At 66.0% G+C, this 50,113-nt stretch carries 48 protein-coding genes and 1 tRNA gene (1 of these 49 running past the window's edge); 23 read left to right on the forward strand and 26 right to left on the reverse strand.

Translation table 11 applies throughout. From position 1 onward, the window contains the following. The 3 genes in view from EWE75_RS11375 to EWE75_RS11385 are tightly spaced (at most 56 nt apart) and all read right to left on the reverse strand, a layout consistent with a single transcriptional unit that may run on beyond the window. Window positions 1-239: the 5' end (the start) of a ribonucleotide-diphosphate reductase subunit beta gene (locus tag EWE75_RS11375; protein WP_130157490.1), read on the reverse strand. It extends 820 nt beyond the left edge of the window; the window shows 239 of its 1,059 coding nt (coding positions 1-239); it begins with the start codon at window positions 237-239; its stop codon lies off the left edge, out of view. Window positions 240-295: 56 nt separating this feature from the next. Next, window positions 296-490 carry a hypothetical protein gene (locus EWE75_RS11380; protein ID WP_130157492.1) on the reverse strand — a complete coding sequence of 65 codons (195 nt, stop codon included), beginning with the start codon at window positions 488-490 and terminating at the stop codon, window positions 296-298. Beyond that, window positions 487-786, reverse strand: coding sequence for a hypothetical protein (locus EWE75_RS11385; protein ID WP_130157494.1), 300 nt, complete (start codon window positions 784-786; stop codon window positions 487-489). Before EWE75_RS11385 ends, EWE75_RS11380 begins: the two co-directional genes overlap by 4 nt. 74 nt (window positions 787-860) lie before the next feature. Here EWE75_RS11385 and EWE75_RS11390 point away from each other — a divergent pair, with 74 nt between their 5' ends. After that, the gene (locus EWE75_RS11390; RefSeq protein WP_130157496.1) at window positions 861-1,103 is read left to right on the forward strand and encodes a DUF2171 domain-containing protein; all 243 of its coding nucleotides are present in this window, start codon (window positions 861-863) and stop codon (window positions 1,101-1,103) included. A gap of 79 nt (window positions 1,104-1,182) precedes the next feature. Here EWE75_RS11390 and EWE75_RS11395 read toward each other — a convergent pair whose 3' ends face one another. Beyond that, on the reverse strand, window positions 1,183-1,590 hold the full coding sequence (locus EWE75_RS11395) for an endonuclease domain-containing protein (protein ID WP_231708317.1): 408 nt from the start codon (window positions 1,588-1,590) through the stop codon (window positions 1,183-1,185). Between the two features lie 97 nt (window positions 1,591-1,687). Beyond that, on the reverse strand, window positions 1,688-3,610 hold the full coding sequence (locus tag EWE75_RS11400) for a ribonucleoside-diphosphate reductase subunit alpha (RefSeq protein ID WP_130157500.1): 1,923 nt from the start codon (window positions 3,608-3,610) through the stop codon (window positions 1,688-1,690). A gap of 417 nt (window positions 3,611-4,027) precedes the next feature. On the opposite strand from EWE75_RS11400, the gene EWE75_RS11405 reads away from it, so the two are divergent. Then, the gene (locus EWE75_RS11405; RefSeq protein WP_427915782.1) at window positions 4,028-4,711 is read left to right on the forward strand and encodes a glutathione S-transferase family protein; all 684 of its coding nucleotides are present in this window, start codon (window positions 4,028-4,030) and stop codon (window positions 4,709-4,711) included. Between the two features lie 16 nt (window positions 4,712-4,727). Here the strand turns inward: EWE75_RS11405 and EWE75_RS11410 are convergent, their stop codons facing one another. Then, window positions 4,728-6,905, reverse strand: a complete 2,178-nt coding sequence (locus tag EWE75_RS11410; RefSeq protein ID WP_130157502.1) for a putative bifunctional diguanylate cyclase/phosphodiesterase — start codon at window positions 6,903-6,905, stop codon at window positions 4,728-4,730. A 176-nt stretch (window positions 6,906-7,081) separates the two neighbouring features. On the opposite strand from EWE75_RS11410, the gene EWE75_RS11415 reads away from it, so the two are divergent. The 4 genes from EWE75_RS11415 to EWE75_RS11430 all read left to right on the forward strand — a co-directional run bounded on the left by EWE75_RS11415 (window position 7,082) and on the right by EWE75_RS11430 (window position 11,265). Continuing rightward, window positions 7,082-8,599: a fumarate hydratase gene (locus EWE75_RS11415; RefSeq protein WP_130157504.1), complete on the forward strand. Its 1,518-nt coding sequence runs from the start codon at window positions 7,082-7,084 to the stop codon at window positions 8,597-8,599. 124 nt (window positions 8,600-8,723) lie between these two features. Then, on the forward strand, window positions 8,724-9,008 hold the full coding sequence (locus EWE75_RS11420; protein ID WP_130157506.1) for a GIY-YIG nuclease family protein: 285 nt from the start codon (window positions 8,724-8,726) through the stop codon (window positions 9,006-9,008). 96 nt (window positions 9,009-9,104) lie between these two features. Continuing rightward, window positions 9,105-10,025 (forward strand): DMT family transporter, encoded by a 921-nt coding sequence (locus tag EWE75_RS11425; RefSeq protein WP_130157508.1) that lies wholly within the window; start codon window positions 9,105-9,107, stop codon window positions 10,023-10,025. A 58-nt stretch (window positions 10,026-10,083) separates the two neighbouring features. Then, window positions 10,084-11,265: an MBL fold metallo-hydrolase gene (locus EWE75_RS11430; RefSeq protein ID WP_130157590.1), complete on the forward strand. Its 1,182-nt coding sequence runs from the start codon at window positions 10,084-10,086 to the stop codon at window positions 11,263-11,265. A gap of 273 nt (window positions 11,266-11,538) precedes the next feature. On the opposite strand, the gene EWE75_RS11435 is transcribed toward EWE75_RS11430, so the two are convergent. Then, entirely contained in the window at window positions 11,539-11,811 is a 273-nt protein-coding gene (locus tag EWE75_RS11435) for a GCG_CRPN prefix-to-repeats domain-containing protein (protein ID WP_130157510.1), read from the reverse strand. 101 nt (window positions 11,812-11,912) lie between these two features. Continuing rightward, on the reverse strand, window positions 11,913-12,503 hold the full coding sequence (locus EWE75_RS11440; protein ID WP_130157512.1) for a DUF3617 domain-containing protein: 591 nt from the start codon (window positions 12,501-12,503) through the stop codon (window positions 11,913-11,915). Between the two features lie 86 nt (window positions 12,504-12,589). On the opposite strand from EWE75_RS11440, the gene uvrB reads away from it, so the two are divergent. From uvrB to EWE75_RS11455, 3 genes are all read left to right on the forward strand, one after another. Then, window positions 12,590-14,803, forward strand: coding sequence for an excinuclease ABC subunit UvrB (gene uvrB / locus EWE75_RS11445; protein WP_130157514.1), 2,214 nt, complete (start codon window positions 12,590-12,592; stop codon window positions 14,801-14,803). A 219-nt stretch (window positions 14,804-15,022) separates the two neighbouring features. Continuing rightward, complete coding sequence (locus EWE75_RS11450) at window positions 15,023-15,310, forward strand: type II toxin-antitoxin system RelE/ParE family toxin (protein ID WP_130157516.1); 288 nt, start codon at window positions 15,023-15,025, stop codon at window positions 15,308-15,310. Beyond that, window positions 15,276-15,599, forward strand: a complete 324-nt coding sequence (locus EWE75_RS11455) for a HigA family addiction module antitoxin (protein ID WP_231708318.1) — start codon at window positions 15,276-15,278, stop codon at window positions 15,597-15,599. The genes EWE75_RS11450 and EWE75_RS11455 overlap by 35 nt, the downstream gene beginning before the upstream one ends. 92 nt (window positions 15,600-15,691) lie before the next feature. Here the strand turns inward: EWE75_RS11455 and EWE75_RS11460 are convergent, their stop codons facing one another. Continuing rightward, window positions 15,692-16,294, reverse strand: a complete 603-nt coding sequence (locus tag EWE75_RS11460) for a DedA family protein (RefSeq protein ID WP_130157518.1) — start codon at window positions 16,292-16,294, stop codon at window positions 15,692-15,694. Window positions 16,295-16,390: 96 nt separating this feature from the next. Here EWE75_RS11460 and ileS point away from each other — a divergent pair, with 96 nt between their 5' ends. From ileS to EWE75_RS11475, 3 genes are read left to right on the forward strand one after another with little or no spacing between them, the layout of a single operon-like run. Beyond that, window positions 16,391-19,405 (forward strand): isoleucine--tRNA ligase, encoded by a 3,015-nt coding sequence (ileS, locus tag EWE75_RS11465; protein WP_130157520.1) that lies wholly within the window; start codon window positions 16,391-16,393, stop codon window positions 19,403-19,405. Continuing rightward, entirely contained in the window at window positions 19,402-19,923 is a 522-nt protein-coding gene (lspA, locus tag EWE75_RS11470; protein ID WP_130157522.1) for a signal peptidase II, read from the forward strand. Before ileS ends, lspA begins: the two co-directional genes overlap by 4 nt. Beyond that, window positions 19,916-20,332, forward strand: a complete 417-nt coding sequence (locus EWE75_RS11475) for a DUF3035 domain-containing protein (protein WP_130157524.1) — start codon at window positions 19,916-19,918, stop codon at window positions 20,330-20,332. Before lspA ends, EWE75_RS11475 begins: the two co-directional genes overlap by 8 nt. An 84-nt stretch (window positions 20,333-20,416) precedes the next feature. Here EWE75_RS11475 and EWE75_RS11480 read toward each other — a convergent pair whose 3' ends face one another. From EWE75_RS11480 to EWE75_RS11490, 3 genes are all read right to left on the reverse strand, one after another. Beyond that, window positions 20,417-21,178 carry a TorF family putative porin gene (locus EWE75_RS11480; RefSeq protein ID WP_130157527.1) on the reverse strand — a complete coding sequence of 254 codons (762 nt, stop codon included), beginning with the start codon at window positions 21,176-21,178 and terminating at the stop codon, window positions 20,417-20,419. Window positions 21,179-21,365: 187 nt separating this feature from the next. Next, complete coding sequence (metC, locus tag EWE75_RS11485; RefSeq protein ID WP_130157529.1) at window positions 21,366-22,556, reverse strand: cystathionine beta-lyase; 1,191 nt, start codon at window positions 22,554-22,556, stop codon at window positions 21,366-21,368. Then, a complete protein-coding gene (locus EWE75_RS11490) occupies window positions 22,553-23,392 on the reverse strand; it encodes a sulfurtransferase (RefSeq protein ID WP_130157531.1) in 840 nt (279 codons plus the stop codon). Before EWE75_RS11490 ends, metC begins: the two co-directional genes overlap by 4 nt. Before the next feature lie 115 nt (window positions 23,393-23,507). Between EWE75_RS11490 and queF the strand changes: the two genes are divergently transcribed. The 3 genes from queF to EWE75_RS11505 all read left to right on the forward strand — a co-directional run bounded on the left by queF (window position 23,508) and on the right by EWE75_RS11505 (window position 27,691). After that, on the forward strand, window positions 23,508-23,954 hold the full coding sequence (gene queF, locus EWE75_RS11495; RefSeq protein ID WP_130157532.1) for a preQ(1) synthase: 447 nt from the start codon (window positions 23,508-23,510) through the stop codon (window positions 23,952-23,954). Window positions 23,955-24,088: 134 nt separating this feature from the next. After that, window positions 24,089-26,362, forward strand: coding sequence for a glycosyltransferase family 4 protein (locus EWE75_RS11500; protein WP_130157534.1), 2,274 nt, complete (start codon window positions 24,089-24,091; stop codon window positions 26,360-26,362). 45 nt (window positions 26,363-26,407) lie between these two features. Continuing rightward, the gene (locus tag EWE75_RS11505; protein WP_130157536.1) at window positions 26,408-27,691 is read left to right on the forward strand and encodes a glycoside hydrolase family 130 protein; all 1,284 of its coding nucleotides are present in this window, start codon (window positions 26,408-26,410) and stop codon (window positions 27,689-27,691) included. 13 nt (window positions 27,692-27,704) lie between these two features. Here the strand turns inward: EWE75_RS11505 and EWE75_RS11510 are convergent, their stop codons facing one another. The 3 genes from EWE75_RS11510 to EWE75_RS11520 form a co-directional block, all read right to left on the reverse strand. Next, complete coding sequence (locus EWE75_RS11510; RefSeq protein WP_165388354.1) at window positions 27,705-28,808, reverse strand: glycosyltransferase family 4 protein; 1,104 nt, start codon at window positions 28,806-28,808, stop codon at window positions 27,705-27,707. Beyond that, window positions 28,805-30,301 (reverse strand): oligosaccharide flippase family protein, encoded by a 1,497-nt coding sequence (locus EWE75_RS11515; RefSeq protein ID WP_130157540.1) that lies wholly within the window; start codon window positions 30,299-30,301, stop codon window positions 28,805-28,807. The genes EWE75_RS11510 and EWE75_RS11515 overlap by 4 nt, the downstream gene beginning before the upstream one ends. 115 nt (window positions 30,302-30,416) lie before the next feature. After that, window positions 30,417-32,363 (reverse strand): OPT family oligopeptide transporter, encoded by a 1,947-nt coding sequence (locus EWE75_RS11520; protein WP_130157542.1) that lies wholly within the window; start codon window positions 32,361-32,363, stop codon window positions 30,417-30,419. 109 nt (window positions 32,364-32,472) lie between these two features. Here EWE75_RS11520 and EWE75_RS11525 point away from each other — a divergent pair, with 109 nt between their 5' ends. Next, window positions 32,473-33,303 carry a diacylglycerol/lipid kinase family protein gene (locus EWE75_RS11525; protein WP_130157544.1) on the forward strand — a complete coding sequence of 277 codons (831 nt, stop codon included), beginning with the start codon at window positions 32,473-32,475 and terminating at the stop codon, window positions 33,301-33,303. 13 nt (window positions 33,304-33,316) lie between these two features. Next, complete coding sequence (locus EWE75_RS11530) at window positions 33,317-34,084, forward strand: metallophosphoesterase family protein (protein ID WP_130157546.1); 768 nt, start codon at window positions 33,317-33,319, stop codon at window positions 34,082-34,084. A 108-nt stretch (window positions 34,085-34,192) separates the two neighbouring features. On the opposite strand, the gene mtnA is transcribed toward EWE75_RS11530, so the two are convergent. The 5 genes from mtnA to EWE75_RS11555 form a co-directional block, all read right to left on the reverse strand. Then, window positions 34,193-35,224 carry an S-methyl-5-thioribose-1-phosphate isomerase gene (gene mtnA / locus EWE75_RS11535; RefSeq protein ID WP_130157548.1) on the reverse strand — a complete coding sequence of 344 codons (1,032 nt, stop codon included), beginning with the start codon at window positions 35,222-35,224 and terminating at the stop codon, window positions 34,193-34,195. A 112-nt stretch (window positions 35,225-35,336) separates the two neighbouring features. After that, window positions 35,337-35,969 carry an acireductone synthase gene (gene mtnC / locus EWE75_RS11540; protein WP_130157550.1) on the reverse strand — a complete coding sequence of 211 codons (633 nt, stop codon included), beginning with the start codon at window positions 35,967-35,969 and terminating at the stop codon, window positions 35,337-35,339. Continuing rightward, a complete protein-coding gene (locus EWE75_RS11545; RefSeq protein WP_130157552.1) occupies window positions 35,966-36,505 on the reverse strand; it encodes a 1,2-dihydroxy-3-keto-5-methylthiopentene dioxygenase in 540 nt (179 codons plus the stop codon). The genes mtnC and EWE75_RS11545 overlap by 4 nt, the downstream gene beginning before the upstream one ends. Beyond that, the gene (locus EWE75_RS11550; RefSeq protein WP_130157555.1) at window positions 36,502-37,119 is read right to left on the reverse strand and encodes a methylthioribulose 1-phosphate dehydratase; all 618 of its coding nucleotides are present in this window, start codon (window positions 37,117-37,119) and stop codon (window positions 36,502-36,504) included. The genes EWE75_RS11545 and EWE75_RS11550 overlap by 4 nt, the downstream gene beginning before the upstream one ends. 23 nt (window positions 37,120-37,142) lie before the next feature. Next, a tRNA-Gly gene (locus EWE75_RS11555) sits at window positions 37,143-37,216 on the reverse strand. Window positions 37,217-37,311: 95 nt separating this feature from the next. Here EWE75_RS11555 and EWE75_RS11560 point away from each other — a divergent pair. After that, window positions 37,312-38,613: a methyltransferase family protein gene (locus EWE75_RS11560; RefSeq protein ID WP_165388355.1), complete on the forward strand. Its 1,302-nt coding sequence runs from the start codon at window positions 37,312-37,314 to the stop codon at window positions 38,611-38,613. On the opposite strand, the gene EWE75_RS11565 is transcribed toward EWE75_RS11560, so the two are convergent. From EWE75_RS11565 to msrA (EWE75_RS11585), 5 genes are all read right to left on the reverse strand, one after another. Next, window positions 38,610-39,983 (reverse strand): glutamate--cysteine ligase, encoded by a 1,374-nt coding sequence (locus tag EWE75_RS11565; RefSeq protein ID WP_130157557.1) that lies wholly within the window; start codon window positions 39,981-39,983, stop codon window positions 38,610-38,612. The two genes, EWE75_RS11560 and EWE75_RS11565, sit on opposite strands and share 4 nt — an antisense overlap. Window positions 39,984-40,203: 220 nt before the next feature. Beyond that, the gene (locus tag EWE75_RS11570) at window positions 40,204-40,944 is read right to left on the reverse strand and encodes a 16S rRNA (uracil(1498)-N(3))-methyltransferase (protein WP_130157559.1); all 741 of its coding nucleotides are present in this window, start codon (window positions 40,942-40,944) and stop codon (window positions 40,204-40,206) included. After that, on the reverse strand, window positions 40,944-43,253 hold the full coding sequence (locus EWE75_RS11575; RefSeq protein WP_130157561.1) for a ribonuclease R family protein: 2,310 nt from the start codon (window positions 43,251-43,253) through the stop codon (window positions 40,944-40,946). The genes EWE75_RS11570 and EWE75_RS11575 overlap by 1 nt, the downstream gene beginning before the upstream one ends. 18 nt (window positions 43,254-43,271) lie before the next feature. Beyond that, the gene (locus EWE75_RS11580; protein ID WP_130157563.1) at window positions 43,272-44,006 is read right to left on the reverse strand and encodes a potassium channel family protein; all 735 of its coding nucleotides are present in this window, start codon (window positions 44,004-44,006) and stop codon (window positions 43,272-43,274) included. A 151-nt stretch (window positions 44,007-44,157) separates the two neighbouring features. Next, window positions 44,158-44,706 (reverse strand): peptide-methionine (S)-S-oxide reductase MsrA, encoded by a 549-nt coding sequence (msrA, locus tag EWE75_RS11585; protein WP_130157565.1) that lies wholly within the window; start codon window positions 44,704-44,706, stop codon window positions 44,158-44,160. 104 nt (window positions 44,707-44,810) lie between these two features. Between msrA (EWE75_RS11585) and galE the strand changes: the two genes are divergently transcribed. The 3 genes from galE to msrA (EWE75_RS11600) all read left to right on the forward strand — a co-directional run bounded on the left by galE (window position 44,811) and on the right by msrA (EWE75_RS11600) (window position 48,198). After that, window positions 44,811-45,809: a UDP-glucose 4-epimerase GalE gene (gene galE, locus EWE75_RS11590; RefSeq protein ID WP_130157567.1), complete on the forward strand. Its 999-nt coding sequence runs from the start codon at window positions 44,811-44,813 to the stop codon at window positions 45,807-45,809. Between the two features lie 246 nt (window positions 45,810-46,055). Then, window positions 46,056-47,453 (forward strand): M20/M25/M40 family metallo-hydrolase, encoded by a 1,398-nt coding sequence (locus EWE75_RS11595; protein ID WP_130157569.1) that lies wholly within the window; start codon window positions 46,056-46,058, stop codon window positions 47,451-47,453. 79 nt (window positions 47,454-47,532) lie between these two features. Next, on the forward strand, window positions 47,533-48,198 hold the full coding sequence (gene msrA, locus EWE75_RS11600; RefSeq protein ID WP_130157571.1) for a peptide-methionine (S)-S-oxide reductase MsrA: 666 nt from the start codon (window positions 47,533-47,535) through the stop codon (window positions 48,196-48,198). A 35-nt stretch (window positions 48,199-48,233) separates the two neighbouring features. Here the strand turns inward: msrA (EWE75_RS11600) and EWE75_RS11605 are convergent, their stop codons facing one another. Continuing rightward, on the reverse strand, window positions 48,234-48,713 hold the full coding sequence (locus EWE75_RS11605) for a hypothetical protein (RefSeq protein WP_130157573.1): 480 nt from the start codon (window positions 48,711-48,713) through the stop codon (window positions 48,234-48,236). Between the two features lie 183 nt (window positions 48,714-48,896). Between EWE75_RS11605 and EWE75_RS11610 the strand changes: the two genes are divergently transcribed. After that, window positions 48,897-49,169, forward strand: coding sequence for a hypothetical protein (locus EWE75_RS11610; protein WP_130157575.1), 273 nt, complete (start codon window positions 48,897-48,899; stop codon window positions 49,167-49,169). 48 nt (window positions 49,170-49,217) lie between these two features. Next, on the forward strand, window positions 49,218-49,919 hold the full coding sequence (ung, locus tag EWE75_RS11615) for a uracil-DNA glycosylase (RefSeq protein WP_130157577.1): 702 nt from the start codon (window positions 49,218-49,220) through the stop codon (window positions 49,917-49,919). Window positions 49,920-50,113 lie beyond the last annotated feature (194 nt).

Raw genomic sequence — 50,113 nt, forward strand, 5'->3', positions numbered from 1 at the left:
CGGCCGTATTTCTCGTGGTAGCAATCCTGCACCTCGACATCGGCCTGCGTGAAGAAACGGAAGATCTGCGTGAGCAAATTGCGCTCGTGATCGCTGAGCTTCTGCGCCCAGTCCCGGCAATCCTCGCCGAGCGGCACTTCCTCCGGCATCCAGTGGATCTGCTGCTGACGCTTCCAGAAATCGAACGCCCACGGGTATTCGAACGGTTTGTACTGCTTGCGGGCTTCGAGGAGGGACATGGGGTACGCCTTTCGAGTCTTAAATCAGAAATTGGAAGAAACTGTCGCGGGGTTGCTCACGCCGTCACCCACGCCATCGTCGCGAAGCCGGCGAGGAACAGCGCCGCCGCCGCCAGCATCGCACCGCCGATGCGCTGGCGGTAGGTCGCCGCCGCGTCCGCCGCCCGGCCCGAGCGCGAGACCAGCGCCACGCCGCACACGAACGCACCGCCCGCGCACGCGTCGATCGCGATCAGCGCGCGTGGGATCACCGCCGCACCGTCCGCGTGACATAGACGGTGCGCGTGCGGTGCGAGCCGACGCCGAGGAACACGATGCCGATGAAATAGCCGAAATCATACCAGCCGCCCTGGTTCGGCACGGCATAGACCGCCACCTCCTGCACGAACAGCGACAGCACCCACGCCACCGGGAAGATGAAGCCATGCCACACCCCGAGCAGGAAGCCCGGCGTATCGGCGCCATGTTGCACCGAACTCGCGACGCGGTGCGCGCAGGCGGCGAGCGCGAGCGTCAGCGCCAGCAGTGGAATCAGGCGGTGTTTCATCTTGCTCCCTCGCTTGCATCGTTTCGGGCGCATATGCGTTCAGTCCCGGCAACCACAACGCAGGAGCATTCCACATGGCCGACACCAGCGCGATCAAAGAGCATATGGAAGTCATCGGCGCCGACGGCGTCCATGTCGGCACCGTCGACCATCTCGATGGCGACCGTATCAAGCTGACCAAGAAGGACAGCGGGCAAGGCAGCCATGAAGGGCACCACCATTACATCTCGCTCGGCCTCGTCGCCGACGTCGAAGGCGACAAGGTCCGCCTGAGCGCCAACGCCGACGTCGCTGTGACGTTCGAAGAGGAAGCCTAAGCCTTCTTTCTTCCCTCTCCCCTTGTGGGAGAGGGAGGGAGCCGCAAAGCGGCGGAAGGGTGAGGGGGCCGAGGCGAAGTTACGCTGCATCATTCCCCCTCATCCGGCCCTTCGGGCCACCTTCTCCCACAAGGGGAGAAGGAAGGTTGTCAGCGATCACCGCTATGACGCCTTCGATATTCGTCAGCACATCATTGTTCCAGAAGCGGATCACGCGATAGCCTTCACCTTCGATGAAGCGCGTGCGTTTCTCGTCCTTCGCGGCATCGTCGGCATGCTGGCCGCCATCGATCTCGATGACCAGCCGCGCCTGATGCGAGCAGAAGTCTGCGTGATAAACGCCAAGTGACACCTGAAACCGGAATTTCGCCTCGGGAAAGGCGTCCCGTAAGGCGCGGCGGACATGCTTCTCGGCTTCGGTCGCATCACGGCGCAATTGGCGCGATCGATTCGTGGTCGAAGCGGGCAGCAGTTGGCGCTTGGTCAAGCCGTCCGCATTGCCCCTCACTCTCCCGCGCTTGGTGCGAGCCGCTCCCTCTCCCACAAGTGGAGAGGGGTTTGAAAGGCGACCTACCTCAGCCACCTCACTGGCACGCCAGGCATTCGTCGTAATCCGTGCTCTCGCCCAGCTCGAACTTCGGCGCGTCGATCGTGTTGTCGGCTTCCACGCCGCCCGCGAAGCCGGCGCGCTGCACCGATTTCGAGCGCAGGTAATACAGCGACTTGATGCCCAACTCCCATGCGCGGAAGTGCAGCATCAGCAGATCCCATTTCTCGACATCGGCGGGAATGAACAGGTTGAGCGAGGTCGACTGGTCGATATACGGCGTGCGATCGGCCTGAAGTTCGATCAGCCAGCGCTGGTCGATCTCGAAGCTGGTCTTGTAGCAATCCTTTTCCTCGGTGGAGAGGAAGTCGAGATGCTGCACCGATCCGCCGCGCTCGAGGATCGAGTTCCACACCGCTTCGGCATTCTTCGATTTGTCGATCAGCAATTTCTCCAGATACGGATTGCGGATCGAGAAGCTGCCCGACAGCGTCTTGTGCGTATAGACGTTGGCCGGGATCGGCTCGATGCACGCGCTGGTGCCGCCGCAGATGATCGAGATCGACGCGGTCGGCGCGATCGCCATCTTGCACGAGAAGCGCTCCATCACGCCGCGATCGGCGGCGTCGGGGCAGGGGCCACGCTCAACCGCCAAGTGCATCGAGGCTTCGTCGACCTGCGCCTTGATGTGCTTGAACATGCGCAGGTTCCACGACTTCGCCATCGCGCCCTCGAAGGCGAGCCCGCGCGCCTGCAGGAACGAATGGAACCCCATCACGCCGAGGCCGACCGACCGCTCGCGCATCGCCGAGTATGCGGCGTGCTCCATGCCCGGCTCGGCACGGTCGATGAAATCCTGCAGCACATTGTCGAGGAAGCGCATCACGTCCTCGATGAAGCCCTTGGCGTCCTTCCACTGGTCCCACGTCTCGAAATTGAGCGAGGACAGGCAGCATACCGCCGTGCGATCGTTGCCGAGATGGTCCTTGCCGGTCGGCAGCGTGATCTCGCTGCACAGGTTCGAAGTCGAGACCTTGAGGCCGAGCTCGCGGTGATGCTTCGGCATGTTCTTGTTCACATGGTCGGCGAAGACGATGTACGGTTCGCCGGTGGCGAGCCGCGTCTCGACGAGCTTCTGGAACAGCGCGCGCGCGTTGACCGTGCTGCGCACCGATCCGTCCTTGGGGCTGACCAGATCCCAGTCGGCGCCGTCGCGCACCGCCTCCATGAAGGCGTCGGGAATCAGCACGCCGTGGTGCAGGTTGAGCGCCTTGCGGTTGAAATCGCCCGAGGGTTTGCGGATTTCGAGGAACTCCTCAATCTCGGGATGCGAGACGTCGAGATAGCAGGCCGCCGAGCCGCGCCGCAGCGACCCTTGCGAAATCGCCAGCGTCAGCGAATCCATCACGCGCACGAACGGGATGATCCCGCTGGTCTTGCCGTTGAGGCCGACCGGCTCGCCGATGCCGCGCACATTGCCCCAATAGGTGCCGATGCCGCCGCCGCGCGAGGCGAGCCAGACGTTCTCGTTCCACGTATCGACGATGCCGTTGAGGCTGTCGGGCACCGAATTGAGGAAGCACGAGATCGGCAGGCCGCGCCCGGTGCCGCCGTTCGACAGCACCGGCGTCGCCGGCATGAACCACAATTGCGAGATGTAGTCGTACAGCCGCTGCGCGTGGCCGGCATCGTCGGCATAGGCCGAGGCGACGCGCACGAACAGATCCTGGAAGCGCTCGCCCGGCAGCAGATAGCGGTCGGTCAGCGTCTCCTTGCCGAAATCGGTGAGCAGGGCGTCACGGGAATGATCGACCTCGACCGGATAGAGCTGTGCGCGCACCGCCTTCGAATCGCCGCGTTCAGCCAGCTTGCGGTCGGCGCCGCTGCTATCGACTTTCGTCGCTTCGATCGTGTCGGTCGCCATCTCTACGCTCACTTCCTGGGTGTCCCTGAAATCCATCGGTATCGCCCTGTTCAAACCATTTCTAAGGCGGACCGCGTTCCCGGTCCGTTCGAATCGGGGGCATGCCCCGATGCTATCATTGCGGGCGCTCGCCCGTGAGAACAAAATGAGGCCGCCCACGCGCAAAATGCCCGTGGCGACGGCTCTGTAATATGGGGTGCAAAGCCCGGCTCTACCAGTTCTTGGGTTCGCCCCCGAACCTTACCCCTACAGATTGTGCCGGATCGCGCCCGACCGCAAGACGGTAAATGACAGAACGGGGACTCGGTTCGTCGCTATTTTGATTCGGTTCATGGCGCGGCGGGCGGTGCGGGAAGGCGCGACGCGTGGACTTCCGCCGCGTCCGCGAAACGCAAGGGAACAGACCCGGAATTCCACAGATATTTCTTCGTCCGGCGGGATGTCATACATCCTGTGGCAAGCGGCAGCGCCTGCGGCTATTGTGCCGCGATGCTCGCACTGTTCGCCCATCCGCTGTCATCCTATTGCCAGAAAGTGCAGATCGCGCTGTACGAGCGGGGTTTGCCCTTCGAACACCGGCTGCTCGCGCCTGGCGAAGCGGAGAACGGCGCGACCTTCGCGGCGGCCTGGCCGATGGCGAAGATGCCGCTGTTGCTCGATGACGAGCGCGCGGTCGCCGAATCCTCGATCATCATCGAATATTGCGATCGGCTACCCTCCGGCGCGCCGCCGATGATCCCGAACGATCCCGCGACGGCGCTCGAAACACGCTTCATGGATCGCTGTTTCGACTGTTACGTGATGACGCCGATGCAGACGATCGTGTCCGAACGCATCCGCCCCAGCGGCCATCCTGACGCCTATGGCGTGGATCAGGCGCGTGCGGCGCTGGAGCGCGCCTATCACTGGCTCGACGTGACGCTGGCCGGGCGGGGTTGGGCGGCTGGTGACACGTTCGGCCTCGCCGACTGTGCGGCCGCGCCAGCGCTTTGGTATGCGCGCCATATCGTGCCGTTCGACAATCACGCGACGCTCGCCGCCTACCACGCCCGGCTCGAAGCGCGCCCCTCGGTCGCCCGCACCCGCGTCGAGGCGGCGCCGTATTGGACCATGTTCCCGTTTGCGGGCGGCGGGTAAGCCGCGAAAGCCAAAGCTACCCGGTTTTGCGCGCCGGTTGTGCGGCCTGTCCCAGCCGCTCCATGTTGAAGGCGCTGTCGAACTCCACGCCAGCGCGGCCGTCGGTTGCCCAGCGCAGCTTGGCGGGGAACATCTCGTCCTCGATCAACTCGATCATCACGTCCATGCCCACCGCGTCGCCATCGATGTCGATTCCGTCGATCATCGCGCCGCTCGGCGACATGTTGCGGATGCGAATCTCGCCGGTCGCCGCGCCGGCGCGGATGCGCGCGGTGCGAATCATCGCGTGGCGCACCGGGCGGCTCTTGCGGTGGCCCGAGGCGAGCGCCTGGCCACCCTGCGCGGCGAGGTGCGTGCGGACCTCGGCCGCGCGCACCGCCTTGCCGTACACCCAGCCCTGGATGTGGCTGCAGCCAAGCTCGCGGATCAGCGCGATCTCGTCGTGCGTCTCGACGCCCTCGGCGGTCGTCTCCATGTCGAGCGCCTCGGCGAGCGTGACGATCGCGCGGATGATCGCGGCGTTACGGTTGCCGGCGATAGCCGCGCCGCGCACGAAGCCCTGGTCGATCTTGATCTTGTCGAACGGCGCCTTCCTCAAATAGCCGAGCGACGAATAGCCGGTGCCGAAATCGTCGAGCGCGAGCCGCACGCCGATCGCCTTGAGCGTCTTGAACATCTGCTCGGACGCGGTGGTCTCGTCGAGGAACACGCCCTCGGTGATCTCCAGTTCGAGCCGCCCGGCCGCGATCCCCGCGCGCGCCAGTGCCGAGGTGACGATCGTCGGCAGCGCCGGATTGGCGAACTGGATCGGCGAGACGTTGACCGCGACGCGCACGTCGCCCGGCCATGTCGCCGCCTCGATACAGGCGGTGCGCAACACCCATTCGCCGATCGCCTCGATCAGCCCGCAATCCTCCGCGACCGGCACGAATTCCGCGGGCGAGATCGCCCCGCGCGTCGGATGCTCCCAGCGCACCAGCGCCTCATACCCGACGATCCGCTCGCTCGCGGTACTCACCACCGGCTGATACGCGACATGGAACTGGTTGGAGGTGAGCGCCTGGCGCAGATCGTCCTCGATCTGCTTGCGGCTGCGCGCGCCGTCGAGCATCGCCGGCTTGAAGAAGCGGTGGATACCGCGTCCGTCACCTTTGGCGCCGTACAGTGCGAGGTCGGCGTTGCGCACCATCGTCTCCGCATCGGCGCCATCCTCGGGGGCGATCGCGATGCCGATCGAGCAGCCGATCGTGATCGCGGAGCCGTCGATCGAATACGGCTGCGACAGCGATTCGATAACGGTGCGCGCGATTCCGCTGAGCGCATCGCGGTCGGTGATTCCCGGCAGCACGACCTCGAACTCGTCCCCGCCGAGCCGCCCGACCAGCCCGCTGTCGCCGATCGCGCGCACCAGCCGCTGCGCGACCTGCTTGAGCAAAGCGTCGCCGGTCTGGTGGCCGAGCGTATCGTTGACCGCCTTGAACCGGTCGAGATCGAGCAGGAACAGCGCCGTGCCGCGCCCGCCGAGCGCCTGCGACAGCGTCTGGTCGAGCCACTGCCGCATGCGCTGGCGATTGGCGAGGCCGGTGAGGCTGTCGAACGACGCCAGCCGCGCGATCTCGGCCTCGGCGCGGCGGCGTTCGGTCAGGTCGCTGCCGTTGCCGATGAAGCCCTGGAACGTGCCGTCGGCATCGCTGACCGGCCGCCCCGACATCGACCACCAGCGCTCCAGCTTGCCCGCCACCGCCGGCCGCACCGAATAGTTGGAGAAAGCGGTGCGCGAGGCGAGGTGGAAGGCGATCGTCCGCTCGGTCTCGGTCGCGTTGGTATCGACCCGGAACAGCGAGCGGATCGGCGCGCCGATCGCGGGCGTGTCGGCGGTATCGAGTTCGGCGGCGACCTTGGCGGAGAGATAGGTGACGTGGCCCTCGCTGTCGGTCTGCCAGAACCAGCCGGTGCCCTGTTCCTCGAACTCCCGCACCAGCCGCGCCGCGACCCGGTCGGCCGAGGCGGTCGCGGGCACCGCCGGTCGCTGCCGAGGTCGCGCGGTGAGAAACAGCAGCACCGCGACCCCGCCCACCAGCATCAGCGCAACGGGTGCGGCGCGCCAGTCGCGACTCGCCACCGCGACCGCCGTCGCGACCGCGACGCACAGACACAGGGCGGCCGTACGGATTGGGCTGAGCGATGGCATCATGCGGCGGACCCTAGCCGCCGATCCTTGCCAATTGCTTGCCGGAACACGCCGTAAACGATTGCTCCGACAATTATCTCACTTGGCGCGGCGTTCACGCGGCTTCGGGCGCGGGACTTCCCCTTTCCGCGCGATGTGGTCTAGGTGCGGCCACCATTATATTCTTCGAGCGAGCAGCCATGACCACCATCATCCGCGAAGCCGACCTGATCGAGAGCGTCGCCGACGCGCTTCAGTTCATCTCTTACTATCACCCGATGGACTATATCCGCGCGCTGGGTGACGCCTATGAGGCCGAGCAGGGGCCGGCGGCGAAGGATGCGATCGCGCAGATCCTCACCAATTCGCGGATGTGCGCGGAGGGGCATCGGCCGATCTGTCAGGATACCGGCATCGTCAACGTGTTCGTGAAATGGGGCATGGACTGCCGCTTCGACGACACCAGCCGCTCGCTCCAGGAGATCGTCGACGAGGGCGTCCGCCTCGCCTATCTCAACCCCGAGAACAAATTGCGCGCCTCGGTGCTCGCCGATCCCGCCTTCACCCGCCGCAACACCAAGGACAACACGCCTTGCGTGCTCCATGTCGAGATGGTGCCGGGCGCCAAAGTGTCGGTCGATGTCGCGGCCAAGGGCGGCGGCAGCGAGAACAAATCGAAGTTCAAGATGATGAACCCGAGCGATTCGATCGTCGACTGGGTGGTCGAGATGCTGCCGCAGATGGGCGCGGGCTGGTGCCCGCCCGGTATGCTCGGCATCGGCATCGGCGGCACCGCCGAACATTGCGTGCTGCTCGCCAAGCAGGCGCTGATGGAGCCGATCGACATGGGGCCGCTGAAGGCTCGCGGGGCCAAGACGGATATCGAGCGGCTGCGCATCGAGATTTTCGACAAGGTCAACGCGCTCGGCATCGGCGCGCAGGGGCTGGGCGGCCTCTCGACCATCCTCGACGTCAAGATCAAGGATGCACCGTGCCACGCCGCCGGCAAGCCGGTCGCGATGATCCCCAACTGCGCCGCCACCCGCCACGCGCACTTCACGCTCGACGGCTCCGGCCCGGCCTTCCTCGAAGCACCCAAGCTCGACGAATGGCCCAAGGTCGACTGGAAGCCCGATTCCGCCGCGATCCGCGTCAACCTCGACACGCTGACGCCCGAGGATGTGAAGGGCTGGAAGCAGGGCGACCGGCTGCTGCTCAACGGCAAGATGCTCACCGGTCGCGACGCCGCGCACAAGCGGATCAAGGACATGCTCGACGCCGGCGAACCGCTGCCGGTCGAGTTCAAGGGCCGCGTGATCTATTATGTCGGCCCGGTCGATCCGGTCGGCGAGGAAGTCGTTGGCCCCGCTGGCCCGACCACCGCGACGCGGATGGACTCGTTCATGCGGATGATGCTCGATCAGGGTCTGCTCGCCTGTGTCGGCAAGGCCGAGCGCGGCGCCGATGCGACCAAGGCGATCGCCGAGAAGGAAAGCGCCTATCTGATGGCGGTCGGCGGCGCGGCTTATCTGGTCGCGCGCGCGATCAAGGGTTCGAAGGTGGTGGGCTTCGCCGATCTCGGCATGGAAGCGATCTACGAATTCGAGGTGCAGGATTTCCCGGTGACGGTCGCGGTCGATTCGACCGGCGCGAACGTGCATCAACTCGCGCCGCTGGTGTGGAAAGAGAAGATCGCGCGGGAGAAGCTGCTGGCGTGAGGTAGCCAAACACCGTCGCCCCGGCGAAGGCCGGGGCCGCCGCGTAATTTTGCGAACCGCGTGGCTAAAACGCAGCGGCCCCGGCCTTCGCCGGGGCGACGATATTTGCGACGGGGAGGGCGCGATGGGCGGCTTCACGTACATCATGACCAACAAGCCGTTCGGCATCCTCTACATCGGCGTCACCTCGGACATCGCCCGCATTCAGGCGCACCGCGAAAAGCGCGGCTCCGCCTTCGCGGCGAAATGGGATTGCACCCGGCTCGTGCTGATCGAACACCACGACCGCATCGAGGACGCGATCCTGCGCGAGAAGCGCCTGAAAGACTGGAATCGACTATGGAAATGCCGCCTGATCGCCGAAGCGAACCCCAATTGGGATGACCTCTGGGAAACGATCAACGCATAACCGTCGCCCCGGCGCAGGCCGGGGCCGCTGGGTAATTTGGCGATCCGGGTGGATAAAAACCCACGGCCCCGGGCAGCGCCGGGGCGACGCACTGGTATGATCACCTCCCCCATCTGGCTCCCCGTCACCCTCGTCGCCGGCGCGATGCAGGCGTGGCGGACGGCGGTGCAGCGGCGGGTCGGCAAGTCGCTGTCGGTCAATGGCGCTGGCCTTGTGCGCTATCTGTACGGCCTGCCGTTCGCGCTCGTCATGCTCGCCGCCTATCACGCGCTCGCGGCACCCGGCGCGTGGCCGGCGCTCGGCGCGTATTTCTGGCCGTTCTGCCTCGCCGGCGCGGTCGGGCAGATCGTCGCGACCAATCTGCTGCTGATGGCATTCGACGAGGGCAATTTCGTCGTCGGCACCGCCTATTCGAAGACCGAGGCGGTGCAGGCGGCGCTGTTCTCGGCGGTGCTGCTCCACGATCATTTGAGCATCCTGAGCTGGGCCGGCATCGCGCTCGGCGTGGTCGGGGTGATGGTGCTGGCGAGCGGGGGGCGGGCGATGGCGCCGGCTGCGTTCGTGCGCGCGCTCGGCGAGCGCGCCGCGCTCTATGGCATCGCCTCGGGCACGGTGTTCGCGCTGGCGGTGATCGCGATCCGCCGCACCACCTTCGAGGTCGGCACGCCCGATCACATCCTCGCCGCGCTGGTGACATTGCTCGCGACCGTCACCCTCCAGACTATCCTGCAAGGCGGCTATGTGCTGCTGCGCGAACGCGGCCAGATGACGCGCGTGCTGGCGAGCTGGCGCGTGTCGGGGCAGGTCGGGCTGCTCTCGTCGGTCGGCTCGGCGTGCTGGTTCACCGGCTTCGCCACCGCGCCGGTCGCGCTGGTGCGGATCGTCGGCCAGGTCGAGGTCGCCTTCACGATGGCGTTCGCGCATTTCTACCTTGGCGAGCGCATGGCGCGCAGCGAAGTGGCCGGGCTGCTGATCGTCGCGGTCGGCGTGGTGCTCGCGTTGTGGGGCGCACGCTGAGGCGACATTGCGGTTTCCCGGGCTTGCGTGACGTCGCGTGATCGCCCAACTGCACGACATGCGGCTTCTTCGTTTTCTCGCGGCGGCGGTCCTGTGGATCGTCGTGATAGTGTGCCTCGCGATCACGATCGTGCCGCGCTTCCTCGATGCGCTTTATTATCGCGGCGCCCCGAGCGCACATTTCGACGGCAAGCGCTTCGCCAATCCCGACGGCGACGACACGTTCGCGCCAGCCACCAAGCCCGGCGGCAAGCCCGGCCCGGCGCCGGGTGTCGGCATGATGGTCCGCTTCCTCACCGGCAGCGATGGCCGCCCCGCATGGCCCGATCACGTCGCCGTCCACCGTATCGCGCCGCCGCCGCGCGTCGCCGGCGATGCGATGCTCGCGACGTGGGTCGGCCATGCGACAATGCTGGTGCAGACGCAGGGCCTCAACATCCTCACAGATCCGGTCTGGTCGGATCGCGCCGGTCCGCTCGGCTTCGGCCCGAAGCGTGTCGCCGAACCCGGCATCGCGTTCGGGAACCTGCCGAAGATCGACGTGGTGCTCATCAGCCACGATCATTACGACCACATGGATCTCGCCACACTGAAACGGCTGTGGGATCGCGATCACCCGCGCGTCATCACCAGCCTCGGCAACGACAGCGTGATCGGGCAGGCCGGCGTGCCGGCCATCGCGCGCGACTGGGGCGGGCGGGTGCCGGTCAAGCCCGGCGTCGAGGTCATCGTCACGCGCAACCACCATTGGGGTAGCCGCTGGATCGCGGATCGCAACCGCGCCTTGTGGTCGAGCTTCGTGGTGCGGCTACCCGGCGGCAATCTGTTCTTCGCGGGCGACACCGGCGCGGGCGATCTGCGCTGGGCGGACGAGGCGGCGGCTTATGGTCCGGTGCGGCTGGCGCTGATCCCGATCGGCGCGTTCCGCTTCGTCGCCGGGCAGATGGCGTCCGGGAGCCACATTGGCCCGATCGACGCGGTCGAGGCGTATCGCCGGCTCGGCGCATCGACCGGCATCGGCGTGCATTGGGGCACCTTCCGCCTGTCCTACGAAGCCTATGACACGCCGCCGCGTCTGCTGGCGGCGGTGGAGGCATGTCGCGGCCTGAGCGGCTTCGGCACCGTAGCGCTCGGCCAGCCGGTACGCATCGCGCCTTACACGCCGCCGGTGGTGAAGCCGGTCACGCCGGCAGCGCAGGCGGCGTGCCTAGCCGCGCCAGCGGTGCGGGATTTGCCGTAGCGCTGGGCTCCGTCCGCCCTCGGCGTGACATCGAAACGTAGCGGCCTACTCGCCTCAGCCGTGCCATAAAGGTCCCGTTCTCCCGCGAAAGCGTGAGCCCAGAGCCAAGCAAAACACCGATTGAAGCTCTTGGCGCTCTGGACTCCCGCTTTCGCGGGAGAACAACAACGGGCTTTCGCACAGGCCTCGCGTCTGGGGTTGGCTGCACTGGCTCAATAGACCTCGGCCCGGCAGAAAAAAGCGCCGCCACCCCAAGGCGACGGCGCCAAAGCCTTACCGGTAGCGCCAGCCGCCGTGCCAGCGGTGACGGTGCTGCCAATAACGCCGCCCGTCCCAATAGCCCCGGCCCGCATAATAGCGGTGGACCACCAGCGGCCCGCGCTCGACCACGACCGGACCCCGATCGACGAAGACCGGACCATTGGGGCGGCAATGGCCCCAGCGGTTGCGATGGCCACCGGGGCCGCAACCATCGCGCGCCTCGGCGCTCGATACGGACAGCATCGCGACTCCGATCGCAAATGCGGCGGCAAGACGTTTACGCATACACACCTCCTCATTCGGAGGCAGTGGAACGCGCGTCCGTTGCCCGAGTTCCGCCGGCTAACCCGATACGGACGCGCCCGATCGGACGCGGGCGGGGCGCCTCAGGGCTTGGTTTTCACCGTCGTCCCGTTCTCGTCGCCGCGGCATTCGCCGGTGCGCTTGGCGTCGATCGTGATCGTCATCTTCTGCGCACCCGGGCCTTGCGCCGCGCCGGCGCCGGGCGCCTCGGTGGTCGACTGCATGTCGAAATGATAGCTGTCAGGCGTGTAGCTGCCTGCCATCGTCGCCTTCATCGTGCCGACCGTTTCCTTGCAGACCATCGCCGCGTCGATCTTGCCGCCAGCCATCGTGAAATGGTCGTACGTGCAGTGATTGTCCTTCGCGCCGGTGAAGAAGCCGCGCTTGGCCTTGACGTCCTCGGGCGTGACGCAACTGGTGAAGGGGTGCGGCTCGCTCATCCGTGCGGTCATCTGCTGCTGCACTTCGGGCGGCAGGCCGCTCATCTGCATGTCGTGCATTGTCATCTTGCCTTCCCAGCGGCCCGGACTGACGAGATTGGTGTCGCCGGTCGCGGCGGCCACCTTGGCCTGCACCTCGGTCGGGGTGGCGTTGGTCGCCTTGACGGTCGGGGTGTTGGTGGGGCCGCAGGCGGCGAGCGGCATACCCAGAACGGCAGCAAACACCAAACGCATGAACTCATCCCTTTGATACGGTTTGTTTTGTGCGACCCGTTCCCGCTTTGTTGCGGCTGGGCTCGGTACAGCCCATATTGGCAAACATGGCAATCCAGATTCGCACGACCTTGGACGAGCCCGAAACCGGGCAAACCTTCGTTCCGCACCGTCCGTCCCGCCCGCCCAAAGCGGAGGGGGGCAGGCCGTTCAAACTCGTCTCGGACTATAGCGCCGCCGGCGACCAACCCGCCGCGATCGCCGAGCTGGTCGCGCAGACTGAAAGTGGCGAACGCGATCAGGTGCTGCTCGGCGTGACCGGATCGGGCAAGACCTTCACGATGGCCAAGGTGATCGAGGCGGTGCAGCGCCCCGCGCTGATCCTCGCGCCCAACAAGATCCTCGCGGCGCAGCTTTACGGCGAGTTCAAGTCGTTCTTCCCGGACAATGCGGTCGAATATTTCGTCAGCTATTACGATTATTACCAGCCCGAGGCGTATGTCGCGCGCTCGGACACGTACATCGAGAAGGAAAGCTCGACCAACGAGGCGATCGACCGTATGCGCCACTCGGCGACGCGGTCCTTGCTGGAGCGCGACGACGTCATCATCGTCGCCTCGGTCTCGTGCCTGTACGGCATCGGCTCGGTCGAAACCTATTCGGCGATGATCTTCGATCTGAAAAAGGGCCAGAGCGTCGACCAGCGCGAGATCGTCCGCAAGCTTGTCGCGCTCCAGTACAAGCGCAACGACGCCGCCTTCTCGCGCGGCAATTTCCGCGTAAAGGGCGATAATCTCGAGATTTTTCCCTCGCACTACGAGGACACCGCCTGGCGCATCTCCTTCTTCGGCAACGACATCGAGGAGATCACCGAGTTCGACCCGCTCACCGGCAAGAAGGTGGCTAACCTTGACTATGTTCGCATCTACGCGAACTCGCATTACGTAACGCCCGGCCCGACGCTCAAACAGGCGATGGAAGCGATCAAGCACGAACTCGCCGAGCGGCTCAAGGAACTGATCCCCGAAGGCAAATTGCTCGAAGCGCAGCGCCTCGAACAGCGTACCAACTTCGATCTGGAAATGATCGCCGCGACCGGCAGTTGCGCCGGCATCGAGAATTACTCGCGCTTCCTCACCGGCCGCATGCCCGGCGAGCCGCCGCCCACGCTGTTCGAATATCTCCCCGACAATGCGCTGTTGTTCGTCGATGAGAGCCACCAGACGATCGGCCAGATCAACGGCATGTCGCGCGGCGATCACCGCCGCAAACTGACGCTCGCCGAATACGGTTTCCGCCTGCCGAGCGCGATCGACAACCGGCCCTTACGCTTCAACGAATGGGAGGCGATGCGCCCGCAGACCACCTATGTCTCGGCAACGCCGGGCACATGGGAGATGGAGCAGACCGGCGGCGTGTTCGTCGAACAGGTGATCCGTCCGACCGGGCTGATCGATCCGCCGGTCGAGATCAAGCCCGTCGAGGAGCAGGTGCAGGACTGCATCGTCGAGTGCCGCAAGACCGCCGAAGCCGGCTATCGCACGCTCGTCACCACGCTGACCAAGCGCATGGCCGAAGACTTGACCGAGTTCATGCACGAGGCGGGATTGAAAGTCCGCTACATGCACTCGGACGTCGAGACGCTGGAGCGTATCGAGCTGATCCGCGACCTGCGGCTCGGCGTGTACGACGTGCTGGTCGGCATCAACCTGCTGCGCGAGGGGCTCGACATTCCCGAATGCGGGCTGGTGTGCATTCTCGATGCCGACAAGGAGGGCTTCCTGCGCTCCGAAACGTCGCTGATCCAGACGATCGGCCGCGCCGCCCGCAACGTCGATGGCCGCGTTATCCTCTATGCCGATCGCATGACCGGCAGCATGGAACGCGCGCTCAACGAGACCGACCGGCGTCGTGAAAAGCAGCGCGCGTACAATCTGGAACACGGCATCACGCCGCTGACGATCAAGCGCAACATCGGCGACATCATCCAGGACGTGTCGAACCACGATCAGGTCACGGTCGAGATCGATGAGGACCGCCCGCACATGGTTGGCCACAATCTGCGCGCGTACATCGAGGAACTGGAGAAGAAGATGCGTACGGCGGCGGCGGACCTGGAGTTCGAGGAAGCCGGCCGCCTGCGCGACGAAATCCGCGCGCTGGAGGCGGAGGAACTCGGGCTGCCGGGCGCGGGCGACCGTGCGGTGGCGCCGGTGATGGGGCGGTCGAACGAGGGCAAACCGGGCACGCGCAAGACGCGGTATGGGAAGAGCCAGAAGATGCGGGGCGGGCTGCCGGGGGCGAGTAGGCGGGGACGGTGAGCAAAAAATTTGGGACAAGAACGTGCAATGTCCGCGCGCTAAATGTCTGTAATTACTGGTTCGTCGCAAAACCGGAAGTTAGACGACTAAGCAAATAAAGTTTGATTTTTAATATCTTAAATGAGGTATTTTTGTCGGATGGTGCGACAAAACTACTTGTTGGCTTGTCTGTTTTAAGTGTTAATAGCTTGCTTGCCTTTGAGTTGTTGAGGACGAGCAATGATCCGCACCTTCGCCGATGCTGAGACCGCGCGCATCTGGCGTGGTGAGCGCAGTCGAAAGCTGCCTTCTGACATTCAGGAGACAGCACGTCGCAAGCTGCGCTACCTCAACCGGGCCAAGGCTCTGCACGATTTGCGCGAGCCGTCGGGCAACCGGCTCGAGCAGTTGAAACGCTTTACACCCTTACGATATAGCATCAGGATCAACGACCAATGGCGGATCACCTTCCACTGGTCGGACGGAGGCGCGGATGATGTCCGAATCGAGGATTACCATCGCGGATGAAGATCGGCTGGGCAACGTCCATCCCGGCGACATTCTGCGTGAGGATTTTCTGATCGGTAGCGAAATTCCGGTCGCGGAAGTCGCGCACGGCGCCGGCATCGATGAGGCGCGGCTCGCTGCGCTGGTCGCGTCGAAGCTGGATGTGGATGCGGCGACCGACCTGCGCCTGACGCGATATTTTGGTGTTTCCGAAGGGATTTTCCTCGCCCTTCAGAACGATTTCGACCTTGAGGAAGCCAAGCGCGCGTTGAACGACGAACTCGACCGCATCATTCCCCGCGCCGCCTGATCGTCGCCCCCGGCGCAGGCCGGGGCCGTTGCGTAATTTGGCGAGCTAACCGCCCCCAAACCCAGAGGCCCCGGCCTGCGCCGGGGCGACGATCACTTCCCCCGCGGTTTCCACGTCACCACGCGCCACGCATACACCACCGCCACCGCGACCATGATCGCCACGCTGGCCGGGCCGAACCATGCCTCCAGCATGCGGAACCGTGCGCCGAGATACCAGCCGGACCACGCCAGCAAAGTATTCCAGATCGCCGCGCCCGCCGTCGTCCACAGGCAGAATTTCCAGTGTTTCATGCGCGCCATGCCGGCGGGTAGTGAGACGATCGTGCGGAAGGCGGGCATGAAGCGGAATACGAACACCACCCATTCGCCGTGGCGCTGGAAGAAGGCGTGGAGCCGCTCGACATCGTGCCATTCGATCGTCAGCCAGCGGCCCCAGCGCGCTACCACGGGCTTGAGCGGCGCCACCCCGAAGCGGCGGCCGAGCGCGTACCAGGCGTAATTGCCGGCAGTCGTCCCCAACGTGCCCGCGACGATCAGCGGCACCATCGCCATCTTGCCGTGTGCGACGGCGATGCCGCCCAGCCCCATGATGACCTCCGACGGGATCGGCGGAAAGATGTTCTCGAGCGCCATCAGCAGGAAGATGCCGAGATAGCCGCTGCGGGCGATGAGCTGAACGATGAGGTCGGTCATGATGGTTGAACGCCGTCCCTAGCCGCACGGGTGCGAAAGGGAACCGCCTTGAACAATTTGTATCGCGCGCGCCCCTCGTATACTGCGCCTCCACCCATGACCGATACGATCCTCTCTGATACGCCGCGCGACTGGCGCGAGACCGTCTTCCTGCCGAAGACCGACTTCCCGATGAAGGCTGGCCTTGCCGCCAAGGAACCCGCGATTCTGGCGCGGTGGGAGGAGCTCGGCCTGTACGATCGCCTGCGCGAACAGCGCGCCGGGCGCGAACGCTTCATCCTCCACGACGGCCCGCCCTATGCGAATGGCGATATTCACATGGGCCATGCGATGAACAAGGTGCTCAAGGACATCATCGTCCGCAGCCAGTCGCTGATGGGCAAGGACGCTCCCTATGTGCCGGGTTGGGATTGCCACGGCCTGCCGATCGAATGGAAGGTCGAGGAGGCGTATCGCGCCAAGAAGCTCGACAAGGATCAGGTGCCGGTCGCGCAGTTCCGCGCCGAATGCCGTGCCTATGCCGAGAAGTGGGTCGCGGTGCAGCGCGCGCAGTTCGAGCGGCTCGGCGTGATGGGCGATTGGACCGATCCGTATCTGACCATGAAGTATGAGGCCGAGGCGGCGATCGTCGGCGAACTGCTCAAGTTCGCTGAGTCGGGGCAGCTCTATCGCGGTGCAAAGCCGGTGATGTGGTCCCCGGTCGAGAAGACCGCTCTGGCCGAGGCCGAGGTCGAGTACGAAGACGTGGTCTCGACGCAGATCGACGTCGCATTCGAGATCACAGAAGCGCCGAACGCGCCCGAACTGGTCGGCGCGCATGCGGTGATCTGGACGACGACGCCGTGGACGATCCCGGTGAATCAGGCTTTGGCGTATGGGCCGGAGATCATTTACCGATTGATACAGTATGGCCCGAAGAAAGTTCTCATAGCTGACGAGCTTTGGGATACATTTCTTCAACGTGTTGGCGATCTTCCGTCCTTGCAAGAAGAATACGAAGAGCAGGAGCAAGCTGACTGGGAGCGGCGTCAAGGTATAACGAGGCAGCCGCCGGCGCCCAGCGCTGAATTCTTGTCGCTTCTTGAAATGGATATGTCGAGCGTCGAAACGCCGCCTACCTTTACTGGTGTACAACTCGCCGGAGCCATCGCGCGCCACCCGATGCATCATCTCGGCGGGTTCTTCGCCAAGCCTCGCCCGTTCCTCGCGGGGGATTTCGTCACGACCGATGCCGGCACCGGCCTCGTCCATATGGCGCCGGATCACGGCGAGGACGATTTCCTGCTGTGCAAGGCCAACGGCATCGATCCGGTGTTCGCGGTCGATGGCGCGGGCATGTACCGCGCCGACTGGCTGTGGCTGGGCGGGCAGGGCAGCGTCATCAACAAGAAGTTCGTCAGCGCCGACGGGCCGATCTGCACCGATCTGCGCTCGGCCGGCGCGCTGCTCGCGGCGAGCGACGATTTCGCGCATTCCTATCCGCATAGCTGGCGCTCGAAGGCGAAGGTGATCTTCCGCGCTACGCCGCAGTGGTTCATTCCGATGGACCGGAGCGAAACCGAGTCCCCCTCCCGCGTGCGGGAGGGGCTAGGGGAGGGCGTGTCCGCAAACGCGGTGTCCAGCGGCGACAGGCCCTCTCCCGACCTCGCTGCGCTCGGCCACCCTCTCCCGCAAGCGGGAGAGGGCAACATGGCCACGCTCCGCGAGATCGCGCTCGATGCGATCGAACATACCCGCTGGGTGCCCGAGCGCGCCAAGAACCGCATCAACGCGATGGTCTCGCAGCGGCCCGATTGGGTGATCTCGCGTCAGCGCGCGTGGGGCGTGCCAATCGCGCTCTACGTTAACCGTGCGACCGGCGACTATCTCCGCGACCCGGCGGTCAACGCGCGCATTCGCGACGCGTTCACGGCGGGCGGCGCCGACGCGTGGTTCTCGGCCGATCATCAGGCGTTGCTCGGCGCCGAGTATAACGCCGCCGACTATGAGGTCGTCACCGACATCCTCGACGTGTGGTTCGATTCGGGTTCGACGCACGCCTTCGTGATCGAGGCGCGCTACGGCGAAGGCACGCGCGCCAACCTGTACCTCGAAGGCTCGGACCAGCATCGCGGCTGGTTCCAGTCTTCGCTGCTCGAAAGCTGCGGCACGCGCGGGCGTGCGCCCTATGACGCGGTGCTGACGCATGGCTTCGCGCTCGACGGCAATGGGCGCAAGATGTCGAAGAGCCTCGGCAATGTCGTCGATCCGTTGAAGGTGATCGGCGAAAGCGGCGCTGACATCCTGCGCATGTGGGTCGCTTCGGTCGATTATTTCGAGGACGTCCGCATCGGCAAGGAGGTGCTCAACACCACCTCCGACGCCTATCGCAAGCTGCGCAACACCTTCCGCTACCTGCTCGGCGCGCTCGACGGGTTCGACGATGCCGAGAAGCTCTCCCCCGCCGAGATGCCCGAACTGGAGCGCTACGTGCTCCACCTGCTCGGCACGCTCGACGTCGAGCTGAAGGCGGCGGCGGAAGCCTATGAGTTCAACCGCTACCTGCGGTTGCTCACCGATTTCGCGCAGGAAGATCTGTCGGCCTTCTATTTCGATATCCGCAAGGATTCGCTGTATTGCGATGCGCCGTCGGACCTCAAGCGTCGCGCCGCGCGCACCGTGTTCGACATCCTGTTCCATGCGTTGGTGCGCTACGCCGCGCCGATCCTGTGCTTCACCGCCGAGGAAGTGTGGCAGGCGCGCTACCCGAGTGAGGATGGCTCGGTGCATTTCCTCGAATGGCCTGAGTTGCCGGCAGTGCCGGGCGACGACGGCGTGTCGACTTTGTGGGCCGAGGTGCGGGCCTTGCGCGCACAAGTCACCGAGGCGATCGAGCCGCTGCGGCGCGAGAAGGTCGTGCGCTCCAGTCTTGAGGCCGAGGTGACGGTGCCGTCGCTGCCGGTCGATGCGGCGGAACTGGCCGAGGCGTTCATCGTCGCGAAAGTGTCGAAGGGCGAGGGGGTGTCGGTGACCCGCACCGATTACCACAAATGCGGCCGCTGCTGGCGGTTGTTGCCCGAAGTGACCCAAGACCTCGCGCTGTGCGACCGCTGCGAAAGCGTCGTGGCATGAGCCGCTTGCCTGTCGCCGGCTTCGCCGCCGCCGCGTTGCTGTTCGTCGCAGATCAGGCCGCGAAATACGGGGTCACGCATGTGCTCGGTCTCGATGAGTTGACCAACGCGCGTGAGATCACGCCGTTCTTCAACCTGCAATTCGTCGCCAATCGCGGCGTCTCGCTCGGGCTGCTGCATGCGAGCAACGACACGTCGCGCTGGTTGCTGGTGGCGATGACCGGGCTGATCGCGCTCGGCGTGCTGGTGTGGATGCTGCGCGAGCCGAAGCGGATCGAGCAGATCGCGCTCGGCTGCGTGTTCGGCGGTGCGCTCGGCAACATCCTCGATCGGGTTCGGCTCGGTTATGTCGTCGATTTCGCCGATTTTCATATCGGCGCATGGCAACCGTTTTTGGTCTTCAATGTCGCTGATGCCGCGATTACGGTAGGGGTGCTCGTCTTGTTCGTCCGCGCGCTTCTGGTACGCGACAAGCCCCGGGCGGAACGAGCTTCTGTGGAGAATTCTGGCAATGCGTAAACTGGTTTGTGTGGCGAGCGTATCGAGCGTCGCGCTGTTGCTCGGCGGCTGTGGCCATTCGCGGCTCGGTCGCCCCGGCGGGCCGGACGAATTCGCCGTCGCGCGTCAGGCGCCGCTGGTGATCCCGCCCGATTTCTCGCTGGCGCCACCGCAGCCGGGTGCTGCGCGTGCCAACGATATCAGTCCCAATGCGCAGGCGCTCGATGCTCTGTTCGGCGGTCCTGCAGCGCGTGGCGCGGGCGAGAGCGCGACGATCGCCGCGGCGGGGGTCGATTCGGACGATCCCGGCATTCGCTCGTCGGTCGACGATCCGCAGACCAACGTGGTCGACAAGGGCGCCTCGACTCGCGACGTGGTCGCAGCACCGGAAGGCGATGGCCAGAGCGCGCGCGCGTCCGCGCCGAGGTGATATCGCCGGCCTTCGGGCCGGTCGCATCGAGACACAAAAAAGGGAGCGGCGCACCGCTCCCTTTTTCTTTGCGCGCGCGGAGGTTTAGAAGGCCGCGCCCAGCGACACCACCACGCCGCCCTTGGAGATGTTGCGCGTCTCGTTGTGCTGGTCGGTGATGAACGAGTCCTTGTTGGTATCCACATAGCTCACGCCGAGCGTCAGGTGATTCCAGGTGTAGGAAGCGCCAAGGCCCCAATCGGTATATTCGTTGCCGATCGACAGATAGCTCGGCCCGAAAGTGTGGCCCAGATGCGCGGTCAGGCCGAATGCGGTGTTCGGAATCGATGCCGCGAGATCGCCTGCGAGATAGACGTTCGATTCCGCGCCGTTGCCGACGCTCAACGCCTTCTGCTTGGGCGCGTAATTGACCGTGACCTTGCCGTTGACCGGACCCATCTGGGTCGAGATGTCGAAATACGGCTCGGCGAAGTCGGTGTTGGCGTGGCCGCCGCCCGGATAGTAATAATAGAGCACGCCGCCGTCGAGCTTGATGCCGTTGATCGTCTTCGTATAGCCCGCGATCAGATCGACTTCCTGGTCGCTGCCGTTGGCGACGTAATCGTCGATCGAGGAACCCCAGACGGTCGCATAGAGGCCGGACTCGTGCGAGACCGTGAAGGTGCCCTGCAACGCGACCTTCTTGTCGGTCTGCGAGATGCCGCGGAACCGATAATCGGAGATCAATGTCGCGCCGCCCGAAACGGTGAACGCCGGAGCGGGAGCGGTCGGTGCGTCGTCCGCGAAGGCGGGCGTGGCGGAGGCGGCGAGCAGCAGCGCGCCGAGTGAGAGTGTGGAGAAGCGCATCGTTTTCCTTTCGAAATGCGTCGTCCCCGCCTGCTTCCGCGAGCATGTGCGTCTGTAAGGGCGAACCCTCCGCGCAACTTGCCGTTGGAGGCTTTCATGTGCCGCTGCTCATGGTGCAGTACAACAAAATTTTGCTGGTTTGTGTCTGTTTTGTTGCTCGTGTTGTGCCCGAGCAACAGGTCCCCTTTCAGAAGACGTGCGCCCGAAACCGCGCCAGCCCCGCGTCAAGATCGGCGATCAGATCGTCGGTATCCTCCAGTCCGATCTGGAGGCGGACGATCGGCCCGGCATCGTCGCGGCGTGTTGCGGTGCGATGGCGCGCGGGATCGACCGGCAGCGCGAGGCTCTCGAACCCGCCCCAGCTAAAGCCGATGCCGAAATGCTCCAGCCCGTCGATCAGCGCGGCGCGTGCCGCGTCGTCGCCGCCGTTCAGCACGAACGAGAACAGCCCCGACGATCCTTTGAAATCACGCGCAAAAATCTCGTGGCCGGGGCAAGAGGGCAAAGCGGGGTGGAGCACGCGCGATACTTCCGGGCGAGTCGCCAGCCACTCGGCGATCCGCAGCGCGCTCGCCTGATGCTGGCGCAGCCGCACCGCCATCGTGCGCAGGCCGCGCGCGCCGAGCCACGCATCATCGGGGCTGGCGACCTGGCCCAATTGAAAGCTGGTATCGCGCAACTTGCTGAAATGCCCGGGCGCCGCCGTCACCGATCCGAGCATCACGTCCGAATGGCCGACGACGTATTTGGTGCAGGCGAGGATCGACAGATCGACACCATGCTGGATCGCCGGAAAAAACAGCGGCGTCGCCCAGGTGTTGTCGAGCAACGTTACCACGCCGCGCGCCTTCGCCGCCGCGCAGATCGCCGGCACGTCCTGCACTTCGAAGGTGAGGCTGCCGGGGCTTTCCATCAGGATCGCGCGGGTGGCGGGGCCGATCAGTTCGGCAATGCCGGCACCGATCAGCGGATCGTAGAAACGCGTCGTAATGCCCATCCGCTTGAGCAACGTGTTGGCGATCCCGCGTGACGGATCATAGGCGCTATCGACCAGCAGCAATTCGTCACCGGGCGACAGCACCGACAGCAAAGCCGCAGCGATCGCCGCGACGCCGGAAGGGTAGAGGAAGGTCGCCTCGGCGCCCGGTTCGAGTTCGGTGAGCGCATCGGCGAGGCTCCACTGCGTCGGCGTGCCGCGCCGGCCGTAGAAAAGCCGGTGGTGCGTGTCGCTCGCGCCCGAGGCGCGCAGATCGGCGACGCTATCGTAGAGGATGGTCGAGGCGCGCCAAACCGGCGTGTTGACGATGCCCTGAGTCCATTGCTTGCGCCGCCCCGCACCGACGACGCGGGTCGAATCGCCCTTCTCGTTCGCGCTCATGCTTCGCCCGTCGCCTTGGGGGTGGCGGGATCGGCGCCCCATTCGGACCAACTGCCGTCATAGAGCGCGCCGTCTGCGCCGAGCAGATGCGCGCCGAACAGCAGCCCGGAGGCGGTGATGCCCGATCCGCAGGTGGTGACGAGCGGTTTCGTCAGATTGATCCCGGCAGCGTCGAACGCGGCGTGTAGGGCCTCGCCGCTCTTCCACGTATTGTCGGCGTTGAACAGCGTCGCATAATGCAGATGCTTCGAGCCTGGAATATGGCCCGATGCCACGCCGGGGCGCGGATCGGCTTCTTCGCCGGTGAAGCGGCTCGCTGAGCGGGCGTCGAGCACTTGCTCGGCGCCGCTGTCGATGTTGGCGCGCATCGCCGCCAGATCGCGGACGTCGTCGCGTACCGAAGTGATGGCGAAGTGGCGGTGGCGTGGCATTGGCACGCCGCTTTCAGTGGCGCGGCCCTCGGCACGCCATTTGATGAAGCCACCGTCGAGGATCGCGACATCGCGCACGCCGAAGTGGCGCAGCATCCACCACGCCCGCGCCGAAGATCGCACGGGTGAAGCGTCATAGATCACGATCCGCGTGCCATCGCCAAGGCCGAGCGACTGCATCCGGCTCGCGAACTTTTCGGGCGCGGGCAGCATGGTGGGGAAGGGACTCGCTGTGTCAGCGACCTCCGCGAGATCGAGAAACACCGCGCCCGGAATGTGTGCGGCTGCGAACTCGGCCTGCGCATCGCGCTTATGCTCGGCGAGGTAATAGCTCGCATCGACGATGCGCAGATCGCTCGCGCCAAGTTCGGCGGCGAGCCATTCGGTCGATACCAGCGAGTCCATCTGTGTTCTCCGTGCCGTTCGCGGCGGTTCCTAGCCCTTCGCCCCGAGCGAAGTCGAGGGGGTGGGGCGAACGGAGCCGGTGGCGATCCGCGCCCGCCATCCCTACATAGTCCGCATGACCCCAACGCATCTCGGCCAGACCAGCGTGCTGCCTTCCTCGCCTGAGGAAGCGGTACTCGATTACGTTCCCAATCCGCGTCGCGGGCGCCCGTATCTGGTGCGCTTCACCGCGCCCGAATTCACCTCGCTATGCCCGGTGACGGCGCAGCCGGACTTTGCGCACCTGGTCATCGACTATGCGCCGGACGACACGATCGTCGAGTCCAAGTCGCTCAAGCTGTTCCTCGGCGCCTTCCGCAACCATCAGGCGTTCCATGAGGATTGCACGGTCGGCATCGGCGAGCGACTGTTTGCCGAAATGCAACCGCTGTGGTTGCGGATCGGCGGGTATTGGTATCCGCGTGGCGGCATGCCGATCGACGTATTCTGGCAATCGGGCGCACCGCCGGAGGGGCTGTGGCTGCCTTCGCAGGACGTGCCGGGCTATCGCGGCCGAGGCTGAACAAAAGGAAAAATGTTGATTCAAATCAATGAGATTGATCCGCCGCACTGCAACAATACTGCAACCTTATCGCCACCGAGCCGTTTAACGGGCACAACGGGCATTAAGCCCAGGTTCATGCAGGATGGCCTACGATGACACGATCAGCAGACGTGCTTCCTTCGGTCGATCACATTGCCTTGATCGGCAATTTCCTTCCGCGCAAATGCGGCATAGCGACATACACGACGGATACGTTCACCGCGCTAAAGGGTCGGTTTCCTGATCTGAAGATCGACGTCTATGCGATGGACGATCATCCCGGCCGCTACGTATACCCGTCCGAAGTGACGATGAGCATCCCCGAGCAGGATCGCATCGCCTATTCCGAGGCCGCCCGCGCGATCGAGCAGAGCGGCGCGCAGGCGTTGTGGGTCCAGCACGAATATGGCATCTACGGTGGCCCGGCGGGCGAGCATCTGCTCGCCTTGCTCGACCGTGTTTCAATTCCCGTCATCGTGACGCTGCACACCATCCTCGAACGGCCGACCGCCGATGAGCGGCGCGTGATGGAAGGGCTGCTGCGCCGCGCCGCCAAGATCATCGTCATGGCCGAACGCGGTCGCGAGATCCTCGAACGCGTCTATGGCGCGAGTGCGCGCACGGTGGCGATGATCCCGCACGGCGTGCCCGATCGCGATTTCGTCGAACCCGATACGCTCAAGGCGCGGTTCGGTTGGCAGGGCAAGCGGGTGATCTTCACGTTCGGCCTGCTCGCGCCCGGCAAGGGCATCGAGACGATCATCGATGCGATGCCGGCGATCACCGAGAAGCATCCCGATGCGCTCTACGTCGTGCTTGGTGCCACGCACCCCAATCTCGTCGCACATGAAGGCGAGGCGTACCGTGATCGGCTCAAGGCGCTTGCCGCCGAGCATGGCGTCGCGGATCAGGTCGCTTTCATCGACGAGTTCCTCGAGCATGACGATCTGATCGACTATCTCCAGGCCGCCGACATCTATGCGACGCCTTATGTGAACCCGGCCCAGATCACCTCGGGCACGCTCTCCTACGCCGTCGGCGTTGGCAAGGCGGTGGTGTCCACGCCCTATGTCCACGCCACCGAGATTCTTTCAGATGGGCATGGCGTGCTGGTCGATTTCGGTGACAGCGAGGCATTCGCGCGGGAAATCAACGCGCTGCTCGGCAGCGATCGCAACCGCTTGCGCCTGTCGCAGCGCGCCTATGAGCGTGGCCGCACGATGATCTGGCCGCGCCTCGCCGAGCGGGCGATGCGCGAGATCGTCGGGATGATCGCCGCGCGCCCGCGCCGGATTGCCGGGCCGAGCGCGTCGCTCAGCCCGCTCGACCCGGATTTCTCCGCAGTCGAGCGGATGAGCGATTCGACAGGCATGTTCCAGCACGCGATCTTCTCGGTGCCCGATCGCCGCCACGGCTATTGCATCGACGACAATGCCCGCGCGCTGATGCTGACCTGCAAGATGAACTCGCTTGCCGACGACACGCGCGACAAGTGGATGACGATCTACGAATCGTTCCTGCAATATGCCTGGAACCCTGAGGCGCGTCGCTTCCGTAATTTCATGCGGTTTGATCGTTCGTGGTGTGAAGAGGTCGGTTCTGAGGATTCGAACGGTCGCACGCTCTGGGCACTCGGCGTCACCGCGCGCGATGCACGGCACGCCAAGCATCGCGACTGGGCGGTGGCGATGTTCGACATGACCGCCTCGCTGGCTTTCGAGTTGGGCAGCCCGCGCGCGCACGGCTTCGCGATGCTCGGCGCGGCGGCGATCCTCGAGGCGTTTCCCGGCCACACATTGGCGCGCAGCATCCTCACGCGCTTCTCAGCCGAGTTGCTCGCACTTCTTGAGGAGGCGCGTCGGCCGGAATGGGAATGGTTCGAGATCGTCCTCGCCTATGACAACGCCCGTCTGCCGGAGGCGCTGCTCCGCGCCGGCAAGGCGTTGCACCGTGACGACCTGATCGCTTGCGGCAAGGCCACGCTCGACTGGATCATCGCACAGCAGACCTCGCCCGAGGGCCGCTTCCGCGCGGTCGGCAGCGAGAGCTTCAACCGGCCGTATCAGCCGCCGTTGCCGTTCGACCAGCAACCGCTCGAAGCGCAGGCGACCATCGAGGCGTGCGAAGCGGCCTTCGAGGCGACCGGCGAGCAGCGCTGGATCGACGAGGCGATGCGGGCATATCTTTGGTATCTGGGCGTCAACGATCTCGATCTGCCGCTCGCCACGGTGCAAGATGGCGGCTGTTTCGACGGACTTATGCCGACCGGACTCAACCGCAATCAGGGTGCTGAGTCGATTTTGGCGCTGCAACTTGCCTCTTGCGCGATTTCGGGGCTTTCAAAACGGGCCGAAAGCGTGGCAGGACCGGATCGCGCCGTCGCGTAGCCTCGCTCGCGACGCCGCGAGTGCGGACGATTGCGAGGCTGAAGCGTGATAGATTTGTTCCACCATGCACTGCGGCTGCATGCCGATCCGTCGCGGGTCGTCGTGCGTCCGTTCCACCTTGCCTGGGCGAATAACGGGCAGGGGCCGAGCCGCACCGAGCGGATCGTCAACGCCGTCCTCGAACTCAACGCCACGGAGACGAGCGCCGAGTTGGAGGTTGTGCTCAAGGATTTCGAGGCGCGGCACTGGCAGACGCGCCGCGTGTTCATGACGCGCTATGACGAGATCGAAGGGATGCTCGGTCTCGACGGTGCGGCGATTGACGACGAGAAGCGTCAGTTGATCGGCGCCTATTTCTGTCACGAATACAGCTACGCCGCTGCCGCGCTGATGAACCCGAGCGCGGTGCCGCATCACGACCAGTCCGGCATGCCGCCGGGATCGCAGCGCATCCTCATGTCGCTGCGCGCGGTGGGTGAGGGGCACATCTCCTCGGTCGCCTTCCGCGAAGGCATCATCACCGACAACAACGAGTTGAAGCTCGCGCCAGAGCCTCCCTTCGCGACCGCCACCGACATGGTCGGCGTCGATGAGGAGCATGTGCCCGAGGGGCCGGTGACCGTGTATCGCCACCGCGACTCGACTCTGTCGGGCACGGTGATCTTCCCGATCACCAACGCGCAGTCGAAGGGGCTGGAGGATCTGCGGCTCGTCCATTTCCAGCACGAAGACGGATCGTGGGAGTGGCTCGGCACCTATACCGCCTACAATGGCTCGGTGATTCAGTCCGAGTTGATGCGAACGCGCGATTTCCGCGCGTTCGATCTGGTGCCGATGACCGGCCCGGCCGCGCGCAACAAGGGTATGGCGCTGTTCCCGCGCAAAATCGACGGGCAATATATGATGATTGGCCGGCAGGACGGCGAGAACCTGTTCCTGCTCAAGTCGGACACGCTCACGCATTGGGAAGAGGGCGAGAAATTGCTCACCCCCGAACTGCCGTGGGAACTGGTGCAGATCGGCAATTGCGGCCCGCCGATCGAGGTCGATCAGGGCTGGCTGCTGCTGACTCACGGCGTCGGCGCGATGCGCAAATATGCGATCGGTGCGGTGCTGCTCGACAAGCACGATCCGTCCAAGGTGCTTGGCCGGACCAAGGAACCGATCCTCGCTGCCGCAGATCAGGACCGCGAGGGCTATGTGCCCAACGTCGTCTATACCTGCGGCGCGATGAAGCACGGCGACAAGCTGTTCGTGCCCTACGGCGTGGCGGACAGTTCGGTGGCGTTCGCATTCATCCCGATCGCGAGCCTGCTCGCGGCGATGTGACGCGGTTGGCCGGTCAGCGGAGCTGATCGATCAGCGCGCGGAAGCGCCGGGCGCGGATGTCGAAGCTGAACTGCTGTTCGTAGAGCGCGCGGCCCTGGCCGGCGATGGACGCGCCGAGCGCTCGATCGGTCAACACCGTGTCGATCGCGCGTAGCCAGTCGGCGGGATCGTCGGGATCGCACAGCATCGCGCTGTGGCGATCCGCGACCATGCGGGTCACCGAGGGGATGCGGGAGGCGACCACGATCCGCCGCGCCGATAGATATTCGACGATCTTGAGCGACGAGAGATCGTCCGCGCGCACGAACGGCGATCCATCCCCGCCGAAGCCGGCGCGGTCATAGGGCGCGAGACCGACCCGGAAACTCGCCAGCGCCGCGGCGACCTCGCTTGGGTTCACATAGCCGGCGAGCGTGACGTTGGGGAGCGCCGACAGCCGCGCTGCGGTGGGTGGGTCGCGTGAAGGATCGCCGTACAGGACGACGCTATAGTGCGGTGCGAGCTGAGCGATGGTCTCTACGAAACCGACGCCTTTGCCGGGCATGAAGCTGCCGATGAAGCCGATATCGTACAGCGGCTCGACTTTGCCGTCTGCGCCGAAGTTGCGCGCCGCGCTGGCGATGATGGTGGGTTCGCCGCCCTTGGCGCGAAGCAACGGATCGAGTTCGTCGACCACCCCTTGTGACAGCGCGGCGATACGCAGCCGGTTCGGCCGGACGAGATGCAGCAGCCGGCGCCACAGCGCCCAATGTTTGAACGTGTTCGAATGCTGGTGCAGTTCCAGCACGGTCCGCCGCCCTAGCAGCGCGGTCAGGATCGCGACCTGCGGCATGCGAGTGATGACGATCGCCCGCGCGAACTCGGCCCGGCCTGCGGCGGCGGCAAAGGCCGGATACCGTCTGGCGCTATCGGGCACGTCGAGATGCTGAAACGTCACACCGGAATGCGGCTGGTAGGTTGCGGCGATCTCCGCCGACGTGCCGCCAGTGGGGGATATCACGCACACGCGTTCCCCGGCGGCGGCGAGCGCGGAGCATAGCCCGATTACCGCACCCGAGTTGGCGGCCTTGTTGGGCAAGGTCTGGCCGTAGAGATAGACGATCGTCGGCGTGGTCACGCGCCGCGACCGCGCGTGAGGATCATGGTTCGCAGGGTGCGCTCCACCAGCCACGGCGGCGCGGCGAGCAGGATCGCACCGATGAATCCGACATCCGCCGCCGCGACCAGCACCTCGCCGGGCCAATAGCTCAGACGGGTGACTGCGAACGATATCAAGACATGGAACGCCACCAGAAGCGTAGCCAGCGCGGCGGCGCGGGCGTGGATCAGGACCACGCGGCCAAGACTGGCGTGGACCAGCCGGACCGCCTGACTCAAAGACAGCAGATAGAACAGCCACACCGCGACCGACGTACTGAGTGCGATCCCGGTGGATTGCCAGCGCACTGCGATCAGCGCGCCCGAGCCTAGCGCGACGAGATAGAGCAACTGGCGCACCGCCGCCGATCGCGCGCGGCCGAACCCGACCAGCACGCTTTCCGACACCTTGTAGCCGCAGCGCGCGACCAGCGCCGAGAACAGGATCTGGACGAGCGGGATCGTCTCCAACCATTGCGTGCCGAGCAGCGCGCGCACGATCGCCTCGGCATGGAGGCAGGCGAGCGCGCCGGCGATGGCGAATACCGGCACCGCCACTGCCAGCGCACGTTCGAACGTGTCGCGTGCTGCGCCGCCGCCGTCCTGTAACCCCGCGAACACCGGCACCAGCACGCGCTGCATCGGCCCGCTCGTCGCGGAGACGGCGATGTCGAGCAGCCGCCAGCTTCGCGAATAAAAACCGAGCTGGGTGAGGCTGAGGACATGCCCTGCGATAAGATTGGTGCTGGAGAGCGCCGCCCAGTTGAGCAACTGGTTGAGCGCGAAAAACCCCTCGGTTGCGCCGAGTTCGGACAGGCCGGCGCGCGATATGGTGATCCGCCACGGCAGCCGCGCCTTGCGCGCGACGATCACCGTCTCGACAAGGCCCATCGAGATCGTCCCCAGCAGCAGCGACCACGCGCCATAGCCGGCGACGGCGAGCGGCACCGACACGATCAGCGATCCGAACGGCGCCGCGACCAGCGAGGCGAGCGAAATCTCCTTGTAGCGGCGCTCGCGCTGCAACACTGCGCAGGCGATCACGAACACCGCGCGCAGCAGGATCACGATCGTCGCGGCGGCGATCAGTTCGGCGAGCTGGTCAAAATGGAAGAAGCGCTCGATCAGTGGCGATCCGGCGATCAGCGCCACCGTCAGCACCACCGCGACGAGCAGGCAATTGCCGAGCGCGACCCGCACCCGTTCGCGGTCAAGCTGCGGGCTGCGGATGATGCCGACCCCGAACGTACCGTCGAACACCGCCATCGACAGCGAGATGACGATCATCACCGGCACGAGCTGGCCGAATTGCTGCGGTGTCAGGAAGCGCGACAGGATCCCGGTGGTGACGATCGACAGCGCGATGTTGCTGGAACGCCCGGCGATCAGCCAGGCGAGTCCGCCTGCCGCGCTCTGTGATCGCTTGGGAGTGCGGGCCGTCCTGCCTGGAGCCACCGCTTCGAGTATCGTCATGCACCTATCCGGTCTGCGGTTGCGTCCCGGTCTTAGATGCTGCGCATGCGAACCGGAACGCCGCGACCCGGCGAATCGCGGGCAGACGTCTCCGAAATGGTCGTGATTGCGGGCGCTACCGCGCGACCGCCATCGTCCGCCGATATAGGCCAGCCGCCAGTGCGATGAAGCACAATGTCCCGGCGATCAGCGCGATGCCGGCAAAGCCCGGCCCGACCAAAGCGAGCGGCGCGTCGCTGCCGGTCAGATACACGATGAACGCGAACGCGACGCCCCACAGGCTCTCGCCGACGATCAGCCCGGTCGCGGTCAGCGTGCCCATCCGCTCTGCCACTTCGGGATTGCCGCTGCGGCGCGCCCAGCGATCGTAGAAGAAACCAACCACGGAGCCGGTGACGGTCGGCAGGATCACCGACATCGGCAAATAGATGCCGAGCGCGACGCCGAGCGGCGGCAGCCGCAGCAGCTTGAGCTGCCCGAGCAGTTCGTCGAGCACGATCAGCGCCACGCCCGCGAGTGCGCCGTAGCCGAGCATCGTCCAGTTGGCGTCGCCCGACAGCACGCCCTTGGCGAGCGCCGAGATCAACCCCGCTTGCGGCGCGGCCAGCGCGTTCGGCCCGGCGCCCGGCGCGCCGACGAAGCCGATGCCGGTGTTGAGGACGTTGAGCACCGGCGGGATGATGAGCGAGCCGAACACCACGCCGATCACCAGCGCGACCTGCTGCTTCCACGGCGTCGCGCCGACGAGCTGGCCGGTCTTGAGATCCTGAAGGTTGTCGTTCGAGATCGTCGCGACCCCGAACACGATGCCGGTGACGATCAGCGCATAAGCGATCAGCGCGCGCGTGGTGTCTTCGCCGGGATGCTGGCCGAACAGCCCGACCAACAGCAGCGCCGAGCCGATCGCGGCGAGGATGCCGATCCCCGACACTGGCGAATTGGACGCGCCGATCAGCCCGGCCATATAGCCGCACACCGCCGCGATCATCAGCCCGGCGACGAGGATGAAGACGAGCGCGCCAGCGATCAGCAGCACCGCCGATCCCGACAGCGCGCCGCCCGCCAGCACGTCCCACAGCAGCCACACGATCGGGAGCAAGGTCAGCAGCGCGGCGGCGCCGACCCACAGGATCGGCAGGTCGCGTTCTTCGAGTGCCAGCGTCTCGCCGCCTTTGCGCGCGGCACTCGCCGCCAGCGCGGAACGAACACCGCCGAGCACCGGGCCGGCAATCCGCAGCAGCGTCCAGATCGCCGACACGCCGATCACGCCCGCGCCGAAGAAGCGCACCTGCCCCTTGAAGATCGCGCCGACCCAATCGGCGACGTCGCCGGGCATCGGCTGCGCGGCGGTCATCAGTGGCACCAGCACGAACCAGCCGATGACGAGGCCGAGCCCCATCGCCGCACCGACCGAAATGCCGACAAGATGGCCGACGCCTAGCAAAGCGAACGAAAGGCTCCCAGAAATCCCCGTCGCGCCCGCGCCAACGCGGAAAGCGGTGGCGGCGGTGTCGGTGATGATCTTGGTCTGCGTCGCGATCGCGAAGCCGGCAGAGGCGAGGCTGTTGACGACCAGCACTTTCAGGCCGGCGGCACTTTCCTCGCCGCCCTCGCGCGATCCCGCGCCGACTTCGAGCACTTCGGCGGCGGCGACACCCTCCGGGTAGGGCAGGTCGGTATCGACCACCAGCGCGCGCCTGAGCGGCACCGAGAACATCACGCCGAGGATACCGCCCGTCGCGGTGATGAGCGCGGTCTGCACATAAGGGAAGCCCTGCCACCAGCCGATCATGACGAGGCCGGGCAGCACGAAGATGATCGCCGACAGCGTGCCCGCTGCACTCGCGATCGTCTGGACGATGTTGTTCTCCAGAATCGACCCGCCCGGCAGCAGCCGCAGGATCGCCATTGAGATCACCGCCGCCGGTATCGAGGTGGCGAAGGTCAGCCCGACCTTCAGGCCGAGATAGACGTTGGCGGCGGTGAAGAAGAGCGTGATGATCCCGCCGAGGATCACACCGCGAAAGGTGAGTTCGGCGAGCGGCTTGGCGGTGGTCTGCATCGTTCGAGGTTGCCCGATCGCAAGCCAGAAGCACAGCCCTTTTTCTCCCTCCGCCTTCGGGAGAGGTTCACCGAATGGGGCCTTTTTCGCCTCCGCGCGTTGGCGCGGCATGAAGAGCATCTGGTTCATCACCAACCCCGCGTCCGGCTCGGCCACCGGCGCCAAGGTCGATGCGCTCGTCGCGGTGTTCGAGGAGCGTGGGCTGGCGCTGGTCGGCCGCACCGCATTCCCCAAGGACGACCTGCCGACCGGGGACGCGCTCGACGCGGCCGGCGCCGATACCGTCGTGCTGTTCGCGGGCGACGGCACGATCAACGCCGCCGTCTGCGCGCTCGCCAAATGGGACGGCGCGATCCTGATCCTGCCGGGCGGCACGATGAACCTGCTCGCCAAGGAACTGCACGGCGCTGCCGACCCCGCCACGATTATCCATGCCGCGCACGAGCGCGGCGAGATCGTGTCGCTGCCGTTCGTCGAGGCCGGGCGGCACCGCGCGCTGGTCGGGCTGATCCTCGGCCCGGCGACGAGCTGGGTCCACGCGCGCGAACTGGTGCGGTCGGGCAAGCTGCGCGGGCTCGTGCGCGCGCTGCGGCACGGGATACGGCGCACCTTCTCGCGCGGCATCCGGCTGGAGGGCGTGCCGGGGCTCGAGCATCACGCGCAGGCAGTGTTTGTGCGACCGGGCAAGGAACGGCTCGATATCGCCGCAGTCGATGCGCGCGATTTCCGCTCGATCGCGGCGCTCGGCTGGGAGTGGCTGACCGGCGACTGGGTCGCGGCGCGTGCGGTGACGCAAGTGTTCGCCGAGCGCTTCCGCATCGGCAGCCGCAAGCCTGTCCTCGCCTTGTTCGATGGCGAGCCGGTGATGCTCGACCCCGCCACGGAGATTTGTGGCGGCGAGACGAGGAAGATGTTCGTTCGTACGCTGAAGGCAGGTTAACCGGGGAAATGCGATGATCCGACTGTTCCACGTCAGCGACGTGCATTTCGGCCGGGAGGACCGCGAGGCGATCGCGTGGTTCAATGACGTCGTCCACAAGGAGCAGCCCGATGCGGTCGTGATGACCGGCGATCTGACGATCAGGGCGCGCCGCCGCGAGTTCGCCGATGGTCTCGCCTGGTTGCAGGGGCTTGGCGTGCCGGTGACGGTCGAAGTCGGCAATCACGATCTGCCCTATTTCAATCTGTTTGAGCGGTTCTTCCGTCCGTATCAGCGCTATGCTTCGGTGGAGCGGATGATCGAACAGCCGCTCGAACTGCCCGGCGTGACGATCGTGCCGATGGTGACGACCGCACGCTTCCAGTGGCGGTTCAACTGGTCGAAGGGCTATGTCGCGCGAGGTGAACTCGCCAAGACGCTCGCGCTGGTCCGCGCGGCCCGGCCGGATACCCGCGTCTTCATCGCCTGCCACCACCCGCTGATCGAGCCGCACACGCGCATGTCCGCGCAGACGCATCGCGGTGCCGAGGCGTTGCAGGCGCTCGCCGAGGCCGGGGCGGACGCGGTGCTGACGGGGCATGTCCACGATCCGTTCGATATCGCCCACGACATCGACGGCCACCCGATCCGGCTGATCGGCGCGGGGACGCTATCGGAACGCACCCGCGAGACGCCGCCGTCGTTCAACGAGATTCGCGTTGGCGCTGACGGCTTTTCGGTCAAGGTTCGCACGCTCGCGCCGGAGCCGGATGTGCGATTGCCGGTGGAGCAGGTGGCGTAGCGGTTTCTCCTTACGTCACCCCAGCGCACGCTGGGGGTCTTTGTGGGGCGAATTTAGTGGAAGACCCCAGCTTGCGCTGGGGGTGACGAACTCTGCCGGGCGTGGAGGTCAAATCCGGTCGAGCAGCCCCCGCTCGGTGAGATAGCCGGTTACCAGCCGCGCCGGCGTCACGTCGAACGCTGGATTGGCGGCGGACGACGCGGTGACGCGGATTCTGCCGCCTTCGCCTGTGACATGCGTCACCTCGGCCTGCTCACGCTCCTCGATCGGGATGTCGGCGCCGGTCGCGGTGTTCGCATCGAAGGTCGTGTAGGGCAGCGCGACGTAGAACGGCACGGCGTTGTCGTGCGCGGCGAGCGCCTTCAGATAGGTGCCGATCTTGTTGCAGACGTCGCCGTTCGCGGTGACGCGATCGGTGCCGACGATCACCGCATCGACTTGCCCCCGCATCATCAGGTGCCCGCCGGCATTGTCGGCGATGACGGTGTGTGGAACGCCATGCCCGGCTAACTCGAACGCGGTCAGCAAAGCGCCCTGGTTGCGCGGGCGAGTCTCGTCGACCCAGACGTGGACTGGAATGCCGGCATCGTGCGCGAGATAGATCGGCGCCGTCGCGGTGCCGTAATCGACCGTGGCCAGCCAGCCGGCATTGCAATGGGTGAGGATGTTGAGCGGGCGATCGGGGTGCCTGGCGTGCAGATCGCGCAGCAGCGCGAGGCCGTGCTCGCCGATCGCCTTGTTGAGCGCGACATCCTCGTCGCAGATCGCATCGGCGCGCGCGAACGCGGCGTGCGCGCGGTCGCCGGGCGCGAGTGGGCGCACCGCTTCGGCGACCTGTTCCAAAGCCCAGCGCAGGTTGACCGCGGTCGGCCGCGCCTCAGCGAGCAGCGTGAAGGCGGCGTCGAGGCTTGCGTCCGAACCATCCTGGGCGAGCGCCATCGCTAGGCCATAGGCTGCGGTGGCGCCGATCAGCGGCGCGCCGCGCGTCCACATCTCGCGGATGGCGATCTCTGCGTCGCGCGCCGAGCGAAGCTCGACCCAGACGATCTCCCACGGTAACCGCCGCTGGTCGAGGATGCGCGCGCCCTTGCCGTCGGCGGTACGGGTGATCGAGCGTTGATGCGTGTTTTCGAGGATCATGTTGCTATTCCCTCCACCCGTTCCCCCGCGAAAGCGGGGGTCCAGAGCCAAGAACGGCATCGCTGCTTGGCTCTGGACCCCCGCTTTCGCGGGGGAACGGGTTCAGTGTTTCTCAAACGGATACCTCGTCGAACGTCGCGATATCGCCAGCGCCGCCGGCGCGGTCGATCAGCAGCGCCTCCATCCCGGCACTCCGCGCCGCGGCGATCTCCTCCGCGATGTCGGACAGGAACAGCACTTCATCGGCCGCAACGCCGATCGCGTCGGCGATCTTCGCATAGGACGCCGCTTCGCGCTTTGGCCCGGTCGTCGTGTCGAAATAGCCTGAGAACAGCGGCGTCAGATCGCCCGCATCGCTGTACCCGAACAGCAGCTTCTGCGCAGCGACCGAGCCGGAGGAGAACACGTACAGCGCCACCCCCGCCGCATGCCAGCGCCGCAGCGCCGCCACCGCATCGGCATAGACATGGCCGGTGAAAGCGCCGCTCGCATAGCCGTCCGCCCAGATCATGCCCTGCAGCGTCTTGAGCGGGGTCGCCTTGCGGTCCTCGTCGATCCAGCGCAGCAGCGTGGCGATCGGATCGCCGGGCTCAGCCGCTTCGACTTCAGCGAGGATTGGCGCGGCTTCCGCCGGGTGTGCCGCCACATACGCCGGCAGATGCGCGCGCGCATAGGGGAACAGTATGTCCGCGACGAACGACAGGCTCGTCGTGGTGCCCTCGATATCGGTGAGGATCGCTCTCACGCGGTCGCCGGTTCGTGGCGCGGGAAGCGCTCGGCGATGGCGTCGCCGGTGAAGCGCGCGATCCAGCCATCGGGGTTGCGGAACAGCCGGATCGCGGTGAAGCTCGGGGCTGGCCCCATGTCGAACCAGTGCGGCATGCCCGCCGGCACCGAGATGAGATCGCCCTGCGTACAGAGCATGTTGAACACGCGGCCGCCCGCGTGGAGCGTGAACAGCCCTTCGCCAGCGACGAAGAAACGCACTTCGTCCTCGCCGTGGGTATGTTCGGACAGGAACTTCTGCCGCAGCGTGGCGCGCTCGGGATGGTCGGCGGTCATCGTGATCGTGTCGACCGAGAGATAGCCGCCCTCCGCCTTGAGCCGCGCGATCTCGGGCGCATACGCGGTGAGGATGTCGGCGCCGCCGGTTTCGCGTGTCGCCCAGCGCTCGAACCGCACGCCGACCAGCGCCAGTTCGGCGGCGATCCGCGCGCCGTCCTCGGTACCGAGCAGCGCGGTGGCGCCATCGGCCTCGTCGAACACCTGCAAGCGGCTCATGCCCTGAAACTCCTCTCGGCGCGTTCGGTCGCGACCATGAACTCGATCGCTTCGATCACGCGCTCGGCCTCCGCCATGTCGCTGCCCCAGCCGTACAGGCCGTGGCTGCGGATAAGATAGGCCGGCGGTGCGCCCGCCGCCAGCAACGCGGGCGTGATCGCGGCATCGATCACCGCCATGTCCTGGCTGTTGTCGACGATCGGCAGGACCACGGAGGCATCGTGCGTAACATTGCCCGGGAGCGCCTTGAGCATCTCATGCCCGGTGAAGGTGAAGCCATCGCCCGCCACCGCGCGGCTCAGCCCGACGCTATCCGGGCTGTGGCTGTGCAGTACCGCGCCCGCTTCCGGGAACGATCGGTAGAGGGCGAGGTGCAGCGCGGTTTCCGCCGAGGGCCTTTTGCCGTCGAGCGACGCGCCATCGGCGGAGACGCGCATCACGTCGTCCTCGCTCAGCCGCCCCTTGTGCCGCCCCGACACGGTGACCGCGAAACTGCCGTCGTCGAGCCGCACCGAATAATTGCCCGAGGTTGCCGGCGCCCAGCCCTTGCCGTCGAGCCAGCGCCCAACCGCGACGATCTGCCGCCTCGCCTCGGCGAAGGAGATGGCGGTCATGCGTGTGGCTCTACCGGAAAAGGTGGAGCGGGTAACGGGAATCGAACCCGTGTATTCAGCTTGGAAGGCTGCTGTACTACCATTGTACTATACCCGCGTTGCGCGGGGAGATACCGGCAAGCCGCCGGCTGTGCAAGCACCCTCGAAGAGCTTTACGCGGCGCTAACCCTTGCCGCGCTACACGCCGCGATGATGTTTCACGATACCGACCTCGCGCGCGCCGCGCGTCTCGCCGATCCCCGGCCGCGGTCTGCGGTGAGCACCGGCTGCGGGCTGGCCGGCCTGGCCGGACTGTTGCTGTGGGTGGCGCTCGCGCGAACCTACGGCATGGACGGGCCGTATGCGGCGCTGCTGAACGTCGTCGCGTGCGGGCTGCCGATGGTGGTGTGGTCGGTGTTCGTCGACAAGGTTCACCGCAATCCCTCGACCGGGATCGACTGGTCGGCCGCCAAGCCTCTGCGTGAAACCTATGAGATCAGCCTGACCAAACTCGCGGGGCTGTGGCTCACCTGGGCGGGAATCGGCGTGGTTTATGGGCTGGAACGCTTCTATTGGGAGGGGAATTACAGCTTCGCGATGGGGTGCCTCGGCATCGCCGCGCCGGTGCTGTTCGCTGCGTCGATCCCCTATGTGCTGGTGCTGGACCGCTATCTGGTCGAACCCAGGGATGGTGCGTGGGCGCTCGGCGCGTGGTTGATGGGCCTCGATGAGCCGATCTCCGTGCAAGCGATCTACGCGCATCTGCGGAGCTGGGCGGTGAAGGGCTTCTTCCTCGCCTTCATGCTGGCGATCGTGCCGCCCGGCTTCGGTGACTTCATCCGCGCCGACACGGGGCTGGTCCTCCACGATCCGGTCGCGCTTGCCAACTGGCTCATCACCTTCATGTTCGTGATCGACGTCGCCTTCGCGACGGTCGGCTACATCCTGACGCTGCGCCCGCTCGATTCGCACATCCGCAGCGCCAACCCGTTCGCGGCGGCGTGGACGGCGGCGCTGATCTGCTATCCGCCGTTCGTGCTGATGGCCGACGGCGGTGTGCTCGATTACCATCCCGGCACGCGCGGGCCGGACGGCTGGACGATCTGGCTGGGCGGGCACCCGGTCCTGCTCGCCGCGACCGGCGCGGTGCTGGTCGCGCTGACCGCAATCTACGCCTGGGCGACGGTGGCGTTCGGCCTGCGCTTCTCGAACCTCACGCATCGCGGCATCCTGACGCACGGGCCGTACCGCTTCACGCGGCACCCGGCCTATCTGTCGAAGAACTTGTTCTGGTTCATCTCGACTTTGCCGTTCCTCACGACGGGCAACTGGGTGGACGCAGTGCGCGCGACCGGGCTGATGGCGGTGACGGCTGGCGTCTATTACTGGCGCGCGAAGACCGAGGAACGGCATCTCGGCATGGACCCGGACTACCGCGCCTATTCGGAGTGGATGGCGCGCAATGGCGCGGTGCCACGCTTCTTCGGCTGGGTAGCGGGTCGGCGGAGCGCCTAGAACTTCATATCCTCGTACACCCGGCTGACATCGCCGCCCCAGGCGCCGTGATACTTTTCGAGCAGCACTTCCGCCGGCACCTTGCCGCTCCGAACGATCTCGCGCAGCGGGTCGAGGAAGCCGGTTTCGTTGCTGCCGCCCGCATCGAGCCGCGCGCGCGCCGATAGGCCGGCATGGGAAATGTCGAGCACGTCGCCGGCGATGTCGCGCAAGCGTCGTCCGCCCGCGATCGGCGCATCGAGGCCGAGCTTGGGCACCGACGAGCGTAGCGTCTCGCGCTCTTCCATCGTCCAATGCTTGACCACGTCCCACGCAGCGTCGAGCGCGGCATCGTCGTAGAGCAGCCCGACCCACAAGGCCGGCAGCGCGCAGATCCGGCCCCACGGCCCGCCATCGGCACCGCGCATCTCCAGGAAGGTCTTGAGCCGCACTTCGGGGAAGGCGGTCGAAAGGTGATCGTTCCAGTCGTCGATGGTCGGCAGTTCGCCGGGCAGCACCGACAGCTCGCCCTTGAGGAAATCGCGGAAGCTCAGCCCGGCAGCGTCGATATACTTGCCTTCGCGGTAGACGAAGTACATCGGCACATCGAGCGCATATTCGGCGTAGCGCTCGTAGCCGAAGCCGTCCTCGAACACGAACGGCAGCATGCCGGTGCGCGCCGGATCGGTGTCCGACCAGATATGGCTGCGGTACGAGAGCATGCCGTTAGGCTTGCCTTCGGTGAAGGGCGAATTGGCGAACAGCGCGGTCGCGAGCGGTTGCAGCGCGAGGCCGACGCGGAACTTCTTCACCATGTCGGCCTCGCTCGCATAGTCGAGATTGACCTGGATGGTGCAGGTGCGCAGCATCATGTCGAGCCCCATGCTGCCGACGCGCGGCATGTGGCGCAGCATGATCGCATAGCGGCCCTTGGGCATGATCGGCAGCTCGGCGCGGGTTTTGTCGGGCCACATGCCGAGCCCGAGGAAGCCGATGCCGAGCTCGTCGCCAACTGCCTTGACCTGTTCGAGATGGCGGCCGGTCTCAGCGCAAGTCTGGTGGAGGCTGTCGAGCGGCGCGCCCGAGAGTTCGAACTGGCCGGCGGGTTCGAGGCTGAGGCTGCCGTCCGCGCCCGACATCGCGATAACGTTCCCGTTCTCGATCACCGGCTCCCAGCCGAAGCGCTGGAGGCCCATCAGCAAATCGCGGATGCCACCCTTTTCGTCATAGCTCGGCGCATGATGATCGGAGAGCGCGTAGACGAACTTCTCGTGCTCGGTGCCGATCCGCCAGCGGTCCTTCGGCTTTTCGCCCTTGGCGAAACTCGCGATCAACTGGTCGCGGTGCTCGATGACCGCGTGCTTGGCGGAAGAGGCGGTCTTGGTGCTCATCGCCGCGCCTTAGCGGGGCGTGGAGGGCGGCGCTAGAGGGTGGCGAAACGATCGGTACAGAATCCATGCTATCGTCACCCCAGCGCAAGCTGGGGTCTCGTGCGGCAGTCATGCGCCGACGGCAAAGCCGTCGGCCGGGTTCAGGGCTTCGCCTGACCCGCCGGCCGTTCGCGGCGATGCGCTGGTGCGCAGCGGCGCGTGGACGCGCCTTCGCCGCGAATCACCAATCCCCCTTTGCCGCCATCCACAGACTCACCGCCGCCGCCGCCGCCGTGTCGGCGCGCAGGATGCGCGGGCCGAGCGATATGCCGATCGCTTGCGGCAGCGCGCGGATCGCGTCGCGTTCGGCGTCGTCGAAACCGCCCTCGGGGCCGATCAGGATCGCCGCCGCCGCGCCGCCCGCCTGCATCGCCGCCAGCGCGGGCACGCCGCCGGCCTCGTCGGCGAAGAACAAGGTGCGGTCCTCGGGCCAGTCGCGCAGCAGGCCGCTGAGCTTCACCGGCTCGGCGAGATCGGGGACGGCGGTGCGGCCGCATTGCTCCGCCGCCTCGACCATATGCGCGCGCAGCCGTTCGAGGTTGAGCCGATCGACTACGGTGCGCCGCGTCAGCGTCGGCATCAGCCGCGCGACACCAAGCTCGCAGGCTTTCTCGACGAGCCAATCGACCCGGCCCTTCTTGAGCGGCGCGGCGCAAAGCCACAGATCGGGCACATGTTCGCGCTCGCGCAGCCGCTCGGTCACGTCGAGCAGCAGATCGCGTTTGCCGACCATGCTCGCCACCCCGAGCCACTCCCCCGACACGCCATCGAACAGCTTGACCGGATCGCCCACCTTGGTCCGCATCACCGAGACGAGATAATGCGCCTGCGCGCCCTCGATACGGATCTGGCCGGGGCCGAGCGGCTGTTCGACAAACAGCCGCGGCGTCGATTGCGGTGGCCAGGCGGGCGTGGCGACCATCAGCGGCGTTTGCCCTGATGGCGGATGTTCGCGGGACGCCCGCGCCGCTTGATGACGCGCGGGCCGGCGCGGTCCTCGCGGGCGGGGCGGCTTTCGCCCTCGACCATCTCGAAGCGGAGAGCGCCCGAGACCGGATTCGACTCGGCCAGCCGCAACTTCAGCCGCATACCGCTGGCATATTCGGTGCCGGTATCTTCGCCGACCAGCCGCTTGCCGGCGTCGTCGTAACGGAAATATTCGCGGCCGAGATCGCGCACCGGCATCAACCCGTCGCCGCCGATCCCCTCGACCGTGGCGAAGAAGCCGAAACTCGCCACGCCGGTGATCCGCACATCGACGATCTCGCCGATGCGGGTCGCCAGGAAGGCGGCGACATAGCGGTCGATCGTGTCGCGCTCGGCCTCCATCGCGCGGCGTTCCAGCATCGAGATCGACTGACCGATCTTCTCCATTGCCGCCGCCTCGCCCTCGGTCAGCCCGCCGGGCCCGAGCTTGTACGCATCGACCAGCGAACGGTGGACGAGCAGATCGGCATAGCGCCGGATCGGTGAGGTGAAATGTGCGTAAGACCCGAGCGCGAGGCCGAAATGGCCGTGGTTGCCCGGCGCGTAATAGGCCTGGGTCTGCGTGCGCAGCACCTGCTCCATGATTTGCGGGCGGAAATCCGCGTCACCCAGCTTGTCGAGGATATGGTTGAACGTGCCGGGCCGCACGACCTGGCCGAGCGCGAACTCGACGCCGAAGGTCTTGAGATAATCCTTGAGCGCGACGAGCTTCTCGCGGCTGGGCGGCTCATGGACGCGGTACATCACCGGCGCCTTCTTCGCCTCGAGCGCCTTGGCGGCGGCGACGTTGGCGGCGATCATGTAATCCTCGATCAGCATATGCGCGTCGAGCCGCTCGCGCGGCGCGACCGAGAGGATGCGGCCCTTCTCGTCGAGCATCACCCGGCGTTCGGGGAGATCGAGATCAAGCGGCGCGCGCGCGGCGCGGGCTTTGGAGAGCGCTTTCCAGCAACCCCACAACGGGGTGAGGATCGGCAGCAAATCCCCCTCCCGCTCGCGGGAGGGGCTAGGGGAGGGCGTGTCCTCGCTCGCGTCCGTCTGCGGGGACAGGCCCTCCCCCGACCCCTCCCGCGATGCGGGAGGGAAGGAGGTTGCGCTATCCATGATCGCCTGCGCGTCCTCATAGGCGATGTTCGCGACCACCCGAATTACGCCGCGCGTGAAGCGCCAACTCGTCAGCGTGCCCTTCTCGGCGATGCACAAATGGCAGACCAGTGCCGCGCGATCGACGCCTTCTTTCAGCGAGCAGATGTCCGCCGACAGTTCCTCAGGCAGCATCGGTACGACGCGGTCGGGGAAATAGACGCTGTTGCCGCGCCGCCGTGCGTCCTTGTCGAGCGCGCCGCCGGGGCGGACGTAGAAGCTGACGTCGGCGATCGCGACGATCGCCTGCCAGCCGCCGGGGTTGGCGGAATCGTCGTCGGGCGCGGCCCACACCGCGTCGTCATGGTCGCGCGCATCGGCGGGGTCGATTGCGACGATCGGCAGGTGGCGCAGATCTTCACGATCCTCGCCCATATGAAGCGCGGCGACGCGGTGGGCTTCGTCGATGGCCTCGGGGGCGAAGGCTGTTGGAATACCGAGTTTGTGGATCGCGATCATCGAGAAGCTGCGCGGCGCGAAGGGGTCGCCGAGGATCTCGGTCACGCGCGCGGTGATGCGCGGCGGGCGGCCTGCCTTTTCCGCCAGCACGAGATCGCCGGGCTTGGCGCCGCCTGCGTCGGAGACCTGGAACTCACGGCGTTCCTTCTTCTCGACGCCTTGCAGCCAGAGCTTGCCGCCCTCTTCGTGGAGCACGCCGAGGATCAGTTCCTCGCCGCGCGCTAGAGCTTTCATTGGATGTGCGATCCAGCCGTTGCAGGCTTCCTCGGTGCGCGCCAGCACGCGATCCCCCACGCCGAGCGCGCCGTGCTTGCGCTCGCGCACGCGCAGGCGGGGGGCGGGCGTTTCCGCCTCCCAGCGCTCGGGCACCGCCCAGACGTTGCCGCCGTCATCGACATCGGCGATGCGCAGCACGGTGACCTTGGGCAGACCGCCGAGCTTGTGGAAGGCGCGACCGGGGGCGCTGTCGATCAGCCCCTCGTCGGCCATGTCCTTGAGCAGCGCCTTGAGCGCGATCTTGTCCTGCGCGCTGAGGCCGAAGGCGCGCGCGATCTCGCGCTTGCCGGCAGGCGTGGGGGAGGAGGTGATGAAGTCGAGAACCTGCTCGCGCGTGGGCAGGCCGGGCGGGGTACGCTTGGGCATCGGCCAGAGATAGGGTGGTTACGCGCCCACGTCACCTTTTCCCGAAGGGTCATCGGCATGGGCGAGATGCAGCGCGACCAGCCGGGCGAGCAACGTCGCCGGGAAGAGGTGCCCGAACACCGATTCGAGATTGACGAGGCTGCGCGCGATCGGGTGCATCGGCACGATATCGCCGAAGCCGGTTGTGGTGATGGTGACGAGGCTGAAATAGGTGAGCGCCGCCGTCCGCGCGCTGGCGGGGTTGGCGAAGCGTAGCCCGTCCGACATGACGATCGCACCCGGCGCGCGCGTCTCGATCAGGCCATAGGCGATCGCGAACAGTTGCGCGACGTTGAGATAGACCAGCACCGCGCCCTGCAACCGATGGCCGGTGACGCGGCCCGGGCCGAAGACGTGCCGCGCGATCAGCGCCGTCACCAGTCCGTTGAACACGAACGCGGTCAGCGCGATCGATTCGTGCATCGTGACTGCGGCGAGGCCGCGCGACGCGACCGCCTGTTCGCCGAGGATCGGCCCTACCGCCAGCGCCGCCAGCACGGCGAGCAGCAGCGCGCGCATCATCCGGTTGTGTGCGAGCACCGCGACCGAGACGGCGGCGAACACGAGATGCCCCGCGTCGAGCACGACATGCCAGCCGGGATGCTGCGCCGATAGCGGGATCGCCACGAACAGCGACACCGCCTGCACGATCAGCAAGGCGCTGAGCGCGCGGTCGGCGTGTGGGGGTGGGGTGGAAGCGGAGGGCGCGGTCATGGTCCGCGCTTATCGCCAATGCCAACGAATGGGGCATGAACGAAGCGCGTCGCCCCGGCGCAGGCCGGGGCCGTTGCGTAATTTGGCGGAACGACCGTTCCACAACCCAGCGGCCCCGGCCTGCGCCGGGGCGACGAGGATTACGCCGCGCTTACGCCGTCGCGTCGGCGGCTTTGGAGCGTTTCGCGAAGCTTTTGCGCAGCTTGGCAAGCTTGGGCGGGATCACCGCCAGGCAATAGGGATTGCGCTGGCCTTCGCCTTCCCAATATTCCTGATGATAATCCTCGGCCGGATACCAGTGCGAGGCCGGCTCGATCGTCGTGACGATCGGCTTGGGCCAGTCCGCGCTCGCGCGTTCGATCGCGGCCTGCGCTTCCTCGCGCTGGTCGGGCGAGGCGGGGAACAGCGCCGAGCGATATTGCGTGCCGACATCATTGCCCTGGCGGTTGAGCTGCGTCGGATCGTGCGTGGCGAAGAAGATGTCGAGCAGATCAGCATAGCGAACCTGATCCGAATCGAAGGTGACGCGGATCGCCTCGGCATGGCCGGTATCGCCGCCGCACACCTGCTTGTAGGTCGGGTTCGCCACCGAGCCGCCGATATAGCCGCTCTCGACCTTCTCCACGCCGATCACGTCGGCGAACACGGCTTCGGTACACCAGAAACATCCGCCCGCGAATGTCGCGACTTCGCTCGCCATTATCTGCTCCTTCTTGATTACAATGAAGATAGGGAGCGATTGGCGCGGCGCAATCTCCGGTGGTAGGCGCAGGCACGGGTGCGATGCAGCATAGGGGTGATTCGATGATCGACGGCGCGGTGCTGGTGACGGGCGGAGCGGGCTATATCGGCAGCCATGCGGTGTTGGCGCTGCTCGATGCGGGCTATCGCGTCGTGGTGGTCGACAATCTCGTGACCGGGTTCGCCTGGGCGGTCGATCCGCGTGCGATGCTGGTCGAGGCGAACATCGAGGATGACCATGCGGTGCGCGCCGCGATCCGCGACCACGGGGTCAAGGCGATCATGCACTTCGCGGGATCGGTGGTGGTGCCTGAATCGGTGAGCGATCCGCTCAAATATTATCGCAACAACACCGTCGCGACGCGCGCTTTGCTCGAAAGCGCGGTGGCGTGTGGCGTGCCGCACTTCATCTTCTCCTCGACGGCGGCGACCTATGGCACGCCGACCAAGATCCCGGTGGTCGAGACCGATCCGACCGTGCCGATCAACCCCTACGGCATGTCCAAGCTGATGACCGAGGCGATGCTGCGCGATACGGCGGCGGCACACCCGATCAACTATTGCGCGCTGCGCTACTTCAACGTCGCGGGCGCCGATCCGCAGGGCCGCTCGGGCCAATCCACCGCCGGCGCCACGCATCTCATCAAGGTCGCGGTCGAGGCGGCGACCGGCAAGCGCGCCTCGGTCGGCGTGTTCGGCACCGATTTCGACACGCCCGACGGGACCGGCGTGCGCGATTACATCCATGTTAGCGATCTGGCGGCGGCGCATGTCGCCGCGCTCGACCTGCTCACCGCCGATCCTGCCAAGAGCCACACGCTCAACTGCGGCTACGGGCGCGGCTTCTCGGTGCTGGAGGTGCTCGACGCGGTCGATCGTGTCACCAACGTGCATATTGAGCGCAAGATCGAAGGCCGCCGCGCGGGCGACCCCGCCGCGCTGGTCGCCGACAACAGCGCGATCCTCAAGGCGCTCGACTGGCGCCCGCAGCGCGACGACCTCGACCTGATCGTCCGCGATGCGCTGGCGTGGGAGCGCGTGCTCGCCGAACGCGACGCGTAGACCTTACACCCTGTCGGGCGAAGGCGAGCCCCCGCGAACTCCTGTTCTCCCGCGAAAGCGGGAGAACAGGGTCGGGACCGTCGCGGGTTGGGGTTTTGCTTGGCGCTGGATTCCCGCTGTCGTGGGACGCGAGAGTATGATCCGGGGTCGCAGGCCTCCCGCAGCGGTATCGCCTGCGCGGTTTCGCTCGACTTTTCTGCCCGCCGCACGCTAGCCTTTGTTTTTATACCAAAAGGGGCGGGGCGGATGCGAAGGATGGCGATGGCGCTCGGGTTGGGCGCGGCGATGCTTCCGGCGACCGCGTCGGCGCAGGCTCGGCCCGATCAGCAGCCGTTCTTCACGCTCTACAAGGAGCTGGTCGAGACCAACACCACGCTCTCGACCGGGAGTTGCACCGACGCCGCCGCCAAGATCGCGGCGCGGCTCGAGGATGCCGGCTATCCGGCGCGCGACATCACTTTGTTTTCCGCGCCCGACCACCCCAAAGAGGGTGGCATGGTCGCGATCCTGCCGGGCAGCGACCCTTCGGTGAAGCCGATCCTGCTGCTCGCGCATCTCGACGTGGTCGAGGCCAAGCGCGAGGACTGGCAGCGCGATCCGTTCAAGCTGGTCGAGGACGGCGGCTATTATTACGCGCGCGGCGCTGCCGACGACAAATCGATGGCGGCGATCTGGGCGGACAGTTTGATCCGCTTCCGCCAGTCGGGCTATCGCCCCAAGCGCACCATCAAGCTCGCGCTGACCTGCGGCGAGGAGACGACCTATGCCTTCAACGGGGCGGCGTGGCTGGCGAAGACCAAGCCCGATCTGATCGCCGCCGAGTTCGCGCTCAACGAGGGCGGCGGCGGGCGCTACGGCGCGAACGGCAAGCCCGAGGTGCTCGCGATCCAGGTCGGCGAGAAGGCCGCGCAGAACTACACGTTCGTCACCACCAACCCCGGCGGCCACAGTTCGCAGCCGACCGTGGACAATGCGATCTACCAACTCGCCGACGCGTTGAAGGCGGTGCAGGGGTATAGCTTCCCGGTACGCTTCACCGACACCACGCATGCCTTTTTCAGCGCGATGGCGGCGACCACGCCGGCGCCCGTGGCCAACGCGATCCGGCGGTTGCTCGCCAACCCCGACGAGGCCGAGGCGGCGGCGCTGCTGGCCCGCGACAAGACGTTCAATTCCACGCTGCGCACCACCTGCGTCGCGACCTTGCTGTCGGCCGGCCATGCCGAGAACGCGCTGCCGCAGCGCGCCACCGCCAACATCAACTGCCGCATCTTCCCCGGCGAGACGGTCGAGGGCACGCTTGCCAAGCTGAAGGAGCTGGCCGGGCCGAGCGTGACCGTCTCCGCCAACGCGCCGATCCGCCCGACCGCGATCCCGCCTGCGCTCGACCTGAAAATCCTCGGACCGGCCAAGGCGGTCGCCGAGCGGCATTTCCCCGGCGTGCCGATGCTGCCGCTGATGTCGACCGGCGCGACCGACGGTATCTTCTTCGAAGCGATCGGCATTCCAGTTTACGGCGCGCCGGGGTTGTTCTTCGATGCCGATGGCAATGGCATCCACGGGTTGAACGAGCGGATCGGCGTGAAGTCGCTCTATGAAGGGCGCGATTATCTCTACGATCTCGTCAAGGCCTATGCGGGCTAGGGGCGTTTAGCGTGGGTTCAGCCGAGGGGGTGTAAATCCGCCGCGTGCCACCGATATCGGTGGCATGGAGAATTTGGCGATGAAGACCGTGCTTGCAGGATTGAGCGTCGCTGGCATTGCGACCTTCGCACTCTCGGGTGGCGCAGCGAGCGCCGAGCGCGCGGTGCCGGTCCCGGCGGCGTTGCACGACGTCGCCAAGACCGGCGGTAGCCAGGTGGCGGTGCTGGCGGGCGGTTGCTTCTGGGGCATGGAAGCGGTGTTCGAGCATGTCAAAGGCGTGAAATCGGTGACGGCGGGCTATGCCGGTGGCACCGCGCGCACCGCCACCTACGAACAGGTGAGCAGCGAGACCACCGGCCATGCCGAGGCGATCCGCATCGTCTATGATCCCGCGCAGGTCAGCTACGCGACGCTGCTACGCGTCTATTTCTCGGTCGCGCATGATCCGACCACGCTCAACCGGCAGATGCCCGACAGCGGCACCAGCTATCGCTCGGCGATCTTCCCGCAGACCCCGGCGCAGCGCGCGGTCGCGGCCGATTATATCGCTCAGCTCGGCCAGGCGCATGTGTTCAAGGCGCCGATCGTGACCAAGCTGGAGAGCGGCGGTTTCTTCCCGGCCGAAGACTATCACCAGCATTTCTACGACCGGAACCCGACCTATCCGTACATCGTGCGGTGGGATAAGCCCAAGGTCGCCGCGTTCAAGGCCGGTTTCCCGTCGCTGGCGACCAAGGCGGCGTGAGCTAAGGACCGGCGATCGTCGCGATCGACAGCCGGTCAGGCGCGGCGGCGCAACGTCATCCATGCCGCTGCCGCGACCGCGATCAGCACTGCGGTTTGCGACAGAAGCACCGCCGGCTCACCTCCAGTCGGGGCGAGCGCGTGCAGCGCGGGAATTTTCTGGTAGCTCTGCACCACCAGCACCACCATGTTGAGCCACTGCGCGATCAGCGTCGTGGCAAGATAGACTCGCCGCCACCCGCCGCCGAGCCGGGCACCATACAAAGCGTATAGCGCGACCGCGAGCAGCACGAGCGACACCGCGCCAAAGATGTGCGGCGGCCCGATCGGTTTGGGCGGGAACAGGAAGCCCGTCGCGCTCGTCAGGATCGTGAAGGCGAGGAACACCGCGTTGACGGTGCCGGGCCAGCGCCCGCGTGACACGGCAATGAAGAAGATGATGCCCGCACCGATCGCGATCAGGCTGATCGCGACGTGGAGCAGGGTGAACGCATGTACCGAAAGCCCGAGAACCATCTGCGTTCCTTTCGATCGTACGCTCCAATCATAATCGAAATCCACCCCTGAAGCGAGTCAGTTATGAAGGCGTAACGAATGCAGATATGTTTATAATGGCGGGTATAAAATATTATTTTACCGTGACTTAATCGATTGTCGCCGATATGGACGCAAAAAAAAGGCGTCCATGTGTCGTATAAAATGGCCCTCGGTGCTGGGTTCCTCGTCGTCGTCGCGGTCGCAATCCCCCATCTAGCCATGTTGGCCGCGCCGGGCGCGGACGTGCGGCCCGTGTTGCGGGTGGTGGCTTCGACCGCACGCCTGCCCGCGTTCGTTCCCGCGCCGGTGATCTCAGCGCCAACCGCGGTCGCAGCGGATGGCGGCCTTCCCGAATCCGACACGGTCTACGGCGATGCCAAGACCGCCGATTTCGATCCCGAACATCCGCCCGCGCGCATGGGCGAACCCGGCTGACGCTTGCGTGTTGACAGGCGCGGTGGCGATCCGCCAGCAAGCGCCGAGATGAGCGACCGCATTACCCTCCATCCCGAGTGGCGCACCGCGCTGCAAGCCGAGTTCGACAGCCCCTATATGGCCGAACTCAAGGACTTCCTCGTCGCCGAGAAGGCGGCGGGCGCGCGCATCTTCCCCAAGGGCGGCGAGTGGTTCCGCGCGCTCGACCTGACCGCGCCCGCGTCGGTGCGCGTCGTCATTCTCGGGCAGGACCCTTATCATGGTGAGGGGCAGGCGCATGGCCTGTGTTTCTCGGTGAAGCCCGGCGTGCGGACGCCGCCGAGCCTCGTCAACATCTACAAGGAAATGCAGGCCGATCTCGGCATCGCGCCGGCGCGGCACGGGTTTCTGGAGCATTGGGCGAAGCAGGGCGTGTTGCTGCTCAATTCGGTGCTGACGGTGCGGATGGGTGCTGCCGCCTCGCACCAGGGGCGTGGTTGGGAGCGGTTCACCGATGCGGTGATCCGCATTGTGGCGGCATCGCCCGAGCCGATCGTGTTCCTGCTGTGGGGCGCCTATGCGCAGAAGAAGGCGGCGTTCATCGAAGATGTGACGCGCGGCGGGCGGCATCTGGTGCTCAAGTCCGCGCATCCCTCGCCGCTGTCGGCGCATAACGGATTCCTCGGGAGCCGGCCGTTTTCGAAGGCCAACGCTTTCCTGCGCGAACAGGGCCGTGAGCCGATCGACTGGGCTTTGCCGGCTATACTCTAACAATGCTCTCACACCCGTTCGTGTCGAGCGAAATCGAGACACCGGCCACAGCGTTCGTGGCTTGTCCCTCGACTTCGCTTGTGTGTTGGAAATGTGCATACTGGCGATTGCCGGGACGGGGTGGCCACCCCGTCCCGGCGGCGGATGTGAGGCCGTTCGACTTCGCGATCTTGCAAGATCGTTGCTGAGCAGGG

Source organism: Sphingomonas populi (assembly GCF_004208535.1).
Taxonomy (GTDB): domain Bacteria; phylum Pseudomonadota; class Alphaproteobacteria; order Sphingomonadales; family Sphingomonadaceae; genus Sphingomonas; species Sphingomonas populi.

Excerpts from the sequence above, each read along its gene's own strand:
- EWE75_RS11385 (WP_130157494.1), bottom strand. The coding sequence starts at position 786 with ATGAAACACCGCCTGATTCCACTGCTGGCGCTGACGCTCGCGCTCGCC.
- EWE75_RS11390 (WP_130157496.1), top strand. The coding sequence starts at position 861 with ATGGCCGACACCAGCGCGATCAAAGAGCATATGGAAGTCATCGGCGCC.
- EWE75_RS11400 (WP_130157500.1), bottom strand. The coding sequence starts at position 3,610 with ATGGATTTCAGGGACACCCAGGAAGTGAGCGTAGAGATGGCGACCGAC.
- EWE75_RS11410 (WP_130157502.1), bottom strand. The coding sequence starts at position 6,905 with ATGATGCCATCGCTCAGCCCAATCCGTACGGCCGCCCTGTGTCTGTGC.
- EWE75_RS11415 (WP_130157504.1), top strand. The coding sequence starts at position 7,082 with ATGACCACCATCATCCGCGAAGCCGACCTGATCGAGAGCGTCGCCGAC.
- EWE75_RS11420 (WP_130157506.1), top strand. The coding sequence starts at position 8,724 with ATGGGCGGCTTCACGTACATCATGACCAACAAGCCGTTCGGCATCCTC.
- EWE75_RS11425 (WP_130157508.1), top strand. The coding sequence starts at position 9,105 with ATGATCACCTCCCCCATCTGGCTCCCCGTCACCCTCGTCGCCGGCGCG.
- EWE75_RS11430 (WP_130157590.1), top strand. The coding sequence starts at position 10,084 with ATGCGGCTTCTTCGTTTTCTCGCGGCGGCGGTCCTGTGGATCGTCGTG.
- EWE75_RS11435 (WP_130157510.1), bottom strand. The coding sequence starts at position 11,811 with ATGCGTAAACGTCTTGCCGCCGCATTTGCGATCGGAGTCGCGATGCTG.
- EWE75_RS11440 (WP_130157512.1), bottom strand. The coding sequence starts at position 12,503 with ATGCGTTTGGTGTTTGCTGCCGTTCTGGGTATGCCGCTCGCCGCCTGC.
- uvrB (WP_130157514.1), top strand. The coding sequence starts at position 12,590 with ATGGCAATCCAGATTCGCACGACCTTGGACGAGCCCGAAACCGGGCAA.
- EWE75_RS11450 (WP_130157516.1), top strand. The coding sequence starts at position 15,023 with ATGATCCGCACCTTCGCCGATGCTGAGACCGCGCGCATCTGGCGTGGT.
- EWE75_RS11455 (WP_231708318.1), top strand. The coding sequence starts at position 15,276 with ATGATGTCCGAATCGAGGATTACCATCGCGGATGAAGATCGGCTGGGC.
- EWE75_RS11460 (WP_130157518.1), bottom strand. The coding sequence starts at position 16,294 with ATGACCGACCTCATCGTTCAGCTCATCGCCCGCAGCGGCTATCTCGGC.
- ileS (WP_130157520.1), top strand. The coding sequence starts at position 16,391 with ATGACCGATACGATCCTCTCTGATACGCCGCGCGACTGGCGCGAGACC.
- lspA (WP_130157522.1), top strand. The coding sequence starts at position 19,402 with ATGAGCCGCTTGCCTGTCGCCGGCTTCGCCGCCGCCGCGTTGCTGTTC.
- EWE75_RS11475 (WP_130157524.1), top strand. The coding sequence starts at position 19,916 with ATGCGTAAACTGGTTTGTGTGGCGAGCGTATCGAGCGTCGCGCTGTTG.
- EWE75_RS11480 (WP_130157527.1), bottom strand. The coding sequence starts at position 21,178 with ATGCGCTTCTCCACACTCTCACTCGGCGCGCTGCTGCTCGCCGCCTCC.
- metC (WP_130157529.1), bottom strand. The coding sequence starts at position 22,556 with ATGAGCGCGAACGAGAAGGGCGATTCGACCCGCGTCGTCGGTGCGGGG.
- EWE75_RS11490 (WP_130157531.1), bottom strand. The coding sequence starts at position 23,392 with ATGGACTCGCTGGTATCGACCGAATGGCTCGCCGCCGAACTTGGCGCG.
- queF (WP_130157532.1), top strand. The coding sequence starts at position 23,508 with ATGACCCCAACGCATCTCGGCCAGACCAGCGTGCTGCCTTCCTCGCCT.
- EWE75_RS11500 (WP_130157534.1), top strand. The coding sequence starts at position 24,089 with ATGACACGATCAGCAGACGTGCTTCCTTCGGTCGATCACATTGCCTTG.
- EWE75_RS11515 (WP_130157540.1), bottom strand. The coding sequence starts at position 30,301 with ATGACGATACTCGAAGCGGTGGCTCCAGGCAGGACGGCCCGCACTCCC.
- EWE75_RS11520 (WP_130157542.1), bottom strand. The coding sequence starts at position 32,363 with ATGCAGACCACCGCCAAGCCGCTCGCCGAACTCACCTTTCGCGGTGTG.
- EWE75_RS11525 (WP_130157544.1), top strand. The coding sequence starts at position 32,473 with ATGAAGAGCATCTGGTTCATCACCAACCCCGCGTCCGGCTCGGCCACC.
- EWE75_RS11530 (WP_130157546.1), top strand. The coding sequence starts at position 33,317 with ATGATCCGACTGTTCCACGTCAGCGACGTGCATTTCGGCCGGGAGGAC.
- mtnA (WP_130157548.1), bottom strand. The coding sequence starts at position 35,224 with ATGATCCTCGAAAACACGCATCAACGCTCGATCACCCGTACCGCCGAC.
- EWE75_RS11545 (WP_130157552.1), bottom strand. The coding sequence starts at position 36,505 with ATGAGCCGCTTGCAGGTGTTCGACGAGGCCGATGGCGCCACCGCGCTG.
- EWE75_RS11550 (WP_130157555.1), bottom strand. The coding sequence starts at position 37,119 with ATGACCGCCATCTCCTTCGCCGAGGCGAGGCGGCAGATCGTCGCGGTT.
- EWE75_RS11560 (WP_165388355.1), top strand. The coding sequence starts at position 37,312 with ATGTTTCACGATACCGACCTCGCGCGCGCCGCGCGTCTCGCCGATCCC.
- EWE75_RS11565 (WP_130157557.1), bottom strand. The coding sequence starts at position 39,983 with ATGAGCACCAAGACCGCCTCTTCCGCCAAGCACGCGGTCATCGAGCAC.
- EWE75_RS11570 (WP_130157559.1), bottom strand. The coding sequence starts at position 40,944 with ATGGTCGCCACGCCCGCCTGGCCACCGCAATCGACGCCGCGGCTGTTT.
- EWE75_RS11575 (WP_130157561.1), bottom strand. The coding sequence starts at position 43,253 with ATGCCCAAGCGTACCCCGCCCGGCCTGCCCACGCGCGAGCAGGTTCTC.
- EWE75_RS11580 (WP_130157563.1), bottom strand. The coding sequence starts at position 44,006 with ATGACCGCGCCCTCCGCTTCCACCCCACCCCCACACGCCGACCGCGCG.
- msrA (WP_130157565.1), bottom strand. The coding sequence starts at position 44,706 with ATGGCGAGCGAAGTCGCGACATTCGCGGGCGGATGTTTCTGGTGTACC.
- galE (WP_130157567.1), top strand. The coding sequence starts at position 44,811 with ATGATCGACGGCGCGGTGCTGGTGACGGGCGGAGCGGGCTATATCGGC.
- EWE75_RS11595 (WP_130157569.1), top strand. The coding sequence starts at position 46,056 with ATGCGAAGGATGGCGATGGCGCTCGGGTTGGGCGCGGCGATGCTTCCG.
- msrA (WP_130157571.1), top strand. The coding sequence starts at position 47,533 with ATGAAGACCGTGCTTGCAGGATTGAGCGTCGCTGGCATTGCGACCTTC.
- EWE75_RS11605 (WP_130157573.1), bottom strand. The coding sequence starts at position 48,713 with ATGGTTCTCGGGCTTTCGGTACATGCGTTCACCCTGCTCCACGTCGCG.
- EWE75_RS11610 (WP_130157575.1), top strand. The coding sequence starts at position 48,897 with ATGGCCCTCGGTGCTGGGTTCCTCGTCGTCGTCGCGGTCGCAATCCCC.
- ung (WP_130157577.1), top strand. The coding sequence starts at position 49,218 with ATGAGCGACCGCATTACCCTCCATCCCGAGTGGCGCACCGCGCTGCAA.